At 35.4% G+C, this 42938-nt stretch carries 30 protein-coding genes and 2 pseudogenes; 13 read left to right on the top strand and 19 right to left on the bottom strand.

Translation table 11 applies throughout. The annotated features are described in order from the left end of the window. Window positions 1-72: 72 nt before the first annotated feature. A pseudogene (locus tag D5R40_RS10240) lies at window positions 73-525 on the top strand (zinc-binding dehydrogenase); the annotation flags it as partial. A gap of 178 nt (window positions 526-703) precedes the next feature. Here D5R40_RS10240 and D5R40_RS10235 read toward each other — a convergent pair. From D5R40_RS10235 to metH, 4 genes are all read right to left on the bottom strand, one after another. Continuing rightward, window positions 704-1336 (bottom strand): GUN4 domain-containing protein, encoded by a 633-nt coding sequence (locus D5R40_RS10235; RefSeq protein ID WP_124146681.1) that lies wholly within the window; start codon window positions 1334-1336, stop codon window positions 704-706. A 487-nt stretch (window positions 1337-1823) separates the two neighbouring features. Next, window positions 1824-2828 carry a gamma-glutamylcyclotransferase family protein gene (locus D5R40_RS10230; protein WP_124146682.1) on the bottom strand — a complete coding sequence of 335 codons (1005 nt, stop codon included), beginning with the start codon at window positions 2826-2828 and terminating at the stop codon, window positions 1824-1826. Window positions 2829-2997: 169 nt separating this feature from the next. Beyond that, window positions 2998-3339 (bottom strand): hypothetical protein, encoded by a 342-nt coding sequence (locus tag D5R40_RS10225; RefSeq protein ID WP_124146683.1) that lies wholly within the window; start codon window positions 3337-3339, stop codon window positions 2998-3000. Window positions 3340-4096: 757 nt separating this feature from the next. Further along, window positions 4097-7681 carry a methionine synthase gene (metH, locus tag D5R40_RS10220; RefSeq protein WP_124146684.1) on the bottom strand — a complete coding sequence of 1195 codons (3585 nt, stop codon included), beginning with the start codon at window positions 7679-7681 and terminating at the stop codon, window positions 4097-4099. 550 nt (window positions 7682-8231) lie between these two features. Here metH and D5R40_RS34975 point away from each other — a divergent pair. After that, window positions 8232-8396: a hypothetical protein gene (locus D5R40_RS34975; protein ID WP_205127630.1), complete on the top strand. Its 165-nt coding sequence runs from the start codon at window positions 8232-8234 to the stop codon at window positions 8394-8396. Between the two features lie 16 nt (window positions 8397-8412). On the opposite strand, the pseudogene D5R40_RS39405 reads toward D5R40_RS34975, so the two are convergent. Beyond that, a pseudogene (locus D5R40_RS39405) lies at window positions 8413-8925 on the bottom strand (IS1 family transposase); the annotation flags it as partial. A gap of 277 nt (window positions 8926-9202) precedes the next feature. Further along, window positions 9203-9379: an IS1/IS1595 family N-terminal zinc-binding domain-containing protein gene (locus D5R40_RS34970; RefSeq protein ID WP_124154596.1), complete on the bottom strand. Its 177-nt coding sequence runs from the start codon at window positions 9377-9379 to the stop codon at window positions 9203-9205. 421 nt (window positions 9380-9800) lie between these two features. On the opposite strand from D5R40_RS34970, the gene D5R40_RS10205 reads away from it, so the two are divergent. Beyond that, window positions 9801-10673, top strand: coding sequence for a PhzF family protein (locus tag D5R40_RS10205; RefSeq protein WP_124146687.1), 873 nt, complete (start codon window positions 9801-9803; stop codon window positions 10671-10673). Window positions 10674-11416: 743 nt separating this feature from the next. After that, a complete protein-coding gene (locus D5R40_RS10200; protein WP_124146688.1) occupies window positions 11417-12850 on the top strand; it encodes a GUN4 domain-containing protein in 1434 nt (477 codons plus the stop codon). 877 nt (window positions 12851-13727) lie between these two features. On the opposite strand, the gene D5R40_RS10195 is transcribed toward D5R40_RS10200, so the two are convergent. The 6 genes from D5R40_RS10195 to D5R40_RS10170 all read right to left on the bottom strand — a co-directional run bounded on the left by D5R40_RS10195 (window position 13728) and on the right by D5R40_RS10170 (window position 25193). Further along, the gene (locus D5R40_RS10195) at window positions 13728-14663 is read right to left on the bottom strand and encodes a tetratricopeptide repeat protein (RefSeq protein WP_124146689.1); all 936 of its coding nucleotides are present in this window, start codon (window positions 14661-14663) and stop codon (window positions 13728-13730) included. Between the two features lie 233 nt (window positions 14664-14896). Continuing rightward, window positions 14897-15865: a tetratricopeptide repeat protein gene (locus D5R40_RS10190; RefSeq protein ID WP_124146690.1), complete on the bottom strand. Its 969-nt coding sequence runs from the start codon at window positions 15863-15865 to the stop codon at window positions 14897-14899. Window positions 15866-16667: 802 nt separating this feature from the next. Then, window positions 16668-18065 (bottom strand): DUF1822 family protein, encoded by a 1398-nt coding sequence (locus D5R40_RS10185; protein WP_124146691.1) that lies wholly within the window; start codon window positions 18063-18065, stop codon window positions 16668-16670. 25 nt (window positions 18066-18090) lie between these two features. After that, entirely contained in the window at window positions 18091-19509 is a 1419-nt protein-coding gene (locus D5R40_RS10180) for a hypothetical protein (RefSeq protein ID WP_124146692.1), read from the bottom strand. Window positions 19510-19914: 405 nt separating this feature from the next. Further along, a complete protein-coding gene (locus D5R40_RS10175) occupies window positions 19915-21540 on the bottom strand; it encodes a S8 family serine peptidase (RefSeq protein WP_124146693.1) in 1626 nt (541 codons plus the stop codon). Window positions 21541-22286: 746 nt separating this feature from the next. Further along, window positions 22287-25193 (bottom strand): CHAT domain-containing protein, encoded by a 2907-nt coding sequence (locus tag D5R40_RS10170; protein WP_124154595.1) that lies wholly within the window; start codon window positions 25191-25193, stop codon window positions 22287-22289. Window positions 25194-25799: 606 nt separating this feature from the next. Between D5R40_RS10170 and D5R40_RS10165 the strand changes: the two genes are divergently transcribed. The 9 genes from D5R40_RS10165 to D5R40_RS10125 all read left to right on the top strand — a co-directional run bounded on the left by D5R40_RS10165 (window position 25800) and on the right by D5R40_RS10125 (window position 38591). Next, window positions 25800-27002: a response regulator gene (locus D5R40_RS10165; protein ID WP_124146695.1), complete on the top strand. Its 1203-nt coding sequence runs from the start codon at window positions 25800-25802 to the stop codon at window positions 27000-27002. Between the two features lie 294 nt (window positions 27003-27296). Then, on the top strand, window positions 27297-28532 hold the full coding sequence (locus D5R40_RS10160) for a response regulator (protein ID WP_124146696.1): 1236 nt from the start codon (window positions 27297-27299) through the stop codon (window positions 28530-28532). Continuing rightward, complete coding sequence (locus D5R40_RS34965) at window positions 28533-28712, top strand: hypothetical protein (RefSeq protein WP_124154594.1); 180 nt, start codon at window positions 28533-28535, stop codon at window positions 28710-28712. A gap of 603 nt (window positions 28713-29315) precedes the next feature. Further along, on the top strand, window positions 29316-29852 hold the full coding sequence (locus D5R40_RS10150; protein ID WP_124146698.1) for a hypothetical protein: 537 nt from the start codon (window positions 29316-29318) through the stop codon (window positions 29850-29852). Window positions 29853-30219: 367 nt separating this feature from the next. Next, entirely contained in the window at window positions 30220-31269 is a 1050-nt protein-coding gene (locus D5R40_RS10145) for a DMT family transporter (RefSeq protein WP_124146699.1), read from the top strand. A 760-nt stretch (window positions 31270-32029) separates the two neighbouring features. Beyond that, the gene (locus tag D5R40_RS10140) at window positions 32030-33193 is read left to right on the top strand and encodes a GuaB3 family IMP dehydrogenase-related protein (protein ID WP_124154593.1); all 1164 of its coding nucleotides are present in this window, start codon (window positions 32030-32032) and stop codon (window positions 33191-33193) included. A gap of 1714 nt (window positions 33194-34907) precedes the next feature. Then, complete coding sequence (gene trxA / locus D5R40_RS10135) at window positions 34908-35240, top strand: thioredoxin (protein ID WP_124154592.1); 333 nt, start codon at window positions 34908-34910, stop codon at window positions 35238-35240. Between the two features lie 814 nt (window positions 35241-36054). Further along, the gene (locus tag D5R40_RS10130) at window positions 36055-37317 is read left to right on the top strand and encodes an RNA-guided endonuclease InsQ/TnpB family protein (protein WP_124146702.1); all 1263 of its coding nucleotides are present in this window, start codon (window positions 36055-36057) and stop codon (window positions 37315-37317) included. Window positions 37318-37529: 212 nt separating this feature from the next. Next, entirely contained in the window at window positions 37530-38591 is a 1062-nt protein-coding gene (locus tag D5R40_RS10125; RefSeq protein ID WP_124146703.1) for an LOG family protein, read from the top strand. A gap of 34 nt (window positions 38592-38625) precedes the next feature. Here D5R40_RS10125 and D5R40_RS10120 read toward each other — a convergent pair whose 3' ends face one another. The 7 genes from D5R40_RS10120 to rplO all read right to left on the bottom strand — a co-directional run bounded on the left by D5R40_RS10120 (window position 38626) and on the right by rplO (window position 42762). Then, entirely contained in the window at window positions 38626-38952 is a 327-nt protein-coding gene (locus tag D5R40_RS10120; RefSeq protein ID WP_445974446.1) for a zinc ribbon domain-containing protein, read from the bottom strand. Window positions 38953-38970: 18 nt separating this feature from the next. Beyond that, complete coding sequence (rpsM, locus tag D5R40_RS10115) at window positions 38971-39354, bottom strand: 30S ribosomal protein S13 (RefSeq protein WP_124143138.1); 384 nt, start codon at window positions 39352-39354, stop codon at window positions 38971-38973. 87 nt (window positions 39355-39441) lie between these two features. Further along, window positions 39442-39555: a 50S ribosomal protein L36 gene (gene rpmJ, locus D5R40_RS10110; RefSeq protein WP_124143137.1), complete on the bottom strand. Its 114-nt coding sequence runs from the start codon at window positions 39553-39555 to the stop codon at window positions 39442-39444. 104 nt (window positions 39556-39659) lie between these two features. Further along, a complete protein-coding gene (gene infA / locus D5R40_RS10105; protein WP_008191178.1) occupies window positions 39660-39884 on the bottom strand; it encodes a translation initiation factor IF-1 in 225 nt (74 codons plus the stop codon). A gap of 228 nt (window positions 39885-40112) precedes the next feature. Next, window positions 40113-40706 (bottom strand): adenylate kinase, encoded by a 594-nt coding sequence (locus D5R40_RS10100; RefSeq protein WP_124143136.1) that lies wholly within the window; start codon window positions 40704-40706, stop codon window positions 40113-40115. Continuing rightward, window positions 40706-42046, bottom strand: coding sequence for a preprotein translocase subunit SecY (gene secY, locus D5R40_RS10095; RefSeq protein ID WP_124143135.1), 1341 nt, complete (start codon window positions 42044-42046; stop codon window positions 40706-40708). The genes D5R40_RS10100 and secY overlap by 1 nt, the downstream gene beginning before the upstream one ends. 260 nt (window positions 42047-42306) lie before the next feature. Continuing rightward, on the bottom strand, window positions 42307-42762 hold the full coding sequence (gene rplO / locus D5R40_RS10090) for a 50S ribosomal protein L15 (protein WP_124143134.1): 456 nt from the start codon (window positions 42760-42762) through the stop codon (window positions 42307-42309). Window positions 42763-42938 lie beyond the last annotated feature (176 nt).

Here is a 42938-nt window from a genome sequence, read left to right as displayed (position 1 = left end):
ACTTTGTTGACGGGGACTTAGAAACCCCGTCCGTCTACACGGCGGGGTAGTTCATCTTGTTCTCAGAATAATTTTGATTATGTGCAAAAGTTGGGAGCAAAGCATTTAATTGACTATAAAAATGAGGATGTAGTTGTTAGGGTGAAAGAAATTACTAAAGGACGTGGTGTTGATGCAATTTTAGATACGGTTAGTTCAGAAACTGCAACAAAAGGTTTTGAAATGTTGGCATTTAATGGTGGAATTGCTTGTATTGCCGGGTTGCCTGATTTTAGTAAGTTTAAACTTTTTAGTATTGCTGCTTCTATCCATGAAGTTGCTTTGGGAGGTGCTTATTTATCTGGGGATAAAAAAGCAATTAAAGATTTAGGAAAAATGGCAAGAGAAATGGGGGAATTAGTCAGACAAAAAAAAGTTGATTCAATGTTGACAGAAGTAATTAGTTTAGAGGAAATACCAGAAGCATTAAATCGTTTAAAAGGTCGTCATGTCCGAGGTAAAATAGTTGCTAAAGTTGAGGGATAAAGTGTATTGGAGAAAAGACAATGTCTTTGTAATATCATATCCGGATAATAGCGCCATAGAACTCCGTTCCCTTTACACGTTAAGGCAGTTGTGCGCCACCAAACAAAAAACTTTCTCCTTTTCCTCCTCCTGCTCTTTCTTCTTCTTTCTTCCCTCCTGACTCCTGACTCCTGACTCCTTAGAGATTACATTCTTGAACCTTAGAATATAATATCCGACGCAAACGTTTAGTAATCATAAATTCTGGGATATTCACAGTAGCATCTAGCTCTCTTAAAGCTATTGGCAAATGACCTTTAGGAGCATTTTCTGAAAAATTTAACTGCTCATATTTTTTCCATTTTCTGGATTTTCTCCAACCTAATTGATCGCCGAATAGTTGGTAACTTTGTGGGTCGTATGCTTCCAAATTATTGCCAGTTTCTAAGTAAATTGATACTTGAATACTAAGACCAAATTTATCTTCAGAATACTTCCGCCAGAGTCGGTCTATATTACTGATTTCTTCACAAGAAATTTTTTCTTTTATTGCTCTTGTATTGATACCTCCTCCTCTCTTTCTTTGAGTTAAAGTTAAAATCAGATCGTATGTTTCTTCGTCTGCTTCTTGCCATTTATTATCTGCTAATAAATTTTCTAACTTAGAATAAGGAGAATTCTCTGGCTCTGGTGAAGTAATAATTTGAGATTGAGAAATATCTGATTTATTGTGGGTTAATATTTCTAGATTATTAGAATTTGCTAATGATGGAAATGCTGCCAAAATAATCAATAAAAAAACAATTAAATTTTTGAATTTATACTTAATCATAAATTAACCTCCAAATTATTTATCATCATGTTCTAGAATTTATTAAAAATACAACAATTTTCTAGTGGATGAGGTACATCTTGGAAGTAGGGAGTAGAGAGTAGGGAAGAGGAAAGAGAAGATAGAGATTAATATTGAACTGTACCTCACCATCTTAAAAAGTGCTGTAAAATTGTTGTCAGTTTACCTCATAAACCTAAAATACGCTGTATAAGTAATCCTATTTAATTAAAATTTTATAGAAAATATATTGGAATTAGCAACCAACTGCTAAATATTTAGGCTAAAATCCACCTCTATCTCGGAGAAGGACTAAGTTACGATAAACATTATCATACATTTTTAAATTTGACTAACTTCTTGAAGTCAAATAATCGTAACGATTCAGCTATTAATAGTAAAGTTTAAGGCGTTTCAGCAACATCAAGTTGAACTTGGCCTCAATTTATCAATCGCTTTTACCTCCTGCAAAGCAATAGCTGATAGCTTACAAATAATCTTTCCACAAATGAAAATTAGTTGTCCTACCAAGTAAAAATACACCCTCTCCTTCTATTCTTGATTGCCTCAATAAATTACACGCATTTGCGATAACATAATCTAGACAATCTCGATCTGCCAACAATATATCTTGTTCCGTTTCATATAATGAAACACCTTCATTTCGCAAACATCTTCTTGCATAAAATACAGTCATATCTCTTCCTAATATTTGTTTAATCCATGCCCTTGCTCCAATGGCAAATCCTTGATTCGGATTACACATAAATACTAACCCACAAATACTGCTAATAATAGGTCTGATCAGTTCTCCCTTTTCATTAAAAGCTTGGTCTAATGGTAAATTTTTAAGTTTTAAATCTTGAGGAGTATAAATTTTTTCCTTAATCTTTTTCAGCTCTTCATTTGATAATTTAATTAAAGGCATTGTTGCAACTTTTTGATTTTTTAAATATTCGATCCACTCAGAATCTAAATTACATTCTTTAGCACCATAAATTAGAGTATTTAAATATCTTTTAGAAGGCGGTATACCCTCTTTAATTGTCAGACCTGGGAATTGAATTTTTTCTCTATAAGCTATATATGTTAGAGCATTAATAGTAGTATTTGAACCATAAGGCAAAACTTGTACAATTTCTTCTTGATATACTTGACCTTTACCTTCTAATCCATCAATTACTGCTTTACATTCTGGTGACATTTCATACAAACAACCATGTACAATAGAATTTTTTTGATAAACTAAATTAGCGTAACTTGGATCGACATTATTCGTCGGCACATATAAATTAAATTTAAATTCAAAATTTTTTAATATAGCTGGTTGAGAATGTAAAATCAGTGAATTAGGTTCTGTATTGTATTTATCCTTTGTTTGAAGATTTGATGCTAATTTGAATTCTAGTAATGATTTAGATAAGTTGGAGCCATAAGCAAAGTATTTTACATTAGAAATAGAGCTGAACAATTGTTCTGCATTGGATGGCATATAACCTCGATTCGTGACTAAATAGTATTATGTTATTGTAGTTGAACAATTGTTCTGCATTGGATGGCATATAACCTCGATTCGTGACTAAATAGTATTATGTTATTGTAGTTGTATCGCCCTGGGCAAACGCATCTAATTTTTTTGACAAATGACCAAGATTTATTATTTAAGGACACCCTTGGTGATTGGGGTAAAACTGAACTTCCCCCCAAGAAAAATCGCAGAATGCCCAAGCCAAAGTAGTAAGAGCGATTTTTTCACTACCCGTTACTGTATACAATCGACTCTGATGCTTAACTGGAGAGTGTTTTGAGCGATTTTTACTATGTGATTTGAGAATACAGTGATCGAACTCCGTATCAGCTTTGTTTCCACACATATCAAATAAGCAACTGCGAGTTTCATCGTGAGCTACACTATATTCAACTAAAGAAGCATCTCTAGCATATTCTAAGTAAATTGAGCAGAATTCATAAAGATTACGGATGATAAAATTTTCAATAGTCAAATTTGCATCACGAATAATTTCTGCTGTTTCATATAACGAAAGTATACATAAATCTTTTCCTACTCTTCTAACATAGTAATTCTTTTCTAAACGATAGTTGATAATACCAACTGTAAAGTCGTAATTTTTATCTGACTTAAATTAAATTTGCAAGCAATTTGTCAGTATACGACCAATTTTCACCGTCCATTTCTGGTAAAATCTGTATTTGATCGAGATGTTCAGCGCTAAAAATTTTTGATTTCCACTTTTTTATAAACTGAAAATAAACTGGGTATTTTAAGCTTCCGAGAGTAACTAGCTTAATTTTAATTTTTTGCATATATTTTCTGTCAAACAATGTTACCAATAGGTTGATTATTCTAGTAAATGAAGAAGCGGGTAGTAGACTGACACAGCTAAAAGTGTGCATTAGCTTTTTTCATAATCACCCCATCACCCCATCGCCCCATCACCCCATCCCCCCATTTTCTAATGCACCATTTTAGCTGTGTCGGTCCAGTAGGGTGGGTTAGCGTCAGCGTAACCCACCAAAAAGTTTATAGATTTGACGGTGCGTTAACGAAGTGTAACACACCCTACTGCCGTGTCAAGCCTTAAATGTTACTTTGGGAAAATGGTACGATCCTGATTTTTCAAAGCTTTTAGTCAAAAATCTATTCCACCATTTTAAGCTTGACGTGCCACTACTACTCTACTACTTCCTCCTCTTCCCTCCTGACTCCTGTCTCCTGACTCCTGACTCCTTCTTCTCTACCTACGCACTAAAATATTTCGCCACTGGATGATAAGTAATAATCGCTGTCGTAGACTGTTCTGGATACAACTGCTCGCTCTCATCCATATACATATCAATCCTTTTCACATCCAACAAGTCTAACTGCTTATACTGATCCTGCATATTCGGACAAGCGGGATAACCGAAACTATAACGTGATCCTTGATAACGCTGTTTCAGAAGATCCCTGATATTATCTGCATCCTCTGCACCGAAACCTAACTCCCGACGAATACGAGCGTGTAACCATTCTGCCATTGCTTCCGCAGTTTGTACCGCCATACCGTGGAAATACAAATAATTTGTATACTCATCGGCAGCAAACAACTTCTGTGCAAATTCAGTGGCTATTTCTCCTACTGTTACAGCGTGCATCGGGAACACATCAATAATTCCGGAGTCCTTGGGAGCAAAGAAGTCAGCAATACACAACCGTCGTCCTGACTTTTGCCGAGGAAATTCAAAACTGTTCACAACTGTTGTTGCTTTACCAGTCTTATTCATTTCGTCGGAGTCGTAAATGAAAAGTGTATTTCCTTCTGCTTGACAAGGGAAGTAACCATAAATTGCTTGGGGATACAGCAACTTCTCATTAACTACCCGTGATTTCCAAGTTTCCAGAATCGGATAAACCTTTTCTGCTAAAAACTCATTATATTCTTCCCGTGGTTGACCTTGGGGTTTACGGAATTGCCATTGCCCTGCCATCAACGCTTGCAAATCTAAATACCAGAATAATTCCTCAAATGGCATATCTTCTGGTTGCAATAACTTTGTTCCCCAGAATGGAGGAGTGGGGCGAGGGATATCTACTGCTACATCATCGGAACGTCGTGTATCTATTACGACTGGAGCAGCAGGTTTAGTTTCCTCTTTTTCTTCAGACTTAGCAGTAGCAGCTTTACCATTACCATTACTATTAACCTTACCATTGCCATTACCGTTACCGTTTTCTTCGGCAAACTCACCTAAAAATCCTTTAATGTCATCCCACTGATTTTCTGATTTTGCTGGCATCAACTTATCCATGAAATGCAAATCGGAAAACGCATCTTTACCATAAACGACTTTACCTTTGTAGGTATTTTGGCAATCTTCATGGACGAATTTCGGAGTCAGAGCAGCACCACCTAAAATCACGGGAACGGTAATACCTTCTGCGTTAAATGTTTCCAAGTTGTCTTTCATAAATGCGGTTGACTTCACCAATAAACCACTCATGGCGATGCAGTCAGCATTATGTTCGCGGTAAGCAGCAATGATATTATCAACTGGTTGTTTAATTCCTAAATTAATTACCCGATAACCGTTGTTGGAAAGAATGATATCTACGAGATTTTTACCAATATCGTGAACGTCTCCTTTGACAGTTGCAATGAGGAAAGTTCCCTTAGAATTATCCTCACCTGACTCTTCTGCTTCCATGAAAGGTTGTAGATAAGCAACTGCTGCTTTCATAGTTTGAGCAGACTGCAATACAAATGGTAATTGCATTTGTCCGGAACCGAATAATTCTCCCACTACTTTCATGCCATCTAATAAATAGACATTGATAATATCTAGGGGCGGATATGTTTCTAAAGCTTTGGCTAAAGCATCTTCTAAACCGATACGTTCTCCATCAATAATATGTTGTTTTAAACGTTCTTCAATTGGTAAATTTTGTGTGGCAGAACGGTCTTTTTTAGTTGTTTTACCCTGGAACATTGTTGTTAACTCAGCCAGAGGATCGTAAGTACAAATATCCCCATCAAATTCCCGTTGGTCATATATTAGTTTGCGACAAACTTCTTGATGTTCTGGTTCAATTTTTGACATGGGTAAAATCTTACTCGCACTAACAATAGATCCATCCAAACCTACTGCCATTGCTTCATGCAAAAATACCGAGTTCAATACTTGTCTGGCAGCGGGATTTAAACCAAACGAAATGTTAGAAACCCCAAGCATTATATGACAACCTGGTAATTCTTCCCGAATCCTTTTAATAGATTCAATAGTAGCTTTTCCATTTTCCCTATCCTCTTCAATCCCTGTAGAAACTGGCAATGCTAAAGTATCAAAGAACAATTCATGGGCAGGAATCCCATATTCTACTGCTGCATCATAAGCTCGTTTTGCTATTTCAAATTTCTTATCAGCCGTCCGCGCCATTCCATCCTCATCGATGGTTCCAACTACCACACCAGCACCATATTTTTTCGCCAATTCTAATACTTTAAAAAAACGAGGTTCTCCATCTTCATAGTTAGTAGAATTGAGCAAACATTTACCGCCAGCAACTTTTAAACCCGCCTCCATTTTTTCCCATTCTGTGGAGTCTAACATCAGAGGCAAATTAACATTTGTGACTAAACGAGATGCTAATTCGTGCATATCTTTAACCCCATCGCGTCCCACATAATCAACGTTAACATCGAGAATATGTGCCCCTTCTTTTACCTGAGATTTTGCCAGGGCAACTAAGCCATCCCAATCTTCATTATTGAGTAAAGTTCGACATTTTTTAGAACCACTAGCATTCAGTCTTTCCCCAACAATTAAAAAGGAGTTATCTTGTTCGTAAGTTTCGGAAGAATAGATAGAAGCTGCTGATGGAATATAGTTATATTCTCGTTCTTTTGGTGTGAGAGTTTCAGTAATTTCAGCTAATGCTTTAATATGGTCTGGACGAGTACCACAACAACCGCCGATAACTTGCACTCCCAGGTCTTCAACGAAGTGCATTAATGCCATTTTCAACTCTATAGGAGTTAATCTGTAGTGAGCTTGTCCGCCGATATTTTCTGGTAAACCAGCATTAGGAATACAAGAAATAACAAAAGGGGAATTTTCTGACAAATAACGAATATGTTCCTTCATTAAATCAGGACCAGTAGCGCAATTTAATCCTAAAATATCAATAGAATAAGGTTCTAAAATTGTCACAGCAGCATTAATTTCTGAACCGACTAACATAGTGCCAAAAGCTTCCATAGTTATTGACACCATGATGGGGCGACGTTCACCTTTTTTCGCAAAGGTTTCTTCTATACCATTTAGGGCAGCTTTTATCTGTAAAACATCCTGACAAGTTTCCACAAGAAATAAATCTACTCCCCCATCCCAAAGACCTTCCGCTTGTTCGGCAAAACCATCTTTTAAGGTGTCAAAATCAATATGTCCCAAGGTAGGTAATTTTGTTCCTGGTCCCATGGACCCGGCAACAAATCGAGGCTTTTCTGGGGTAGAAAATTCCGCAGTAACAGACTTTGCCAACTCCGCTGCGGTTTTATTCAAATAATAAGCTTTGTCCGCTAAATCGTATTCTGCCAATACAATTTTTGTACCACCAAAAGTATCAGTTTCAACCACATCAGCACCTGCTGCTAAGAACCCTCGGTGGACTGTAGCAACTGCTTCTGGCTTAGTATGGACAAGGTATTCGTTACAACCTTCATATTCTGCACCGCCAAAGTCTTCAGCAGTCAGATTTTGGACTTGTAGGTTAGTACCCATTGCCCCATCAAAGACTATGACTGGGCGTTCTGGACTATGGAGACGATTCAAAAATGAGCTGTTCATAATCAAGTTTTTGGTTTTTAGATATTAATTTTATACTACTCTTTTGAGAATTTAAGAGCAATTTATTTTCTTTATGATAATATATCTTAAGAGGTGCTATCGCAATTAGAACATAGATTGTCTACAGTTAAATAATAATTCAAATTAACTTCAAATTTTTTGAAGTTATGACTTAGTGACTGATGACTTATATATCCTAATATCTATCAAAATTTTATTAGTAGTTATAGGATAATTACCAATAAATATAATTTTAAAATGAGAATGATATATCATCAAAAATGATAGATGAATTAAGAATTTATTTCTATTACCATTACAAAGTTATTCTTTTTGAGCAGACCAAGTTGGTATAATAAAAATCAGGCTGATTAATTATAGTGAATTAAGGTGCTTAAAAAAAAACTAATGATTTGATTCAATCAACTAGAATAAAATAGCTATGACTAGAACAGAGTAACTACCAACAATAAAACTTTGTCAAAGGTTAAATATTTGGTGGAAAAATCATCTACAAGACAAGAAATCGACTCGTAGTTTTCTGTTACGTTTGTTGGTTGCAGGTACTACTTTTGTAGTTAGTATTGCTGCTTTTTATAGCTATCAAGTTGTCCGTGAATTAATTCTGGATAATTTGAAAAAAAATGCTTTGTTGGAAATGCAGCGAGGAGCAGATAATATCGATCAATGGTTGGCTAGTAAAAAAATTGGGTAGTCCTACATAGTAATGGTTAACAAATTGTGGCATTATAGTGATGTATGAAATTCCAGATAGCTCCAATGTGATTACTTAATTTTTGAGAAAACCATCAGGTTTTTCGTACTAACCGTCCGATACGTTGTTGTCCCATGGTATTGTTAAACCTTTCTATATCGCTTGTTTTACCAGTCTCCTTGCCCACAGCTTGATGTCGCATTGATGGTAGTATGATCTCGTAAGCTTCCCCAAAATCACTGTAGCAGACTGCACATTGACCATAGAACCCTGGCAAACAGCGCCAAAGATTTTGAGCTGATTGTTGAGAGCGATCGCCAATATCTGCTCCCACAATTTCACGAGTTTCAACATCCATTGCTAACCAAATCCATTGTTGATTACTTTTTGCACCAACAAATCACCACATTTGATCCATTTGAATTGTCTGTTGGCCAATTTTTTGTGACTAACCTCAACCTGTGGAGGAACCAAGTCATACTTCTGGTGAAGGTAAATCTGCAACCAACTTTGTTGAAACACCCGTTATATCATGTTCCCCCTCCGGGGGAGCTACGCTAACGGTTGAATACTTATAAATAAATAAATGTTGTGAGTCCTCAGGAGTCAACCCACCCCTAACCCATCCCAGGAGGGGAACTCAGGAGTCAGGAGGAAATATTGGAGAAAAAGAGGAAATATTGGAGAAAAGTAAAGACAATTTCAGTATTTATTTGATACCGTCGGTACTGTCAGTCCTTAAATTTTATTTATAACTGACCCGTCCGAACATGATATTAATCAGAGCGATCGCTGCCAATGCTAATCTATAAGAGCAACATTTGATCAATCATGATTTTTGTTGCTTCATCCATAGGTCCTCGGGTAGGATTTTCTACAAACTGTCGCCCACAATGAGTACAACGGAAACGAGGTTTACCATCGTGGGTATGTTCATATTTAATGATTTTAGTAGACTGGCACTCAGGACAATTGCTCTCCACAAACTTAACTTGATTAACCTATTTGAATTATATTACCATTACGCGAGCAGGACTACCAAAAATTGAAGCATATACTAGCGCTAATACTCCTACTTTCCTAACCATAGACTGATATATGGTTAGACCTTTGAGTGAGTTTCTTTTAAAATAACTAATATTTAAGGGAAAAATATTTTTCTTTCCACCCGATTTGCGCGGTCTAGGTGTTCTGTAGCTACAAACTTTGACGATCTGATAAATTAGATCGAATATAGAACCCATTTGAGATCTATTTAAAAAGAGATGGGAAGGTGGGGGGTATTTTTCAACCTTTTTCCCATATTCCTTCCCTCCACCTCCTGACTCCTGACTCCTGTCAAAAAACTGAATCGCCAATAAAGATACCAAATGAGTTATATAAGCCTAAAGGTAACAAAATACTATGAAATTTTACATTGTAGATGTATTTGCTGAAACTAAATATGCTGGTAATCAACTGGCTGTATTTACAGGTTCTGAAGTTGAGAATCTTTCTGATAATGAAATGTTGCAAATTTCCAGAGAGATGAACTATTCAGAAACTACTTTTATTTTATCTTCAACACAACGAAATAATGGTTATGATGTGCGGATATTTACTCCTACTCAAGAATTACCTTTTGCTGGTCATCCAACATTAGGAACTGCCTATATTATTCAACGAGAAATTATTAAAAATTCGGTGGAACAAGTAATTTTAAATATGGGTGTAGGACAAATTGCTGTGAGTTGGAAAGGTGAAGTTTTATGGATGGCTCAGAATATGCCTACTTTTGCTCAAAAATATCAAATTGAATCTTTAGCAGAGATATTAAATTTAGAGGTGGGTGATATAGATATGAGGTTTCCTATTCAGGAAGTTTCCACAGGGATACCTTTTATCATTGTGCCTTTGAAAAATCTCAAAGCATTGAAGAAAGCTCAAGTAAATTTGGATAAATATTATCAGTTTATTCAGATAGCAAAAGCTACAGAAATTTTAATATTTTGCCCTGAGACATACAATAGTATTAATAATTTAAGTGTGAGAATGTTTGCACCATATTTAGGAATTACTGAAGACCCGGCAACGGGCAGTGCTAATGGTTGTTTAGCAGGATATTTAGCTGAGTATAATTATTTTGGTGAGGCAAAAGTTAATATTAGGGTCGAACAGGGATATGAAATTAATCGACCTTCTTTATTATTGTTACAAGCAGAGAAAAAAGTAGAAGGAATAGAAGTATTAGTTGGTGGTAAAGTTATCATGGTTGCTCAAGGAAAATTGGTTGCTTAAATAAGGAAGAAGAAAGAAGGAAAAAGTGGATGGGGACTTAAATCCTAACAAGCTTGTAAACACCCTGTAGACGGCGGGGAATTACAGCGGATTTATCAAGTAAATATTAAGAGGCTGAGTTTCTGGCTATACTTAGGTTTGGCGAGTTATCATCCTTTAGTTCCAAAATTCCTGAAAGCTAGGTGATGTAAGACTTTTAACTAAGTTGATCAACCAGCTCTTAAACCCAAAAGAAAAAGATAAATCATTTAATATTAAGTCCGGATAATTAGTGATGAAAAAACCTATGCTTTTACACAGGGTAAATATCTCTATTATCTCTACTGCGTACAAAGGTTGCATGAACGTCCCTACTCCCTTATTTATAAATATTCAAGGGGACATGATATAAGACTACTATAGGGGTTTTCATATTAATAAAATATGGTATTTTTTCTTTGTTTATTCTTCTCTCTTACCAAAAATTAAAAAGTTGTGTACCTCATCTATTTGAGAAATTATATATATTAGTTTAGAATCATTGGTGAGAGTTTTGTCTTCCCTACAACCAAAATATTGTAATATTCTTTTATGTAATATCATGTTAGGTATAACAGTTATAATACGGCTTCGTAGTTAGGCTTAAGCAATAAGATAAGTATTTAAAGGGCTAGAGCAAAACTACAGACAAAAATTTTATTATAACTAATTATCTGATAGCGTAGCTCCCACGGAGGGGGCAGATAATATAACTGGTTTAAATTATGAGTCAATGTTTAAATCCTGAATGTCTAAATCAAAATCCTTCTGATACAAAATTTTGTCAGCAATGTGGGTCAAAATTACTTTTAGCAGAACGTTATCGTGCCATTAAAATTATTGGTCAAGGTGGTTTTGGTAGAACTTTTCAAGCAGTAGATGAATTTAAACCATCTCAAGCTTTTTGTGTAATTAAGCAGTTTTTTCCTGAAGTTCAAGATAAACAAAATATGGAAAAAGCAGCAGAATTATTTGCTAAAGAAGCAGTGAGATTAGAAGCTTTAGGAAAACATCCTCAGATTCCTGAATTACTGGCATTTTTTACTCAAGATAATCGTCAATATTTAATTCAAGAATTTATTGAGGGGCAAAATTTACAGCAGGAGTTAGAAACAGTAGGGGCGTTTAATGAAACTCAGATTTGGGAGTTATTAAATGATTTATTGCCAGTATTAGAATTTATTCATTCTCAAAAGGTAATTCATCGGGATATTAAACCGGATAATATTATTAAGCAACCTATATCTTCCCAGAAAAAAGGTGAATTAGTATTAGTAGATTTTGGGGCAGCAAAGTTTGCAACTCGTACTGCTTTGGCGGTGACGGGAACAGTTATTGGTTCTGCTGGATATGCTGCGCCGGAACAAGCTATTGGGAAGTCAATTTTTGCTAGTGATATTTATAGTTTGGGTGTGACTTGTATTCATTTATTGACTCAAGTTGAACCGTTTGAATTGTTTGATGTAAGTGAAAATGATTGGGTATGGCGAGATTTTTTAATTTCTCCTATTAGCGATCCTTTGGGTAATATATTAGACCGGATGATTGTCGGAGCAACGAAGAAAAGGTTTCAGTCAGCGACAGAAATTATGGCATTGATTAAACCTAATGATGTTGATGTTTCACTACCTAAAAAACAGGTAAGTAATTTGGTAGACTCTTCATCTATTCTAGAAGTAAACTTAAATTCAGAAAGGGGAGTTGATTATAGTAAATTGTGTGATTTATTGGCTACTGGAAAATGGCGAGAAGCAGATATAGAAACAGCAAAGTTAATGTTAAAAATCACTAATAGAGAAAATAGAGATAAATTAAATATTAATTCAATTAATCATTTACCTTGCACTGATCTACGGACTATTAATCAACTTTGGGTAAAATATTCAAATGGTAAGTTTGGTTTTTCTGCACAAAAAGAGATTTGGGAAAATTTGCCTACTCAAACATTTTTTTTAACTTATGAAAAATTAGGCGATCGCTTGGGTTGGCATTCAATAATTGGTTGGACTAATCACGATAACTTAATATTTGATTTAGAAAAAGCACCCTATGGTCATTTACCCGCAATGTTTGCTATGAGTGGAAACTGGGTATGGTTTATGGAGTTAGAAAAGTTATTTTCTGCTATGGTAAAAAGACTTAATATTTGTCAAATATAGAGAGTTATGGGCAATTGAAAGTCAAAAGTCAGGCATCGAGTGCGCAATTAGTCGGTCTCTTTTCGGTCTGGAAATACTACGCAAACATCTGTTAAAAATGATAGTAAGGTCTGAGGTAACAGGCAACATTTAATAGCAGTGGTTTGAGAAATTTGACAGGAGAAAGAGCAGAAAATTTTTAATGTGGTCAATTAATCAGACTTAATATGATTACGACTTACGCATAACTACCACTTATGATAGGGGTGAACGGCCGTTCACTCGTAGAAATGGTGTATAATTTCATCTTGTGCGTAAGTCCTGTTGATATTATACTAAGGGTCAAAAAAGAATGTTACCAATAATAGGGGCAGTAAGGGCGTTAACGTAGTTGTGAGCTAGCTAATGGCCATTGGCTAACGTAGAAGCTCTCTAGTTTACATATTGTGGAGCAAAACGCCCCTACTTTATAAAAGATATCTCTTGGAGTAAAAAGATAAATTCAGACCTAAAAACTGCTATTAAAACCACTCATTCTGACTCCTGAGTTCCCCTCCTGGGAGGGGGAGGGGCGAGGGGTGGGTTGACTCCTAAGAAATATCCTATCTATTTGTAGCAAACATTTATCAAACTGGTATTATAGCACTACGCAAATAAGTTAGGAAATTTATAAATGCTCAAAGTCAGTCCGGGATTAATTCTGACTTCTAACTTCTAACTTCTGACTTACGCGTAGCGATATACCTGTTGCCTTTAAGAAAAAATGAATATATGTTTTAAATGCTCAAAAGCTTATAACTTTTGCAATTTATCAGAGGTAGTAAAGTTGTAAAAAATTGATAGGAACTACAGATTAAGAAATCGACTTTTTTTGAATTTGCTATAATCTTACTTCAGCTTAAGTTGTAACTAACCAAGAATTACTATTAATTTTTTCACTAATTTCTATCCGTTGTTGATGATAGTTATTCGCTTGTCTCTCTAGCCCTAGATTTTTATAAACTTTTTCGATTAAATCAAGAGTTTTTACTAAATCTTTACCATATTCAGCAAAAATACTTCTGCGAAATCCATCTTTTTCTTTCTGTTCATAAGTTGCCATTTTTTGAGGATATACATAGCTAGAATAATGATTTTTTTCTATTTTAGGAATATTATCTATTGTTAATGCTAACCGATCTAGAGAATCTTCCCAGAGTTTTTGCCGAATCTCTAAAGCAAGTTCTAAAAAGGCTTGAGCTTGGCGAGGTCTACTGATTAGAAAATATGCTTCTCCCATATTATGCAATGCAATTGATTCGTTGATTTTAATTGTCAATTTATCATTTTTTGCCGATTGAGCAAGCTTTTGAAAAATATTTAAAGATTTGCGAGAATACTCTAGGGATTGAGTTGATAATTCAGTTAAATTATAAATCGTGCTAATGTGATTAATTGTTTTGCCGATACCTACGATATCTTTGAATTTATTAAATATTATTAGAGCTTGTGAATAACACTTCAAAGCAGTAGTATACTCTTTTAAAAGATAATAAATTTCTCCTTTTTCATTATATATAGTGGCGATTTTTGCTTCGTTTCCTATTGTTTTTGCTAGTTCTAAGGCTAGTTCTAGGTATTTAAGGGCATTGGAATATTCTCCTATTTTACGGTGAACTAATCCAATTCTATAGACAATATTGAGTCTTGTTTCCTGGTTATTAATTAATCTAGTAATTTCTAAAGCTCTTTGAAAATTTTTTAATGCAGTTTCTAGTTGACCTATACTATAGAAGCGATCGCCTGTTTGAAATAGATATTTCAATTCATTTTGATGGCTAGTATAAGATTTCATAATATTGCTCCCTGACAATACTGAACTTTTGGCGTTGGTAATTGGTAAAATGATTTTTTACTAGGGGTGAGACCCATCACTTACTTTGGTAAAATATATTAGAGGTATCAGAAACAGACTACTCTTAAAGTTTCATCTCTTGATTGACCAACGCCGAACTTTTTGATTAATGCACGGATAGATTATATACTAGCATAAGTAATAGTATTGCCAACTAATCTGATAATTTATTTTCACGCATAATGACAAGGAAATCTTAAATAAAAGGGCAAAATATAGGTATTGTAGATTACAGATTTTTCACCACAACTTTCCCAAATTTCAAGTTTTTCTTGACGATACTTCTCTGCTTTTTGCTGTTGACCTATATGGCAATAAACTTTCTCGATTAAATTCATAGTATTGGCTAATTCTGCTCTATATTGGGAGATAATACTTTGACTGAAGCAAATTTTTTCTTGTTGGAGTAGTTGGTTTGTTTGAGATAATTTTTTGCTATTAAGATAATTATTGTGGAGAATATTTTTATCTAAAGAATCTGTAGTTTGACTAAATTTATTCAAAGTTACTTTGCAAATTTTCTGACGAATAGCTAAAGTAAGTTCTAGGATTTCTTTTGCTTGGGTATATCGACCGATCCATAAGTAAGCTTCTCCTATATTATAAAGAGCTGTAGCAATGTTAGTTTGGCAAGCTAATTTATCTAATTCTGATTTTCTTTCAAGTTTATGGAAAATTTCTAGAGATTTTTGACAACAGTTAAGAGTTTGTTCAAATAACCCTAGTAAATTGTATATTTCGCCTAAGTGATTAAGAATTATACCCATTCCTAATAAATTACAAAAATCTTGGGCAATTTCTAAAGCTTGAGCATAGTATCTTAAGGCAGAAGTATATTCTATAGACAAACAATAAGTTTCGCCAATATCATTCAAAATCATTACAACTCGATTTTGGTCGCCAATTTCTTGAGCAAGTTGCAAGGCTAAATTGAGATATTTTAAGGCACAATCATATTTTTCCAGACGACGATAAACTAATCCAATACGGTTTAAAATATTTATTTGTTGCTCAGATGTGAGCACAATTTTTAACGCTTCCTGAAAAGTATTTAATGCAGTTTCAAATTGTCCCAGATCGAATAAGCGATCGCCTGTTTGAGATAGTTGTTTTAATTCTGCGGAATAGATAGCAGTGGACACGATAAGTAGTTCCTCCAGAACAATACTGGTAATTTTCCGGTTGTAAACTACTCTATTTCTCAAAGTTGGCAGGTTATGCAGAAATTTGCACTACATTGTGGAGATAAAATGTAGTACAAAAATAATTGTTACTTATTGTATCATGTGCCCCCTCCGGGGAGCTATACTAGCGGATAATTACTTATAATAAAGTTTTTGTTCGTAGTTTTGCTCTAGCCCTTACAATACTTAGGAGTCATGTAAAAATAATTTGTACAAATTTTATCTGGGATCAACTGTGAAATTAGCTTCCATCAAAAAAACTGTAATGGTTATTGTTACACTAGTCCTTAGTATTATTGCTTAAGCCCAACTACGAGCCTAATTATAACTGTATATTAGTAGTCAGTATAGGATGCTAAACCCTTAAATATTTAGTTAGTATTGCTAAAAACTTTACTATTCCCTATGACCCATCAGTTTAAATTGGATCTATGTGCAATTAAACGGATTAATAGATAATAAATATCTAAAAAAAATGCTATGGGTTGATACATTTAAGTTGTCTATCCGAAGGTTTCCTCACCTAAAAATTTGTAGCAAACTTTTTCTCAGTTAGAATAACTCAATATTTATTTGCCCACTCAATTTCGTCAACAACTTTTATGTTTTTCTTTATAGGTTTAATACTCCACCGTCCATAATTGGTTGGGGATAGTCTTCGACCTGCCACTTCGTGTCTACAAATCCCATCCACTTTTTCCTTCTTCAAAATGATTTAGCATTATTGTTGCAAAATTTGATAACGCCAAACCGATCAAAATCATGGATTAAATTCAAAAGGAGGAAAAGTCTCCTGATTTTCTGGTGTCAAATAAACTGTAGCAATAAACTTCTCATTCCAACCTCCTACAACATTAGTAAATATATAAAAATCATCCTCATTGGAATTTAATTTCTGTTCAACTAAAATTCCCGTTGCATCACTAACCCGCAATTTTATTTTTTCCGGTAAACCCATCCCTGTAGGCGTACTTAATATTAATAGCAACATCCATTCTAATGTTGAATCTGAGACTAAAGACCAAGTTAAAGCATACAATCTTAAAGGAATTCCAGCTAATAATAAATCGTGATAAGCAACCCTAGCATGAGGAGGAATATATACACCATTTTTGGGCAACTCTCTGATAATTCCAGCAATTTCTTCTGTAGGAGAAGATATTCCTCTCATGGGAGATAGTGCCGATAATTCTGGCAATAAAACCCAGGATAATTCATTGGCAAAATCATCTAATTCATTCTTTAACCAACGCCCCACATTAATTGTAGGTTCAGTCAAGATACTAAGTAAATCTGGTAAATATTTACTCAGACTACTTAAAGAATTTTCTGAATTTTCTGTAATTTCTACTAAATTATTCGGAATATTCCCCTCCTCTATATCTATTTGCAATTGCCAATTATATATCCAATTTAATAACTCAGAATTAGTTAGGATAGTTTTTCCCTGTTCCCAGTTAAAAGATTCCCATAAATTTTGTGCGGATAGCTGAGGTAATAATTTTGTTAATTCAGCTTTAGCTGCAGCTAAATTATTTGACTTAGGTTGTACCTCTGGCAAGGCAATTCCTGCTATATCCAAACAACGAAGATAAAGTAATAAATTATCTATTTCTGTATCAAACCAACTCCAGGGAATTTGATAATTCCAATCTTCATCTGGCAGTAGATTAAGCTGTGTTTTATTGCCCATTAAATCTGCATAAGAAATAAAACTATTAATCACAACTTTTTCTAGTTCTTCTTGTACTTCCACAACTACATATAAATGATGGGAGAACTCTGGTAAATCTACTACTGCTCTTGGTAAACTAACTTCTTCATTTATAAAACTACCTTGAGTAATGATACAAACTTGAAATTGATTAATATTAAGATGACAAACGGCTGGAATTGAGTTAGAAAGAACTGGATTAAAAATAGAAGCATCAGCTAAATTAACTGTTAAATTATCTGTACCTCGTTCTTCTAACCATTGTTCAAATCCAAACAAAGCTAACCCATTCAAATAAGTTTGCCATTGTCGTGATTCGTTAGGAATTTGATTGCTAATTTGGATGGCTTGCTCAACTTTTTCTAATGATAAATGAATAGATTCTGTTGCAATACCCTGAAATTCTAGCAAATCTTCTAATTGATTCGTTAATTCATTTTTCATTTAAAGTTTTCCTTGATAATAAGTTTTATGATAAATTACAATAATTGAATTTATCTATATGCTTACAAACTCTTTGAGCAAATAAATTTTCTTTAGAACTAGACTGAGAATTATAACCCTCTGATTCTACTTCTTTAAAGACTATATTTATTTGTTCATCTAGAGCTATTTCTATTTTTTTATCTATAGTTTTTAGATGTTTTGGATCTGCATAATCTTGAGCAATTTCTAAGATACGACCCCGCAAACTAATTAATAATTCCTGTTTAATATCAGCCCGAAAAGATTTTAATTTTAGTAAGCGAGTTACTTGATATTGCGCTTTCAAGCCAACATTTTGAGCAATTTCTGTCATTGATTTTCCCTGACAATGATATAGATGTAACCCTTGGATAAATTGTTCCATTTTTTTGTTTTTTCTTTTCTTTAGTAATTGTATCCAAGAATCTGTTACTTTAGCTATAGCATCATCTAAACTTAAAAGAAATTGCTTTCTATAATTGCTCAAAAATTCATTCTGTTCATCCATTGAATCAGCTTCTTGAACAATACAAATCTGATTAGCTAAAGATTTATGGTTAGAAGTATCTAATGGTATTGTTGGTAGAGAACCACTTCTCACAGAAATTCGATATTCTCGTATTTGAGAAGCCAGGTCTTGCAATTTAGTCAATACTTGCTTTGGAGAAATATTTTTACCAGTTTTAGTTTTGATTAATTGAGCAATTTGTTCTAATTGTTCTGTAGTTGGTGGCAAACATTTTCTCCCTGCTCTTGATAAACTTTTTTGGCGACGTTGCGCCCGATAAATAGCATGATAACTTGATAAAATATCTATACTTTCCCGAGTTTCAAAAGCAGTAAAATTATAAAATACTGAGAAAATTTTCTCTAGTTGTTTAGGAGGAGTATCATTCAGAATTGCCCAATCACTAATTAAATAGACTCCACATTCCAGTAAGAAACTATTAAGTTCAGGATGCTGTTTAACTTTTCTAGTTGTCCAGGTAGCTAAATTGCTTTGATTTGGGTCGAAATTTTGGAGAATTTCTTGAGCAAAAGAACAAGAAGAAGTTTTATTTTTTTGACTAGAGATTCTGCCATCATCAGTCAAAACATAAGGGAATAAATTTTCCCTAGTAAAGCCATGATTTGTACCAAAATTTGCGGCTAATTGTTGACAAACACCGTCAATTTGCCAAGATATAAAACAGAGAAGACAGCGTTCTGCTAATAAAGAATTTCTCTCTAAATTAGTATCTGAATTATCTTGCACCAATGCTAAAAGTTGACGCTGAATATTAATGTCCGAAATTTCACTATCTGTTATATATTCTGGAAAATTTGAGGTAAAAAATTGTTTTGCCTCTGTAATTTCCAGGATTTGACGAGACCCGGAACTATTAATCTTAATCTGTCTCCAGTATTTAGAAGCAGTAACCATTTACTTTTAGATTTGAGATCAATAAAAATGAACAATTATCCAGATATATTAGCTTATAGCAGAAGAAAGAAGGAAGAAGGAAAAGTATTACGTTGTCTTAGTTTTAAGCTCTCGATCTTTCCTAACCTTTGCTTCGACTACTATCAAACATTAACCCGTAAGATATTCAATCCACAATGCTGATTATTGTTAATTGTATAATCATTTTTCCTGGTCAAAAGTTTGCTCTAATATCAGGATATTTATCCCTTCAATTGGAATATATTTCTATATTCCTAGAGGTTATGCAATATTTATTGAGGAAAGAAGGAAGAAGTGAAGAGGCAAAAAGGAAGAAGGAAATGCTTTTTTCGCTTCAATACTTTTGACTTTTGACTTTTGACTTTTGACTTCCGCGTAGCTGCACTAAACTATAACTTGGTTAGAATTAGCTGTAGTAGTAATCATATATTCCACTTGTTCGGGAGTTAAAAAAGGATTAGCACTCAAAACTAAAGCAGCTACACCAGCAACATGAGGAGCAGCAAATGATGTACCACTTTGATTTCCAAAATCATTATTAGGAAGAGTCGAATAAATATTTTCTCCAGGAGCAACAACATAATTTAGTGTTGTTGACCCAGCACGGTTAGAAAAGTCACTAATTCTGCCTGTAATATCTGTTGACCCAACAGGAATTCCCCATTGTTGTAGATTATTAGCTGGATATTCAGGAAAACTACTACCGTCATTACCTGCTGCCATAACTACCACAACTCCTCTTTCTGTTGCGTAACGGATGGCATCATCTACTACAGGAGAATAAAAATCTCTCCCAAAACTCATGTTAATCACATGGGCACCATTATTAACTGCATAGTAAATGCCAGCAGCAGCATCATCAGGTAGAATTGTCTCAAAATTTCCTACCTTAACAGGCATAATTTTAGCATTAGGAGCAATTCCTGTAATTCCTAAGCCATTCTGTTGAGCAGCGATCGTACCTGCAATATGAGTACCGTGACCAAAAAAGTCCATCGGGTCATTATCATTATTGATAATATCCCATCCCCTAAAATCATCTACATATCCATTACCATCATCATCAAAACCATTGTTAGGAATTTCATTGATGTTAGTCCAGATATTACTTGCTAAATCAAAGTGATTGTAGTCTACCCCACTATCTATCACTGCTACTATAATACCTTGCCCGGTATAACCTTGATTCCAGACTTCGGGAGCATTAATTGTTTCGACATTCCAATTATTAAAATCAAAACCTTCAGGAATTGGTGCGTTGATAGTTTGAGCAACTGCTGCATTTGCATCAATTAAACCATATCCATAGATACTATTAAAACCATCAGAATTCAATGAAAGTCCAGAATTAAATGAAGGTGTTGCTGACAGACTCAGATTATAATTTGTATCTCCACTGTATTGACTTACTTTAACGTAATAAGTACCGGGGTTTAAATTAGACACATTAATTTCTTCGGAAGCGCTGCCAAAAGCAAGGGAAGAATCAATTATTTCTCCAAAACCATCGTTATTTTTGTCTTCGAGCAAGTCTACATCAGCATCTGCACTTAAACCAGATAAAAATAAGTTAAAGTCACTGGTTGTATTCAAATGGAAACGATAATAGTCTACGGAGTCGAAGTCACCTACAAAATCATTCCAAATTTGATTGGTATTCAAAACCCCAATATCGCGAGCGTTTATCAAGGTGTCATCTGACTGTGGGAAAAGGTTTATTTGACTTGCTATTCTTTCAGGGTTAATTAATTCACCAGTTAGTATATTTGTTTCGGAATGGTTTTCGATAACTTCAGTGTGAGATTTTAGGTAAGGGGTAATATTACTGTTTATTTGTGAGGGGAAATTTATTTCATCTGTCACAATTTGCTGTTCTGTTAAGATATTATTAACAGGTAAAATTGCTTGTTCATAACTATTTAACTGTTCGGGTATAATAGAAATGTTATTCGCACCAATAACTGGAAGAAGATTATCGACAGAATTTTCAGGATAGTTTGAAGGAAACATAGTTTTTTGGGGTAGATTGTACAGATATTTTTATGTCTATAGCAGGGAACAGGGAACAGGAAACAAGGAACAGGAGGAAAAATATTTCCCTGTCTGAACTTCATCATCAGCATAAGTCCTAAGCAACTTGTTACTTTGAGATATAACAGTCGCCATTACTGTATTTGACTTATGAAATAGCTCAAACAGCAGGATATTACTAATCAAGCTTTTTTCTTACTTCCTTCTTCCCTTTCTCTTCTTCTATATGAATATATGAAAGGAAACCTCAACCTCTGTCAAATCAACATATATCTGATTGATTAGAGGTTATGCACAAAAAAACTCGGTTAATTTCAGTAACCGGGTTTCTAATTTATAGATATTAATACTTAAGCATTACAACGTATTTTAGTCATTGCGACTGACAGGGTTTGCGGAGCATTTCGGGACGGAAAGCAATCTCAAATCTTAGTTTTTCGTACCTCATGGGTAAGTCAGTCGTTATTACTGCATTTAACTTATGAAATAGTTCAAACAGCAGGATATTATGAATCTAGCTTTCTTCTTCTTTATTCCCTCCTGACTCCTAAGTAATTTACAGCACTTTTGAGGATAGTGAGGTACAGTTATAAGACTATTTATTTCTATATTCCCTGTTCCCTGTTCCCTGTTCCCTATTCCCTGTTCCCTAGAGCAATAAACTTTGTAACTCATCAACTAGATAACTGCTGTAAGATTAATACCATACACTAATCCAGCAACGCCTAAAATCCATTTCCCATCAAGATAAATGATGACCAATAGTAAGGATTATTTGCTTCTTTATCCTTTCCAGTAATCATATTTATTTGAGCTTCCCGCAATGCTTCTGTTTTGCTTTTTCCTTCTTGTAAAACTGTGTAAAAAGTATTCATTAATTGAGCGGAATCATCATTAACTCGCCACAAGGAGGTAACTATTGCTTCAACTCCGGCATTTTGCATCTGATAACCAAAACCGACTATTTCTTCTCCATTACCTATTTGTCCTCCAATGTTAGTTTCAGCAGCACTTAATACGACTAAATCTACATTCGGTAATGACCAACTTTCCATATCGCGCAGAGTTACACGATCGCCGTCTCCAAATAATATAAAAGAGTCTTCTGGTTTGCCATTTCCTGTTTCTCCAGTTAACAAGACAACGGGGGTATCTAAATGCACAATATTGTAGTCATTAAAACTACTAATTGTTGTTTCAGAACTAAATTCGCTGTTAACAAGTTTACGAGAGCCAGGAATTGTTTCTGTTAAATTTTCTACTAATTTTACTGTTGTTGGTGTTAATTCAACTTGGCGAGTTCCGACCTGAACTTGATAATTACCTTCGGTTAAAGCTGCTGCTAATACACGGAGTTGGTTATTAGGTTGAGTCTCAAAATTAGTTAGACTAGCTGCAATTATATTATTCACACCAAAACTTTCTACTAACCATTTTTCTCCGTCATAAAGTGCTGCTAAAGGAAGATAACGTAATTGATTGTCTGGTGCATAAATAATAGTATTGGCATTTGCTTTAATTAACTCATCTTCTATTGGTTTGATTAACCAATTATAGAGTTTTTCCGCAGAATCTTTGACATCTCCAACCGGAGTCAAAATTGTTAGCCGAAACTCAGCGATCGCCCCTTCAATTTCTTCTGCTTTTACTTCTACAGTTTTGTGTATAGGGTCGCCTTCTGCTTTGATTAATACTAATTCTAATTTATCTGCCAAAATTAACGGATAAAATAGCACTGTTCCAGGTAATTTTTGTAATTTTGCCTGCAAATTCTTAAATTCTGGAAAATCCGCTTTTAAATTATTCTTGTCAATCTCCCGTTCTAAAATATCTGTTGTATCTTCAGTTAGGATTTGTTCTTCAGCAGCTAATAGTTTAACTCCGGTTGCTGTTGCTTCATTCCCTTTAACATTCCCTAAATAATTATCTAATTCTTGAATTTTCAACAAATCTAATACTTGTTGAGCTTCCACAATACGTTCTTGTTGTAATAATAAACCTGCTAAATTCCGATAAATTTCTTCAGGCTTTTCTAAGAAACTTTTCTCGCCTTCCTGACTCCGCATAGCTTCATTCAAATTAACAGCTTGCTTGTAAAAAACCACTGCTAACTCTGGTTTTTCCTGAGCTACTAATATTGTGCCTAACTGCTCATAAATTTTACCCTCCTTAACCGTTTCTTCACTCTCTTTATATATTGCCAATGCTTGCACTAAATTTTCTAAAGCTTGAGGATATTGTCTGAGCTGAAACATAGAATATCCTATTCCTTTATAAGCCACAGAAACAGCATTTTTATCCTCCTTATCTGGTAAATTATTCAAAGCAAGTTTATGATAATTCAGAGCAATAGAATAATCGCCAGAACTATAATAAGCTTCACCCAAAGCATTAAAATTAGCAGCAATAACCGACTTTTCTCCTACTTCTTTATTTATAGGCAAAGCCTTTAGTAAAACTTGCTTGGCTTTATCATTTTCACCCAAACGGTTATAAACTTTCCCTAAACCAACAGTTGTTTTACCTTCCCCCGCCTTATCTTCTGCTTCCTGATAAAAAGCTAAACTTTGTTCATAAATTGATTGTGCTTTAGTATTTTCTCCTATCTCATAATAAGCATCACCCAAATAACTCAAAGCCTCTAATTGAGCAGTCTTATCCTCCGCAACTTTAGCAGCTTCTAACCCTTTTTCATAAACCTCTAATGCTTTATCTTCTTCTCCTTGCTTTTCATAAAGTTTCCCCATAAAACCATAAATTCGCCCCACACTTCTTTGGTCGCCAATACCTTCTAACATCGCCACAGCTTGCTGAAAATATTTAAGAGCTTCAGAATCTTCACCCTTTTCCCGATAGACAAAACCTATATTATTTAATAACCGACCAACTCCAGCATTATCATTAATTTCTCTACGCACAGTTAAAGCTTTTTGATATGTTTCCAAAGCTTTGTCATAATTACCCATCCGAAAGTAGACCACCCCCATATTATTGAGAGTACGTCCTCTATTTCGGCGATCGCCCACTTCTTCGCGAATGGTCAGCGCCTGTTCATAAAATTCAAGTGCTTGGTCAAGTTGTCCTTGACTGGCCTTAACCGCAGCAATATTATGTAATGACTCTCCTTCATTAGGTCGGTCCTTCACAGCTTGAGAAATATCTAAAGCCTCTTGATGTAGATTTAACGCTTGGGAAAATTCCCTCTGTCGTTGATAGGTAAAACCAATCAGGTTAAGAGTTTCCGATACCCCTGGGCGGTCGTTTATTTTTCGGCGAATAGTTAAAGCTTGTTGCAAAACATCTAAAGCTTGGGTATATTCCCTTTGGTTAACATAAACATTCCCCATATTATTCAGGGTTTGGGCAATTCCGGCCTGGTCCCCCAGCTCCTTACGAATTGCTAAAACTTTTTCGTAGTTTTCGAGGGCCTCATCAAACTTTCCTGTCCGAAATTGTTCCACACCTGTTTCAAATAACTTATCTGCTTCAGCCTTGGAGGCAGAAGATTCTGGGGAAGTTTCCACTTCGGGAGTTTGGGCCAAAATATTCGGGATATTTGCGATGGTAGGTACTGGGAAAAGAATAATAGCGATCGCGCTCAAGTAACTAAGGTAGAGATAGGAATTCTTCACTGTAGGAGTCCTCTAAAAAAGTCAAAAGTCAAAAGTCATGCATCGAGTGCGTAATTCTGAGGAAACCTCAGAATGTAAGACGCACTCAAGACAGTCAATCATTTTTGATTTGTAATTGTTTTAGGATTTTGTAACTGGTCAGTTATTTCCGCCATCCTGCACTAGTTAAAGACCATACAAACTTAATATGGCCATTTAGCATTATGGGTCTCACCCTATATGCTCTTAAAAGATATTTTGTACTATTTTGTCTCTCTTAGATTCTTGTTATGAGAAACTTTTGTTTACTAGGGAGTTGATTTCGGATGAGTAGGACTTAATACTATTTAAAAAAAAATTTTCAGTGTAAAATAAAAACTAATAAATTATAGAAATACATAAAATGATAGATTTATTTGCTGCTTTTTTATTCTTTTTTTTTTCTGGAAAATAATTCTGAAAATCGCATTTTTACATTGCCAACAAATTTCACTGGAAAATAGGAAATAATTTTGATTATAATTAGAATACTGTACTCAAAAATAGTCTAAAATATTTTCTGATACATCTATATTCTATAGTTTTTAATTTTTATTTCCCTAATTCTTGATTCAATTGGTATTAAAAATGAACAGTAATGAAAATAGGAAAAATCAACTTTTTAATTTGTTGCTCAATGAGGTTCCCGATCAATTTACAGGGAAGTTAGAAGTAAAAGGTTCTCAGAAAAGTTGGATAATATTCTTTTGTGTTGGTCGTCTAGTTTGGGCTACTGGAGGTGAACATCCTAACCGCAGATTTCATAGAATTTGGCATCAATTTTGCCCGAATATTTCTCTGGCTAATATGAAGTTACGAGAACATAATGATCTTAATTATTATTACTATCATCTTCTATCTATTTTATCTAGAAAAAAAGTATTAATTCAAAATCAAGTAAAAGCAGTTATAGTTGAGAACATCAAAGAAGTTGTATTTGATATTTTACAGCAGCAATCACAAGAGTTATTAGCTTATAATTTATCTCCAAAAGGATTGGAAAAATCCTTGATTTTAATGTCAGTAATCATTCCTCCTGAAGCTATAATTCCTACTCTTCATAAATCATTTTTAGCATGGCAGCAGTCTAATTTAACTGAATATTCTCCTAATTTAGTTCCTGAAATTATCAAACAAAAATTGTTACAACAAATAGCTAAACCTAACTCTTATCAAATAATCACTAAATTAGTCGATGGCCAAAGAACTCTTAGAGAAATAGCTATTTTGATGAATAAAGATGTGCGTCAATTAACTTTATTTTTAATGCCTTATGTGCGTAATGAATTAATTATTCTTAAGTCAGTTCCAGATAAACAACGTATTGAAGGAAGTCCAGGATTACAGCCCAATGTAAATAAAAAGAAAGCTCCAGCTAAAGTCCAAGAATTAATTATTTGTGTAGATGATAGTAAACAAATTTGTTATATGTTAGAGAAAATTCTGAAAAAGGCAGATTATAGATTTATCGGAATTCAAGATTCTATTAAAGCATTACCAATAATTATTGAAAATAAACCCGATCTAATTTTTTTAGACTTAATGATGCCAATTGCTAATGGTTATGAAATTTGCACTCAATTGCGACGAGTACCTATTTTTGAGAATATACCCATAATTATCATCACTGGAAACGATGGAGTGGTCGATAGAGTTCGTGCTAAAATGGTGGGAGCCACAGGGTATATAACCAAGCCTCTTCAACCGAAAAAAATATTGGCAGTAGTAAAGCGATATTTACAAAATTATCCTCCTAAATCACCAGAAAAATCAGATCAAACAAGCTTATAAGTTATTTGCAATTGTGTAGCTAGGTCAAAATTTAACGATCGTAATAGTATTAGTCTAAAACCGTCTTTGAAGCTAATCTCACTTGAGAATCAGTTTTTGGAAGCAACGAAGGAATAGAAGTTTCAGTTTAGCCAAAACTAATATTATTTTAATTCACTACTACATCTACAAAACTGTCAGTATTTTATTGTTATAAAGTTAAAAATATCTTAAATACCAGTATCAAAAATCATATTATGTATACTATATTTTATAAGAAAAAATATATACAAATTTTACTATTTTAGACAACTTATGTTATCCATTGCAAATATTAATAATCTGAGTTTAACCAATGGACTAATCACTATTAGTAGAAAGCAATTTACAGGTAGTTTGAATGTGTTAGCTAGCCCTATAGATAAGTGGAGTCTTTACTTTTTTAGAGGTCGTATAGTCTGGGGTTATAGCTGTGAACACTCTCGGCGACAATTACGACAACATATAATACGCTATCAAGTTAAAATTAATCCGATAAATTTAGACCCTTTCCAAATTAATAATAATCATAATTGCTGGATTTATCAATTATTGTGTAGTTTACTTCAGGAACAGCAAATTACTAGAGAACAGTTTGAAAAGATTGTTAAATCAATAGTTTTAGAAGTACTATTTGATATATTACAACAGGAAAATCAGAGACAAATAAGTTATAAAATTGAACCAAATATTACGACAAACATCCTGCGTTGGCCAAGAGTTTTAATTGACACGAAAATTATTCTTAAAAAAGCAGTAGAAAATTGGTGTAACTGGAGTAGCTCAGGGTTAAAAAATTTATCTCCTAATTTTGGGATTATTTTATATAAACCAGAGCAATTCCAAGAAAAAATATCACCCATTCTCTATACTAAATTAGGCAAATTAATCAACAGTCAATGTAGTTTAAGAGATATGGCGAGTCAGATAAAATCAGACCAGTTTCGTCTAGCAAAATTTTTCTTGCCTCATATTCAAAAAGGATTAATCAAGCTGACAAAACTACCAGATATTCCCATAATATTTCCCCAGTTCCAAAAAACAAATCTACAGTTATATAAACAAAGAGAATTTAGCCAAAAGAAAAAAAATAAAGCTTTAATTGCTTGTATAGATGATAGCCTAATAGTTTGTCATCAAATGAAACAAATTATGACTGCTAATAGTTTTGATTTTGTCGGAATTAACAGCTCAGTCAAAGCAATCATAACCTTGATAGAAAAAAAACCAGATCTGATTTTTCTAGACTTAATCATGCCCATAGCAAATGGTTATGAAATTTGTGCTCAGATTCGTCGTATTTCCGCATTAAAAGAAACACCAGTAATAATTTTAACAAGCAGTAATCGATTAATAGATAGAGTTCGAGCAACAATGGTAGGATGTTCAGATTATCTCGTTAAACCAATTAGAGAAAAACAAGTTCTAGAAATAGTTAATAAATATGTAACTTCTAGTTCTTGCTTACCTCAAACACCTATATCTGAAACCCTAGCTCTACAGTTTTCTTAATTGCAATATGAGAAGTCAGGAGTCAGGATTCAGGAGTCAGGAGTCAGGAGTCAGGAGTCAGAAGTGGAGAGTAATATCAAATCCGGTAGCATCGGTGTAATTAGATTCATAGTGTGGGGACCCACCCCTAACCCCTCCCAGGAGGGGAGTGTGGGGAGTGTGGGAAGCGTGAGGAGGTAGGGAGACCCAGAGATGGGGAGATGAAGAGATGGGGAAATATTTGGTAATGGTTGAAGATGGAACATTTTTTACGTGCCGAATTAAACGGATTTGATATAAAAGAAAGTTTTTGTTCGTGTTTGCCTAAAATTCCGTAGGAAAGTGGAATGGAGTTCTATATTCATAATTCAGGAGTCAGAATTCAGGAGAGGAGAGTAATACCAGGGATGAAAAAAGAATGTTACAAATAATAATTAGGGACTAATGGCCATTTGCTAACGCAAAGCTGCCGCTTTATATGTTGCGGAGCAAAACGCCCCTACAGGATTTTTTTTGTGACGATGTGGTTGATCAATTTGAAAAGCGCTGTATAGCAGTCGAAGGAAAGGTTAGGACAAATCAAAAGCTTAAAACTAAGACAACTTCAACAATTAATAATTAATAATTAATAATTAATAATTAATTATTACCTCTACTTGAAAAGAAGAGGATTGACGCGGTAGGGAAAATTTTTTCTCTCCTTTAAAGGAGAGGCTTTAAACCTTAATTATTCGGTAAGATTATTCCTTCTTCCTTCTTTTTTCTGCTGTAAACTCAAAAATCATAAATTTAATCTATAATCTGATGCTACGAGAATTTATCGTATATGCTTGCCCAGTAGGTGAACTAAATAATCAACTAGAAGAATATTTCACCACTACTCGTGCAGAATGTAGTGAAAATGCTGCACATCAATATATGCCGCACTGTACCTTGACAGGTTTTTTTCACGACCAATTAACCGCAGTTCCAATTTATCTTCAAGCTTTAGATACTGCCTTAAACAATACTAGTCAAAATCGCCCAGCGCCACCTATAGTTGTTGTAGATATGGAGTTAAAAACAGACTTTCATTATCTCCAATTAAAATCAATTTGGCTAGAAAAATTGATTGCTAACTTTGCTCATCTAGCCAATTCAAAAACTCGTATTGATGAATTACGCCTCAAAAATAATTTACATCTCAGTTTAGCCTACAAATTTCCATCAGAACAACAACAAACACTAGCAAAAATAGCAAAAAAAATCATCAATTCCCAAGCAGAGGTATTATGGGAATTACGATTTTATGAACGCCATCCCAATAACTCTTGGACTTGTCATCAGTCTTGGAAACTCTAGTTAGGGTTTGCGCTCAAAAGTCTTTTAGTCGGAGTAGGAGACAGGAGACAGGAGACAGGAGACAGGAGAAATGGGAATGAGCGAGGAGGTAATTATTAATTATTAATAATTACCTCTAGAGTGAAAACGGAATGGGCTGAATAATTATGAAAAATTTTTCTTGTTTTTCCTTGCTCATGAGAGGATTTTTACCTTAACTATTCGGATTTGAATTGTCAATTTGGGATTTTTCTGCCCAACTATGAGCCTAAAATACTAACTTTTTAAGCGTTTTAGACGTGATACCAGGCATTTTTTTAGACTCCAAAAAGGCACTTGTCTTTATATGTCAATACTTTTAAATTTAATCAGCAAGCCATAGTTAAAAATGAACCAAAAAATTGTAAATATCTCTAACCTTTGGCAAAAAATCCCCGGACAAATTTACTTATTATTAGCAATCATTATTTTCGGTTCTTCTAACGCAATTACAAAACAATTAACAGAAATTGGTGCCGAAAAATTTCCTGGAGAAAATCCCATTTCATTTTGTAATGTTTTATTTGTAGGAAATATCTGTGCCCTATTAATTTTAATTATTATCTATAGAAAACAGCTAAATCTACGTTACTTTCAACAATTTTCAAGTCAAGATTGGGCAAGTATGTTAGCCGTTGCATTCCTAGCTGGCGCTCTATCTCCTGCTGCCTCATTTGAAGCACTTTCTCGCACAATGGTTAACAATGTAATATTAATTGGACGTATTGAACCTCCCTTAACTTTAGCACTAGCTATTTTTTTGCTAGGAGAAAAAGTTAATCGGTGGAAAATTACTGGAGCAATTATTTCATTTGCCGGAGTAATTTTAATTATAGTTTTGCAAAGTTTTGGGCAAAACTCAGTTGATTCTACAAATATGATATCTATCAATTCAGGAGAAATTTTAGCCGCAATTGGAGCGACCGCTACGGCAATTTCTAATACTATTAGTAAAGCGCGTCTTCATCGAATTCCGGTAGGATTTTTTAATATTATTCGTAATGGTTTTGGAGGTATTATCTTCTTTATTGTCGCATTATATTTTTATGGAAGTAGTCATTTCATGGAACTATTTTCGCCTTTTTTATGGCAATGGATGTTAGTTTATAGTGCAGTTATTGTAGTAATAGGTCAAATTTTGTGGTTAAAAGGATTAAGTAAAACCAGTAGTTCTGATGCTTCTATTGCCAGTGCATTTAATCCCATTGCTGGAGTCATAGCAGCCTATTTAATATTAGGAGAAAAACCCATCGCTGCTCACTATATTGGGGGAGCTATTATTTTAGTTGGAATTATATTGAGTCAAGTCGCGAATAAAAACGAAACTACCATTAATCAACTTGCTGAAAAGGTTCATCCTCAGCAAAGAGAAACAGGTTTAGGATTTAAAGGTTTTTAACTATAGCAGGGAATAGGGAATAGGCATGGAGGGAACAGGGAAAAGTGGGAAAAGTATTTATCTGTCTTACGGTTCATTATTAATCTATGTCCTAATCAATTCGTTTCTTGCTATGTATTAGACATAGGCGTGAAAAAGATATAGACTTTTTGTAAAAGTAGGTATGGAAGAAATAGGTATGGAGAGAACAGGGAAGATATTTTTAGAAAAAAAACACGAAAAATGATTTTTTGAGTTATTACACTCTAGTTTATAGCAAATAAAGGGCAAGTTTATTTTCACCAAATGTCTATTCAGAGTTCAGGAGTCAGGAGAAAATAATAGTAGTCATAATTGGGTAAGTGATTGAGTATTGATGCTGAATATTTTCCGAATAATATGACTCTGGAGAAAGGTCAATCAAGATAATTTATTCAGAAATACCTGCCAATACAGGAATTTTTATACTACTTTTAACCTGATAAATTGACGTGCGGAATGTCGGAAGTAATATGAAATATAAAAAATAATGCTACGAATAATTTCCCTGCTAAAAAGACTTTACCTAGAAATGTCGATTTGACTAAACACAGAGTTTTACTTTAACTAAATAATAAATAATATTATAGATATATAGGCTATTCTTACTGACTCCTGACTCCTGACTCCTGACTCCTATTGTTTGGCGTTTGACTTTCAATTATAGACTTTTGACTTGATGACCAATGCTCCTCTGAATTTGATACCCTAACTAAAATGGTCTTGGGAATAGGTAAAAGTAGTGGATATATTTATTGGACGTGGAAAAACAGCTCGCAGAGCTTACGGAATCGATGAAATTGCCCTAGTTCCTGGGGGACGAACACTCGATCCAAGTTTAGCAGACACTAGATGGAGCATCGGCGGCATAGAAAGAGAAATTCCCATTATTGCTAGTGCAATGGATGGAGTAATTGATGTCAAAATGGCTGTTCTATTATCTGAGTTAGGAGCAATGGGAGTTCTCAACTTAGAAGGTATTCAAACTCGCTATCCTGACCCAGTGCCAATATTGGAAAAAATTAGCTCTGTGGGCAAAGATGAATTTGTGGGTTTAATGCAAGAACTTTATTCAGCTCCAATTCAACCAGAATTAATTTCTCAGAGAATTAAGGAAATAAAAAGCCAAGGTGGTATTGCAGCAGTAAGCTTAACACCTGCGGGAGCACTCAAATATGGAAAAGTAGTCGCTGATGCTGGTGCAGACTTATTTTTTGTCCAGGCAACAGTTGTTTCCACTGCATTTCTTTCACCTGAGTCAGTGGAAAACCTGGATTTGGTTAAGCTTTGTCAAGAAATGCCTATGCCTGTGGTTTTAGGTAACTGTGTTACTTATGAAGTGGCCTTAAATTTAATGAAGGTAGGAGCTGCAGGGGTGCTAGTAGGTATTGGCCCTGGTGCTGCCTGTACATCTCGTGGTGTTTTAGGTGTAGGAGTTCCCCAAGCTACTGCTGTAGCTGACTGTGCAGCAGCACGAAATGATTATTACCAAGAAACAGGAAATTATGTCCCAGTTATTGCCGACGGGGGCTTAATTACTGGTGGAGATATTTGTAAATGTATTGCTTGTGGCGCTGATGGGGTGATGATTGGTTCGCCTATAGCTAGGGCCGCGGAAGCACCAGGGCGTGACTATCATTGGGGTATGGCTACTCCTAGTCCCCTTTTGCCACGAGGTACTCGGATCAAGGTCGGTACAACTGGCACCATCAAGCAAATTCTGCGTGGCCCAGCACTATTGGACGATGGTACACATAATTTATTGGGCGCTCTCAAAACGAGTATGGGCACTTTGGGAGCTAAAGATTTGAAAGAAATGCAGCAAGTTGAGGTTGTTATTGCTCCTTCATTGTTGACTGAGGGTAAAGTTTATCAAAAAGCTCAACAATTAGGTATGGGCAAGTAGATTTACCGAAAAATTAGGTTTAAAGCCTCCCCCTAAAAGCTATCCCTTACCCATAAGTCTTGAAATACTTGTGGGGAGCAGGGGAGCAGGGAGCAGGGGAGAAAGGAGAAAAAATCATAGTAGCTAAGTAAAACTACTGAAGTTTTCAAAAAAATGTATATAAAAATACATTTTTCTCCCGAAAAAGCCGAGCCAAGACTTATTCATAACACATCTCAGAAGTCAAGCTTTATCTTAAGAAAGATGTGGGTAATGGATAGCCCTAAAAGGGGGACTTTGTATTATAGTTAGAAAAGAACTAAAGGTATTCAACTGCTCTAAAAACCTAGCTATATAATTGATCAACGCACCTTGAAAACTGCCGTCAGACTCTGCGTAGCTGTCAGGGGTAAGCGGTCGGAACCCGGTAAGGTTTCCTTGCTATGGGAACGCCGACCAATAGAGGAAATGCTGGCCAAGAAAAGAGTTATAGGATTTTGAACTGTACCGTAGGGCATAAACCCAGAGGCTTTTGGAATAGAGCAAACCCTTGAGGAGAGAGCCATCTCTGAGCTAGATATCTTCTGGTAATTAGTTTAAGTGGACTCGTTGTTGGCCTAGCTTTGCGGAGCACAAACCAAGAATCCTGGTTTTAGGAGAATCTCCGTCGCTGACCGCTGGAGAGTATGTCAATGACTTAAGATATGTCAGTACCCTTGACAAAATTTGTGAAATAGTTTTGAAATTTACAAATTACCCTGGAATTATCTGAAAATAAATGTCACAATAGTAATAGCGGAGATGCATGTTTCCGTTCACTCCTCACACCACACTCCGCCCGAGCTTTTCTAGTTTGGGCGGTTCCTTATGGCCACTTAAGGCTTGATTCAGATCAAATTTTTTTGATAGTGATTAGGTTATCACAGATTCGGCGTAAGCTACTCAGTTAATTGCTTAATTGTTTATAAAATTTCTCGTGCAAATCAAGTACGGTACAAATAAATATAGTTACTTGTTTACTTAGTTAGTTATTTGCGACTTGATCAAGTTAAAGTTACGGATAGATATCTAGAGTTTTTGAGAATAGGGAAAAACTTAACTTGAAAAAAAGATTCTGCGCTTTGTATTTTAATTTTTCTATATACTACTTGACACAGAAGAAGATATAAAAGAAAGTATTAATAAAGCTAGTAATTTAAGATTGTATGGTGGACTTAACTAACTAAAGTGACATTGTACTTAGAGAAGACTTTAATTGAATGTTATATGATAGTTTGTTAACCTTGATACCAGTCTATACTATACTCTTTATATATACATTGGTAGAATCAAAACCTACCATATTTTTCAGGATTTTATCTTAAATTTTTCCCAAAACACTTAAACTAATAATAAATTTGGTGTTTTCTGGGAAAAGTAAACTTGCTAAAATCAAAAAATACCAAATTATAATAAAGGTGTTTTTAAACAGATGTAACTGGCAACTGATGAACTGTATAAAAAAAAATTTGAGTTGCATTAAGCCTAGTAAATAGGCATACCTTTGCGGTCAGGCAGACCGTGGCTTGGACTAGCAACCAAGTCTGAAACGCTTGTGAAGCCAACCTGGCTGATATACTTGGGAGAAATTCTAGAGTTTCGTTGGTACCAAGTTAAGTTTAGTCAAGAGGCAATCTGAAAGAAGCAAGAATCCTACACCATATTATAAAGACTCATATTGAAGGATTAGTAAAGAATGACAGCAGCAACTCCAGTCACCGATAGCAGTTTTAAGCAAGAAGTGCTTGAAAGTGACGTTCCAGTTTTAGTAGATTTCTGGGCACCTTGGTGCGGGCCATGTCGGATGGTGGCTCCTGTAGTTGAAGAAATTGCAGAACAATACATAGGAAAAATCAAAGTAGTTAAAGTAAATACAGATGAAAATCCTAATGTAGCAAGTCAGTATGGAATTCGCAGTATTCCTACCTTGATGATTTTTAAAGGAGGCCAAAGAGTTGATATGGTGGTTGGAGCCGTTCCTAAAACTACATTGGCTCAAACTGTAGAAAAGTACCTGGATAATAATTGAGAACTTTTGAAACAGATTATGTAGAAAGTTGCACAAAACTGTTTGTATCCATAAATGTTTAGAAATAATTAGGATATAACGTTGCGCGCAGGCAACAAGCCATAGGGGAAATAAAAAGCTGATCATACAAGATTTTAGCTATTGGCAGCTCCTGCAATTTGTAAGTATACCAGCGCGCACTTCTATAGACTGAATGTTTGATGAAGTATCTCTAGAACAACAGGGAAAACGATCTAAATTGAGATATATTTCTGCTTAAAAGCAGACAGTAGTTCTCAGTTATGTTCTTATTGAGAAAATAATCCTCTATTAGGTTTCTAGTGGACTAATCTCAATAATTAAACTGTTTTCTTTCTACAGTCCTAGTTATCAAGCAAGTAAGGTAGAATCAACCTATTTTATGACTTAGCCGAGATTCTCAGTGGTCTCGGAAATTTTGTATTTATAAATAGAAAGCCCTAATTTAATACTAAGGCTTTAGTAACTTAGTATACCAAAAGGAAGAAAGAAGAAGGAAGAAGCAAGAAGGAAAAATCTGGCGTTGTCTAAGTTTTAAGCTTTTGATCTGTATGTGTCCTTTCCTTCGACTGCTATATATTAGGGAACAGGCAATAGTGGAAAAAAATTGGACAGTATTCGATTCTTCATCACTCTATGTCCTAGTAGTTGTACCAATTATCATGTATGAATTTTACCTAAATGGAGCAAGAAGGCCCACACCATAACCCTAGTTTGGTGTTGGGATGAATTGCGACCAACAAAAAAAATCATGCAGATCGCCAAAAGTTCTGCTATATAATGGTAAAGTTAAAGCATGATTATTAGAGAAGCCAAGCTATTAAACGGGTCTAAGGCACAATATCAAGCCTTAGAACAGGCGATCAGAACTGCTCAATTCATTAGAAACAAAGCAGTTAGATTATGGCGCGACGAGCCAGATGTAAATAAAGCTCGTCTATCTGTGCTGTGTAAAGAACTGGCAACGGAGTTTCCTTTTGCTCAAAAGTTGAACTCAATGGCGCGTCAAGCATCAGCACAGAGAGCTTGGAATTCAATCTCTAGCTTCTATCGTCGCTGTAGAGAAGGAGCCAAAAACAAAGGTTATCCTCAATTCAAAAAGCATTCTCGCTCAGTTGAGTATAAAACCTCTGGATGGAAACTATCACAGGATTGTTTAACTATTAATTTCACCGATGGTTTTCAAGCAGGTAGGTTCTCTCTATTCTGTAATCATCAAACCAGAGAGGACTTATTTAGACTGAAAATCAATCGGGTCAGAATTGTCAGGCGAGCTGATGGTTATTATGCTCAATTGTGCTTTGACGCTCACCGCAAAGAAACAGGGAACTATACCGGGAATGTTGTAGGCATTGATTTAGGTCTGACTTATTTCTACAAAGACCAGAACAACAATGCTGCAATTTATCCCAAGTATTTAAGACAAGCTCAAAAGCGAATAAAGAAACTACAGCGACAACTCTCCAGAAAGTTTGTTAAAGGTAAAAAACCTCAATCAAAAAACTACCACAAAGCCAGGATGAGACTGGGGAAGTGCCATCTGAAAGTTGCTAGACAGCGTAAAGACTGGGCAGTAAAGTTAGCCCGGTGCGTAGTCCACTCTAATGATGTGGTTGTCTACGAAGACCTCAAGATACAAAACATGGTCAAGAACCATCATTTGGCTAAGTCGATTTCTGATGCAAGTTGGTATCAATTCACTCAATGGTTAGATTATTTTGGGAAAGTGTGGGATAAGACAGTGATTGCTGTAGCACCAAATTATACATCCCAAGACTGTTCAAGTTGTGGTCATCGAGTGAAGAAATCTCTGAGTACTAGAACTCATCAATGTCCTAAATGCAAGATTGAAATATGTCGGGATACAAATGCGGCATGGAACATTTTAAATAAAGGGATGAAGATTCTAGATGTGGAGTGGAATCAGATCAAAGGTACTGAAGGGCATTCAGGAACCTCCGAGTATTCGGGAACGCTTGAGGAGACTACCACCTCTGCTGTAGATGGGCAACCTGAAATAGTAAGTGGTGTCGCTGAATCAAGAATCACAGATGGGTGAGAATCCCGCGCTGTAATTTTTAATTCAGCGCCGGGAGTATGTCAAAAAAAGGAAATTAAAAAATTATGCTTTTTTTTCTTTGTCCTTAGATTTCTAATAAAGAATTAGGGCGAAATTAGGAGATAAAATACGATTAACTGGGAAAAATGAAAAAACCATCAACTAAACAATTCCAGTAAAAATTAAAGTTATTAAGTATTTGGAAAAAGTTAATGGCCTCAGATTTTCAGAAAACAGCAGTTGAGTCTATTGAGGCAGAAGTGACTAAGTTAGTCAAAAATTTGCCGACCCTAAAACATGAGAAATGGATTAAGCGATCGCTCTCCACCATTGTCAGTATGGCATCAGAGGAGCTAGACCGCCTAGATTGGAAGATATTAGCGGCTTCTCTACAGGATATGGAAAAAGGATTTGAGATATTTTATCCCTATCGCCATATTCGCAAAATTACGATATTTGGTTCTGCACGAACATCCCCAGAAGCTCCAGAATATCAAATGGCCGTAAACTTTGCCCGTCGCATTACTCGGCAAGGTTTTATGGTAATGACAGGTGGTGGGGGCGGAATAATGCAAGCTGGCAATGAAGGTGCTGGGGCAGAAAAATCTTTCGGCTTAAATATTCAGTTACCTTTTGAAAAAGAATCAAATCCTTTTATTGAAAGAGAACAAAAATTAATTAACTTTAAATACTTTTTTACTCGTAAGTTATTTTTTCTCAGAGAAAGTGATGCTTTAGCTTTATTTCCTGGTGGTTTTGGCACTTTAGATGAAGCATTTGAAAGTTTAACATTAACACAAACAGGTAAATATGGCCCGGCACCTCTAGTGTTAATAGATTGTCCTGGTGGAAACTATTGGCATGACTGGAACGATTTTATTCATAAACAACTACTTCGGCGTGGTTTGATTAGTCCAGAAGACCCTAGCTTATATACTATTACAGATGACTTGGAAGAAGCTTGTCAAGCGATCGCTAACTTTTACAGAATGTATCATTCGAGTCGTTATGTGGGAGAAAAGTTTGTGATTCGTCTGAATTCAGAACTTTCAGAAGGAGATGTGGATTATTTGAATCAAGAATATAGTGATATTTTGACTATAGGAAAAATTGAAAAAAGTAAAGTTTTACCAGAAGAGTTAGGAGATGAAACTGCTCATCTTCCTCGTTTAGTTATGTCCTTCAATCAGAAAGATACTGGTAGATTATATCAAATGATTGCTCAGATAAATAAGATGGGAGCAAATACACCAACTCATCCAGAACATAAGTAATATTATTTCTACTTGACATCCTCCCGACGCTGCTCTACGAGACAGCGCGGGATTCCTTAACATCACTGTTAGGGGCTTTCTGTTTCATAGCACCCGCCTTCCGAGATTTACTCCCTTCAGGTCTTACAGTCGCTCCACAGACTGACACTGCGAGTCCCGCAGCCTTCTTGGTGGGCGTTCCCTTGCGTCTGTCGCCGACGCGGGTTCCCATCCGCAAAATATTTATACTAGCGTTGATATCTCTATCATGGTGAGCTGGACATTCTGGGCAATCCCACTCTCTAATATGTAGAGGTAGTTTATCTACTACATCTCCACAGTCTGAACAAAGCTTAGAACTGGGAAAGTATCTATCAATCATAAAGATAGAACCAAACTTCTATTTCTTAGCACTGGCTTTTTTCTTACCAGCTACAGTTCGACGTACACCTCTACGAGTTCTGGCGTTAGTGCGAGTCTGCTGTCCTCTAACTGGTAGACCCATCCTGTGCCGACGACCCCGGTAAGTACCAATATCCATCAACCGCTTGATGTTCATGGCTTCCAATCGTCTAAGGTCTCCTTCAACTTGGTAGTTATTTTGAACCGTAGAACGAAGTTCTGCTATATCAGAATCACTTAAATCCTTGACCCGGGTATCAGGATTTACACCAGTTTCATCTAAAATTTCTTGAGACCGAGATAGTCCAATTCCATAGATGTATGTCAGACCAATTTCTATACGCTTATCGCGTGGGAGATCTACTCCTGCAATTCGTGCCACTTTACTTTATCTCCATCACCTTAAAATTAAACTTAAACTAGGTTAATGAGTAGACAACAAATAATCTGATGCCTGTATCGAATATGCTTAACCTTGACGTTGTTTATGTTTGGGATTAACACATATAACCATTACTCGTCCTCGACGACGAATAACACGACACTTTTCACACATTTTTTTGACAGATGCTCTAACTTTCATGCCTTATTATGGCAATACTACAAATTTAGTATTGTATCATTTACTAATGTTTTCAGCAAGTAGATAATCTCCCTACAAATTATTGAGTAGAGATTCAATCATTACTACTTTTTCCTCAGCCGATATGTAATTCGACCTTTTGTCAAGTCATAGGGTGTTAACTCTACCTTGACTCGATCGCCTGGTAGAATTTTGATGTAATTGCGACGGATTTTTCCAGAAATATGAGCTAGCACATTAAACCCATTATCTAAGTCTACTCTGAACATAGCATTAGGTAGAGATTCCGTCACTGTACCCTCCATTTCTATGAGATCTTGTTTTGCCAACTGTTAATCACCTCAACGCTGCAAGTAACCATTTTTTTGTATTGAGAACAGCCTGTTATTTCAGGTGATTCCCCTCAACATATCCTATCAAAAAGTTTTTAATTTTTAGAGGTTATTGAGCATGAGTTATAAATAATATATATCTATAATATTTAATTGGCATTTAGAGAGCTACAACTAAATATTTCCAGGTAGAAACAATTTATCAAAATCTAATTCTTATTTACCCTATGATATATTAACCGATAGCTTGAGAGAATTAGTCACAGCATCAACAGACTGATTTCCATCTATTGTAAATAGCTGTTGACGTTCTTTGTAAAATTCAATCAGAGGTTGTGTTTGTTGGTCGTAGACTTTTAAACGATTTCTAATAGTTTCCTCATTATCATCTTGCCGACCCCTTGATAATAAGCGACCGACTAAAACCTCATCTGGCACTTGTAAATTTATGACCATCAAAGAATTACTAATTTCAGCTATTTCTTCTTGAGTGTCATTTCCATTTTTGCTTCCAGATAAAAGTTTTTCTACAAAATGTGCTTGAGCCACATTTCTAGGAAACCCATCTAGAACCCAACCATTTTGAGCATCATCTTTTTTCAGTCTTTCTTCAACCATGTCAAGGATTAGTCCATCGGGAACCAAATCACCTTTGTCCATATATTCTTTAGCTTGTAAACCCAGGGTTGATTTTTGTGCCACATTATTGCGTAAAATATCACCTGTAGAAATATGAGGAACTTGGTAAAATTCTGCTATTCGAGATGCCTGTGTTCCCTTGCCTGCTCCTGGCGGACCTAAGAATATCAGTTTTACCACTATTGCTTCACCATTCCTTCGTATCTTTGGGAGATAACGTAAGTTTGAATTTGTTTTGCTGTATCTATTGCTACACCTACTAGAATTAATAGAGAGGTAGCTCCTAATCCTCTAAAGGTAGGTACACGAGTTGCACTTTCTACTACCGTAGGGATAATTGCTACTACACCAAGGAAAATAGCTCCTAAGAAAGTCAACCTATTCAAAACTTTCTCTATATAATCGCTGGTAGTTTTACCTGGGCGAATGCCTGGGATACTTGCTCCCATTTTCTTCAAATTCTGCGACATATCCACTGGGTTCATAATGAGGGAGGCGTAGAAATAACTGAAGAATAATATTAGAACAAAGTAAAATAGAGCATACAACCAAGGAGTCGGGCCACTAGGACTGATAGAAGTAATAATCTGAGATAAAAGTGGATTGTTAGAAAACTGAGCTAAAGATACAGGTAATATGAGGACGGCAGAAGCAAAGATAATTGGCATTACTCCACCCTGATTTAATCGTAAAGGTAAATAGCTTTTTGTTTCCCGATAAAGTTTTCTACCTACTTGACGACGAGCTGAAAGTATAGGAATTCTGCGACTTCCCTCTTGTACAAAGACAATACCTACAATCATCACGAGGAATACCAGAAGCAGAATAATCGCACGACCTACGATAGCACGGTCTCCTCCTTCAAACAATTTAATAGTGTCGCCTAGTGATTGAGGTAACACAGCCACAATGTTGACAAATATCAACAATGATGCTCCATTACCAATTCCTCTTTCTGTAATTAATTCAGATATCCACATCACAAACATGGAACCTGCCGTAATTGCTAAAATAGTCTTAGCAATAAATAGAGGCCCTGGGCTAATCGCTACACTTACCGACGATCCATTGATATCTACAGATGAACTATTCAGAAATATTGCTAAACCAAAGCTTTGTAAAACTGACCATCCCAAGGCCACATAGCGAGTGATTTGAGAAATTTTACGACGTCCTGCTTCTCCTTCATTCTTCTGCAGATTTTCTAAACTGGGTAAGGCTGCTGTCATCAATTGAATGATAATCGAGGCATTAATATAAGGTATGATGCCCAATGCAAAAATACCTAATGCCGAGAAACCTCCACCAGAAAATAGGTCTAGAAATCCTGTTAAAGCCTGATTCCCGATACTTGCTTCAAAAGCTCCTCTATTTATTCCTGGTACTGGTAAGTACACACCTAAACGCACCAAAAGAAGCAAACCTATTGTCACTAGCAGTCGCCCCCGCAACCCTGCTGCTTGGGCCATCTGCAAGAATGTTTCTTGAGCAGTTGGTGCCTTATCTCTACTAATGTCCATATGTATTTGAGATTTATATTTTATATTTTTGATTTTAGCAAAATTAGGTAGAATCCTCCGCTTCTAGATATTTTATTTGTTTTATAATCAAGATTTTTTCTTCAACTAAAGCTTTTGAGGCTCTACTTGAGATAACCTAAAAAAACTAGAAAGTTTATCAAAATAATTGGGTCGCGCAACCCCACCTTTTAAGGCGAAATACTTTTGGAGAGTTGCTCACGCATCCCCGTTACAAAAATCACTTCTGACTTCTGACTTCGTTATTGGTTCGATCCTATTTGTTCACAACTACCACCTGCTGCCTCTATTTTGGAACGAGCTGTAGCTGTAAAACCTATAGCATGAACATTGAGTGCAATATTCAACTCTCCATCTCCGAGGACTTTGAGCGGTCCATCATTACTTGTAATAATTCCCGCTTCCATAAGAGAGGCAAGAGTTACCTCTGTGTTAGCTGGTAATGATGCCAACTTACCCACATTAATAATTGTATATTTTTTCCGATTTACCATCGGAAAGCTTTTTAACTTTGGCAAGCGACGATAAAGAGGATTTTGACCACCTTCAAAACCGGGTCTAGTACTGCTGCCAGACCGAGATTTTTGACCGCGCATCCCCTTACCACAGCTTGCACCTTGACCTGCTGATATGCCTCGGCCTAATCTACGAGGGCGTTTCTGAGAACCTTTTTTAGGAATTGCATCTTTTAATCTCATATTGTTTGATCTTGCTACCGATGAATTTGCCATTATTGACATCCTTCCGACGCTGCTCTACGAGACAGCACGGGTTCCCTAGCATCACTGATAGGGGCTTTCTGCTTCAATGCACCCGCCTTCCGGGATTTACTCCCAGAAGGTCTTACAGTCGCTCCACAGACTGACACTGCTAG

The organism is Okeania hirsuta, assembly GCF_003838195.1.
Classification (GTDB): Bacteria; Cyanobacteriota; Cyanobacteriia; order Cyanobacteriales; family Microcoleaceae; genus Okeania; species Okeania hirsuta.
This window is presented reverse-complemented; position numbering and strand designations above follow the sequence as displayed.

Bases quoted from the DNA above. Each gene is read 5' to 3' on its own strand.
- D5R40_RS10235 (WP_124146681.1), bottom strand. From the start codon at position 1,336: ATGATTAAGTATAAATTCAAAAATTTAATTGTTTTTTTATTGATTATT.
- D5R40_RS10230 (WP_124146682.1), bottom strand. From the start codon at position 2,828: ATGCCATCCAATGCAGAACAATTGTTCAGCTCTATTTCTAATGTAAAA.
- metH (WP_124146684.1), bottom strand. From the start codon at position 7,681: ATGAACAGCTCATTTTTGAATCGTCTCCATAGTCCAGAACGCCCAGTC.
- D5R40_RS10205 (WP_124146687.1), top strand. From the start codon at position 9,801: ATGAAATTTTACATTGTAGATGTATTTGCTGAAACTAAATATGCTGGT.
- D5R40_RS10200 (WP_124146688.1), top strand. From the start codon at position 11,417: ATGAGTCAATGTTTAAATCCTGAATGTCTAAATCAAAATCCTTCTGAT.
- D5R40_RS10195 (WP_124146689.1), bottom strand. From the start codon at position 14,663: ATGAAATCTTATACTAGCCATCAAAATGAATTGAAATATCTATTTCAA.
- D5R40_RS10185 (WP_124146691.1), bottom strand. From the start codon at position 18,065: ATGAAAAATGAATTAACGAATCAATTAGAAGATTTGCTAGAATTTCAG.
- D5R40_RS10180 (WP_124146692.1), bottom strand. From the start codon at position 19,509: ATGGTTACTGCTTCTAAATACTGGAGACAGATTAAGATTAATAGTTCC.
- D5R40_RS10175 (WP_124146693.1), bottom strand. From the start codon at position 21,540: ATGTTTCCTTCAAACTATCCTGAAAATTCTGTCGATAATCTTCTTCCA.
- D5R40_RS10165 (WP_124146695.1), top strand. From the start codon at position 25,800: ATGAACAGTAATGAAAATAGGAAAAATCAACTTTTTAATTTGTTGCTC.
- D5R40_RS10160 (WP_124146696.1), top strand. From the start codon at position 27,297: ATGTTATCCATTGCAAATATTAATAATCTGAGTTTAACCAATGGACTA.
- D5R40_RS10150 (WP_124146698.1), top strand. From the start codon at position 29,316: ATGCTACGAGAATTTATCGTATATGCTTGCCCAGTAGGTGAACTAAAT.
- D5R40_RS10145 (WP_124146699.1), top strand. From the start codon at position 30,220: ATGAACCAAAAAATTGTAAATATCTCTAACCTTTGGCAAAAAATCCCC.
- trxA (WP_124154592.1), top strand. From the start codon at position 34,908: ATGACAGCAGCAACTCCAGTCACCGATAGCAGTTTTAAGCAAGAAGTG.
- D5R40_RS10130 (WP_124146702.1), top strand. From the start codon at position 36,055: ATGATTATTAGAGAAGCCAAGCTATTAAACGGGTCTAAGGCACAATAT.
- D5R40_RS10125 (WP_124146703.1), top strand. From the start codon at position 37,530: ATGGCCTCAGATTTTCAGAAAACAGCAGTTGAGTCTATTGAGGCAGAA.
- D5R40_RS10120 (WP_445974446.1), bottom strand. From the start codon at position 38,952: ATGATTGATAGATACTTTCCCAGTTCTAAGCTTTGTTCAGACTGTGGA.
- rpmJ (WP_124143137.1), bottom strand. From the start codon at position 39,555: ATGAAAGTTAGAGCATCTGTCAAAAAAATGTGTGAAAAGTGTCGTGTT.
- secY (WP_124143135.1), bottom strand. From the start codon at position 42,046: ATGGACATTAGTAGAGATAAGGCACCAACTGCTCAAGAAACATTCTTG.
- rplO (WP_124143134.1), bottom strand. From the start codon at position 42,762: ATGAGATTAAAAGATGCAATTCCTAAAAAAGGTTCTCAGAAACGCCCT.